This window comes from Pseudoalteromonas luteoviolacea S2607 (assembly GCF_001625575.1).
Classification (GTDB): Bacteria; Pseudomonadota; Gammaproteobacteria; order Enterobacterales; family Alteromonadaceae; genus Pseudoalteromonas; species Pseudoalteromonas luteoviolacea_E.
In genome coordinates, this window is the sequence record NZ_AUXV01000003.1 from 230,685 (window position 1) to 288,355 (window position 57,671).

A 57,671-nucleotide genomic window follows, 5' to 3' on the forward strand; every position below is an offset into this window, starting at 1 on the left:
ACCTAGAGACAGTGGGATAACGTCAAGAAGTAGTACATCTTTAACATCGCCAGAAAGTACACCACCTTGAACAGCAGCACCTAGAGCAACTGCTTCGTCTGGGTTTACATCCTTACGAGCTTCTTTGCCGAAGAACTCTGCTACCTTAGTCTGTACTAGAGGCATACGAGTCTGACCACCTACAAGGATGATGTCATTTACGTCGCTTACAGAAAGGTCTGCGTCAGCAAGTGCACGCTTTAACGGCTCGATAGACTGATTTACAAGGTCTTCTACAAGTGATTCTAACTTAGCACGTGTTAGTTTAACATTCATGTGCTTGGGACCTGTCGCATCAGCAGTTACGTACGGAAGGTTAACTTCTGTTTGTTGTGCAGATGACAGTTCAATCTTCGCTGTTTCAGCGGCTTCTTTAACACGCTGCATCGCTAAAGGATCAACCTTAAGGTCAATGCCTTGCTCTTTCTTAAATTCTTCTACTAAATAGTTGATAACACGGTTATCAAAATCTTCACCACCTAGGTGAGTATCACCATTAGTAGCGAGTACTTCAAATGTGTGCTCGCCATCTACTTCGTCAATCTCGATGATTGAGATATCGAAAGTACCACCACCCAAGTCATAAACAGCTACGACGTTATCACCTTGCTTTTTGTCCATGCCATAAGCAAGTGCAGCAGCAGTTGGCTCGTTGATGATACGTTTAACGTCAAGGCCCGCGATACGACCAGCGTCTTTAGTTGCTTGACGTTGTGAATCGTTGAAATATGCAGGTACTGTGATTACTGCTTCTGTTACTTCCTCACCTAGGAAGTCTTCAGCAGTCTTTTTCATTTTCTTAAGTACTTCTGCAGAAATTTGTGGCGCAGCGCGTTTTTCGCCGCGTACTTCAACCCATGCATCGCCATTGTCAGCTTTAACAATGTTAAAAGGCATGATGCTGATGTCACGTTGTACTTCATCGTCTTCGAAACGGCGACCAATAAGTCGCTTGATTGCATAAAGCGTATTTGTAGGGTTTGTAACCGCTTGACGCTTAGCCGGTTGACCTACTAGTGTTTCGCCTTCTTCTGTAAATGCAATAATCGACGGGGTAGTACGATCGCCTTCAGCGTTTTCAATAACGCGCGTGTTCTCACCATCTAATACTGCTACACAAGAGTTAGTAGTACCTAAATCGATTCCAATAATTTTACCCATGTGAATCTTCTCCGACCTCAAAAAATTCGTTGTTCTGTTAGATGACTTGATAGATAAGGGCGGCAATTTCTAATTCAACCTTAAAATTGAAAAAAATTTCATTTTTTTTCAATTTTTTTTATTTTTAGGATGAACAGAGCAAAAAGCAGACAAAATAACTGTATTTATCGAGTTAGAGCATATAGTCTAATTCAAGAAAAATAACATTTGGAAAAACCATGGACTTTGATACTCTCATTTCGTCACCGCAACTGTCTGAGGACAATTGCCAGCTTTCAGTACCAAAAACCTGGAGCCAAGGCAGAACCGTGTTTGGTGGGTTAAGTGCTGCACTGATGTTAAAGCATATGTATCTCCATATAAATGATGATACTCGCAACCTACTGTCCTTTAGTTGTAACTTTGTTGCTCCTTTATTGACGGAAACGCCTTTTACTATTTCGACAAAAGTCCTGAGAAGTGGCAAAAATGTCACTCAGGTAGAGACAACTATTCATCAAAATGACGCAACTTGCTTGGTTTCGCTCGCATGCTTTGGCATTCAACGACAATCAAAAGTTGTCGTTCACGCAGAAGAAACACCCATTAAGTTAAACGAAAACATTAACCCGAGACAAACACTCAGATATGTAGAAGGGTTATTCCCTGCATTTATTCAAAACGTTGATTTAAACTTACAACATGGCGCCATGCCTTTTAGTGGCGCTGACTCCTCTGACATTCATGGCTGGATGAGATTTAAAGATAATGAGCAAGGTAACCTCAAAGAGTTACATGTACTTGCTCTCGCTGACGCATGGCCCCCCACTCTACTTCAACTATGCGACTCTCCATCTCCCGCAAGTACTGTTTCTTGGTATATTGAATTTTTACAGCCACTTGCTTTAAATGACAGCCAATGGCTTGGCTATCAAGTCTCAACGCACCAAGCTAATGGTGGATATGGTACAGAAGATGCAAAAGTATTCTCTCAAACAGGTGAATTAGTCGCGCTCAGTCGACAAACAGTCGCTGTTTTTGATAGTTGATATTCTCTTAATGGTCACTCACAATAGAGGATATTCTTCATAGCACTTGCGTTTTTAATGTGATCATAGCTTGTCAACATTGCGACCACCTCGTCTCTATCGCACAAATGGGCAGACAGCAGCGAGCAGTTTGCCCTCATTGCGGTAATGTGTTGGCCCATTGCCAAGTCAATTATAACCAAAGCATCAATGCGTTTGGATTATCTTCAATCTTATTTCTTTTGGTGAGTTTACACCCTCACTTTATTTCCTACGCACAGCATGGGTTAAAGCAGTCTATTAGCCTTATTGAGGCTATATCATTGTTAGCTGAGCACTTCAGTACGTTACTCGCGGGGCTATTAAGCTTTACCATATTAATCATGCCCCTAGCTGCTTTGCTACTCATATTGTTAGCTCACTCTCCTTTGTGGAGACACTTGAACCCTCATAATGCCAGAGTGTTTGTGAGAGCCTTAATGATACTCAAACCACTCAATCTTGCAGATATTTTCCTCGTTGCGGTGCTTATTAGTGCTTTTAAATTGACAGAATTCGCAGAGATTGAAGTTGGCCTTGGCTTTTGGGCTTACGTATTATTTGTACTGTGCTTTATAGAAACCCTATCACTTCTAAGTAAAGAGCAACTTTGGGAGCGAGAGCAACAAACTTTTTGCCCAGATGAAAAAACTTGCTCGCCACGAGCACTACAACAAAACTTGAAACAGTGCCATGTATGCGGACAATTGAGTGACTCAATTCACTGCCCTAGATGTATGACCAAGCTTAAATTTAGAAAAAAAGACTCATTGGCCAAAAGCGCCGCTTGGATGGCAACTGCGATGGTTTTACTCATACCCGCACTCGCTTTGCCCATCATGGACACAATAAATTTAGGCTTGCACACCAAAGCCACTATATATAGCGGCGTGGAGGTAATGTGGAATGCAGGCTCTTACCCCGTCGCTGTTCTAATCTTCGTGGCCAGCATTTGTATTCCTATCATTAAAGGCGTCGCTCTGTTTTATTTGCTCTATCAAGTTAAGAAATGTTCCCATCCAAAGCTTGCAAGCAAACTGTATAGGGCCCTTGAATTCATGGGAAAATGGTCGATGATAGATGTATTCGTCGTAATTCTCTTGGTTTCTTTAGTGCAACTTGGTACTGTTTTAAGTGTTGAGCCGCAATCAGGTATCGTATTTTTCACCGCTATGGTCTTATGTCAAATAATTTCAGTTAATCACTTCGACCCGCGCTTACTTTGGGACAATCTAAAACAACAATGAACGAACAAGCCTATATTGAATCCAAGCCAAAATTTTCAGTTATCTGGATTGTTCCCATTATAGCCATCCTGATTACTGGTTGGATGCTTTATCAGCACCAGTCCAATAAAGGCCATGTGATTTTTCTTAAAATGGAAAATGCTGACGGTATCATTGCAGGTAAAACAGAAGTTAAAGTCCGCAGTGTACAAGTTGGTATCGTAGAAACCCTGAGGCTTCAAATAGAACAAAATGCGGTAATTGCCACCATACGCATTAATAAGCACTACGACTCGTTATTAACTGAAGATGCAAAATTTTGGACCGTTAAACCTCGTGTCGACGAGACTGGTATATCTGGGTTAAACACGCTACTTTCTGGTGTTTACATTGAGCTTTTACCTGGTGAAAGTGACAGATCTGCAAGTTTATTTACAATGCAAGATCAGCCCGCGCTAATATCTCCTGATGTAGATGGAGTAAGATATAGCCTAACAGCCGCTAATGCAGAAGTGTTGGACGTAGGTACAGGCATTTTCTTTAGGAACTATAAGATAGGCCAAGTTGAGTCTGCCAAGTTTAACGAGAAAACACTTGAAATGGACTATGGGATTTTTATTAATTCTCCATACGACGAACTCATATCAAAAAATGTTATTTTTTGGGTAAATTCAGGTATTGAGGTAGATTTATCTACGGAAGGGATCAGAGTTTCAACCGGATCTTTGTCAAAGTTGATTAAAGGTGGTATATCAGTGGATTACCCGCCAGCTGCCGAAGCTGACGAACTTGCCCGTGAAAACACTCAGTACAAGCTGCATAAAAACTTTGCCGTGGCGCTAGAGCGACGCTTTGATCTGTTTGACCTATACCTTATCGAGTTTGAGCAATCAATCAAAGGTTTAAGGCCTGGTGCCCCCGTTGAGTATAGAGGTATGCGAATAGGCACTGTGGAACAAGTACCTGCGCAATTAGTAAGAGATGGGCAACCACTTTACTTTCAGCAAGACAATACCTCGATCCCAGTCCTCATTAAAGTCGAATATGGCCGCATCTATGACGTGGATGAACAGGCTAAGCAATATTGGCAAGGAAACATAGAAAAATGGATTAAAAACGGCCTTCGCGCATCGCTAAAAAGTGGCAATTTGTTAACAGGTGCGGTATATATAGAGCTAGACTTCTACAGTTCTGCTAAGCCCGAGTCGATTGCCAAGCACTCTATTTATCCAATTCTACCGAGTGTACCAAGCGGCTTTACAGCGCTTTCTGAGCAAGTCATGGCGCTTTTAAACAAATTAAACAAGCTGCCTCTAAGTGATACGATAGGTGAAGCGAAAGACACGCTTACTGCTTATAAACAATTGGGCTTAGAGACAGAAAAACTCATAAAAGAATTAAACAACAAAAAAGTATCAGAAAAAGTGGATAAGAATTTAACTCAATTACAAGGCACGTTGGTGCAGTTAACTGCTAGCTTAAAACAATTCGAGAAAACTTTAGCAACCTACCAACAAGGGTCAGGTGTTATGGAGCAACTCACTGACACGTTAAGCGAATTAGAAAGTTTGTCTAATACATTAAAGCCAGTTACCAAGAGCTTAAATGAACAACCTAGCATGCTGATTTTTGATAAAAACTCAGGCGAAGATCCTATTCCGAGGAAGGGGCAATGAGATTAACCGCACTACTTGGTGTTGTTGCTATATTTTTGGTTGGTTGCAGTAGTAACGTCGATTCTCATAAATACTATAAGTTTTCGCTCAGCAGCGAAAACTCGCCCGTTAAAACCTCGGAGCCCAGCCAAAGAGTTTATATTGATACAATTTCAATTCTTGGCGCTGCTAACCAACAAGCATTAGTACAGTACACTGATGAAAACCAAATCAATATAGCCAATTTCCATTATTGGGCCGAACATCCCAAAAATATGCTGATGCAAGCGACTCATACTTACTTAGTTAACGAAGGTATTTATGCGATCCCACTGGCTTATGCAGGCGATGACTTAGAGCAACATTTCACACTCAAAATTGTTGTGCATGAATTTGCTGGCCACTTCACCAAAGGAGCAGTGTTAAAAGGTAACTGGTATTTATATCAACATCATAAACGCAATAAAACACTACATAGCTCTAGCGCTTTCTCTTTATCAAATTCATTAGTAGACGATGGATTTGAGTCATTAGTCGCTGCGCATAAAAACAATTGGCTTCTGCTTATGCAGGGTATTTCACAACAAATTAATCCGCCAAATCATGAGTAAATAGCTTAACCGGTTTGTTGTTCGGGTCGACCTGCAGAAAGCCTACGCCTGTAAAGCCCAATTTAATTAGCAGCTTTTGGCTTCCTGCATTACTTAGATCTGTAATTGCATTAACCGCTGGTAACAATAAGGCGGTTTTGGCAAAATCCATTAGCGACCTACAAGACTCCAGTGCAAAACCTTGGCCTGTAAACCTATCGATAAATGCATATCCTAAGTCAGGCGCTTTCAAATAAGGTCGCTGATAAAACCCAGCGACACCAATAGGTTCCCCAGTATGCAAGCAAACAATATATGGTGCCGTAAGACCTGATTGATAAGGAGTTAAAAACGACTTTTGGATATATTCATTTGCACTAGGTATATCAAAGACGTTTTTATCGCCGATATTATCTATAAAACTATTTTGATTTAGTAATTGTATGATAAATCTCGCGTCAGAAAGCAACGCTTTTCTGATAATACATCTATCTGTGCTCAATAAGATACCTTCAGCCACATTAGCTCCTTGTTCGTAAATTCGTAAGGCCATAAATAACTATACTTTGATTTATTTTAAATCAACTTAAGGGTGCTGTTGGACTTTATCACCTTATTGGTTAGCAGTGATAGGGGTTTAGGGAGTTATCTAAGCTTTATACTCATTTAAAAAACTACCGGCGACAAGTACTAGTACACTTGTCGCCGACTTAAGAGCTTATTTGAATTGTGCCATTTTATAGAGAGCTGAAATATTACTTATTCGCTGTTGGTTTGGTAATGTTGCAAACGGCTTGTCAGCAAACTTTCGACCACGAACTTGTATGTTTAAGCGAGCTGCATCTTTATTAAGTAACGTTTCGTTAAAGTACGCCTGCACACTGTCCAATGTGACATTTTTTGCAGCCTGAATAAGCTTTTCTTTTGAATCAAAAGTCAGTTTATTTCTATACCAATCCGAAAGTATTGGCTGTGCCTCTTCTGACAAGTTCTTTGGCTCCTCCATTAAATTGGCAAGAACAGAAGATTTGATTTTATTAAACTCATCGTTCGTTAATTTATTTAACTCTGATGCATAGCTGACCTTAAATTCTTCGAAGCGTGCTTGCATGTCTTGCACACTTTTAACCGGTGTTTGGATAAATAACCCAATCGCGGAATACTCATCAATGCTTGTGGACAACGCACCAACTGCATAAGCCAACTGCTCTTCAGTTCTCAATGTATTGAATGCTTTTTGGCGAAGATGTGCTTTCAGTATTAACGCAGCTGCTTTTTGGTCGTAACCAGGTGTTGGGTGTACTGCAACATCCACGATTGCTACATCAGCTACATCTGCATCTTTTTGCCAAACGAGAACTTCACCTTTTTTAGGCTGCCAAAAACCCGCTCTGATATAGTCCGATTGGCTTAATGTTTCTCCAACTTCTTTCTTTAAGATGGCAACTGCATTATTGATGTCGTCATTGTTGTAATTACCATAGCCAAAAATTCTTATTAGATTCGTTTCTAATATTTCATCCCGGTATTTAGCAAAATTTTCAGGTGTCATCTGTCTTGCGGTTTCGATCAACAATTCATGATCGAAATTGCCTTCTCTGGTGAGCTGGCGGTAAGCACCAAACGCTTGATAATATGGGATCTGTTTATTTTGGTTTTGGATCTGACGGATATACCTATCAACAGCTTGCTCTAATTGTTTAGCCGTTGGAGAAACTTTAAAGTCTATGAATGCTTGCTCAAGCAAACGTGGTTGTTTATCAGTAAAACCAGATAAAGACATAACTAAGCCATTAGAATAGCTCAAATCCAGCCCCATACCCGCGACGTGTGCCTCGGTCATTAGTTTTGCTTTTTGGATACGATATAGATCTACCCACAGCTGTGCGGCAACTTTATTCTCTACATTATTGATTGGCATCGCACTATTAAAAACAACTTCAAGAGTGCCTTTAGGCTGCTGCGTGTACCTCTCGCTTGATTTGCGCCAAGCGTGAATTCTCTCACCTTTATATACTTGTTCAACGCGGTTAGTTTGACCATCCTGTGGCACTTTTATGTCAAAGTTTTCAGGCAGTAGCCTATTTACGCTAGGGAGTGCAAGTGCCAGCTGACTTGGCTTCGACCACTGCGCAATTTCTTGATCAGAGATCTCTTCAACTTTGTATTGGCCATCATAAAAGTGCAGCTTGCTGGTTACAGGCTCATCCTTACTGATATACCACACTCGCATTGACTCAGGTGTCAGCTGTTCCAAAACTTGGTTTATTGCAACAGGTTCAAATTTAGCAAAATAGTAACCTGCGTTAACGGCATGATTAAGTGGATAGTCTTGCATGTTTGCAGCCAATTCACTTACATAATCGAACTCATCTTGTTTTTCTAAGAATCTAAATTTATTGTCCAGCGACGTTTTAATTTCTTCAAAGTATTTGGCGTCAACCCCCTCTTCTTTGATAAGGTTAATATATCGCATCACGGTCGCTACGATCTGCTCCCGGTTTTTCATTCCCTCTTCAGTTAGTTCAATTCCGACCGTTATTACACCATAGTTTCCATAGTGGTTTGGAGCATCGTAAGCACTTAAAGAAGCAATCCATCCCTTATCTTTTAGGACTTGAGCTGGACTTCCTTGCATTTCATTACTTAACAAATAAGAAATAAAGTAGTTTGGCTTAACAGCAAAATCAGACATATTGTTTTCAATAATAAACTCAATATTGAGCGACTTCACATCTTGATTAGGTTGGTAGTGAATACGCTTTTTGCCAGCTTGCCTAAAGTCAATCGCCTCTGTTACTACGGGCTCTTCGATATTTTTATTCTTAATACTGCTAAAGTGCTTTATTGCTTTAGCCTCCATTTCTGACAAAGGTAGATTAGATATCATGGCTAGTTTCATGATATTTGCAGAGTAGTATTTATCATAAAAATCGACCGTTTCTTGATGCAAATTACTATTATCCTTATCTCCCAAGGTCTCAAGGTTACCTATTAGAAATCTATTTGCAGGGTGCTCTCCTAATAACGAACGTGCTAATTTAAATTGGCCGAAAAAGTCCATTTCACGTCTCATTGACCATTCTGCGTTAACTGCATTCTTTTCTTTATCTGTGTACTCAGGGTACAGCTTGGGCGCCTTGAAGAAATCAGAGAAGCGGGCGAGCGCCTCTTCATATGCGTCATTATTAATTTTCAGCATATAGTTGGTGACGTCTAACCATGTATATGCATTATGACTCCCCCCATTCTTTTGCATAAACTCAGAGTATTCGTCTGGATTTGGAAATTGCTCGGTCCCGAGAAATAACATATGCTCGAGGTAATGCGCCATCCCCTGTTGCGACATAGGGTCATGCAACAACCCAATACCAACACTCAGCGCTGCTGCTGATTTCTCTGCGTTAGGATCAGACACGAGTACAACATCTATGCCATTTTCTAGCGTTAACACCTTATACTGTCTATTGTCATTTGGGCTGACAATTAGGCTGTCTGCAATGAGTGAATCTTGAGAGGAGGAGAAGTTGGTCGCTGAGCATCCCGCTAGTAAGCCCAGAGTGATAGCTCCAATAGCAAAAAGTTTTTTCATTAGTAACCCATTTTTTGTGCCAACTGATGCCATAGAAAAAATCACCAATTGGACAAGTTTTTGATAAGTTTAGATTCTATCTATATTGATTGTAATTTTTCGAGTGTACAACCGTTATTAAGAAAAAAGTGTAACTGATTGTGAGACGCAACTTATACGTCTCTATCTGAACTGCTAGTTAACACTACCTTACTTGCCGTAGTGAAAAATCGTATCAAATATTAATTTTTTTGCTCAAAAGTATTTTTTTTGTTACCAATAATCATTAGACTGTCGATTAATCGAGCAGAGCATTTGCAACTCTCAATACAAGGCAAGTATAAAGTGACAACAATAGGGGCAATTAATATGACTGATGAGCGTATCTGTGACTTCGGGCTTCATGCCGGAGAGCCATACAGCAAACTACCCGCTTGTTTTTTAAATTGGATGATTGAAACAAAGCATAACAAGCAAGACATTGCTAAAACAGAGTTAAACAGAAGAGAACAAGCGGTTTCTGCATCACGAGATCTTGCAAATTCATCCACTTTATAATTCCTTTTTTGTGCATTTGCTTTAAACTAGGCGCATAAATAAATTCAGAAGTATAAATAATTTATGCGCATAATAATTTCAGTTTTATTACTGTCTTTTTTAGCAGCTTGTCAGCTAATACCCATTTCACAAAAAGAACAATACCTTACTGTACTTCATACCAATGACCACCATGGTAGGTTTTGGCATAACGAAGATGGTGAGTATGGCATGGCTGCCCGTAAGACTCTAATAGACCAACTTCGTCAAGAAGCCAAGCAACAAGGCCACAACGTGATCCTGTTGTCTGGCGGCGACATTAACACGGGTGTACCCGAATCAGACTTGCAAGTTGCAGAGCCAGACTTTAAAGGTATGAGCCTTATTGGTTATGATGCTATGGCCATAGGTAACCATGAATTTGATAACCCACTGTCGGTATTGGACCAACAAATTGCGTGGTCTAATTTTCCACTATTGTCCGCGAATATTATAGACAAGGAAACACGTAAACCTGCATATCAGTCTTATGCCATCATTCAAAAAGGCCAACTTAAAATTGCTGTTGTTGGTTTGACGACGACAGATACCGCCAAAATAGCTAATCCACAGTATATCGGACATTTAGATTTCATTACTCCATCTGTGGCGACTCAGCCTTTGGTTGAAAAAATTAGATCAAAATACGAGCCGGATGTAGTTATTGCTGTTACTCATATGGGACACTATCATGACGCGAGTCATGGCATTAATGCACCGGGAGATGTGACTTTAGCAAGGGCATTGAAACCGAACACACTCGATATGATCATTGGAGGCCATTCTCAAGAGCCTGTTTGTATGGACAAACATGGCAAGCCAGATGCAGAATTTTCGGCTGGCAAAGCCTGCTGGCCAGATAAACAAAATGGCACTTGGATCATGCAAGCCCACGAATGGGGGAAGTATGTAGGTAAAGCAGTGTTCAAAATTTCAAATAATGAAAAAGAACTTTTAAGTTACGAATTAATCCCTGTAAATTTGAAAAATGAACATGGCCACTTTATTTCAAATGAAATTGCGAAAGATGAAGCACTTTACAACTTCCTTCTGCCCTACCAAGAGCAAGGTGCGCTAAAATTAGCGGGTTCAGTTGGCTCGGTTGACCAATATTTGGACGGAAAACGCAATACGGTCCGTTTCGAGCAAAGTTTACTGGCAGATTTAATTATCAATGCACAAGCAGAAGCGGTTGGCGCAGATTTTGGTGTTATCAGTGGTGGTGGCATTAGAGCAAGTATTAAAAAAGGTGAAGTAAGCTATAAAGATATTTTAAAGGTGCACCCATTTAAAAACCGTGTTGCTTACATTGACTGGACTGGACAGGAACTTGTTCAGTACCTTAGCGTTGTAGCGAGCTTTCCGCCGGACGCAGGGGCCTACTTACAGCATCATAAAATCGACTTTACTGTTAAAGATGGCGTTGTTACCGTCAAAACTATTAACGACAAACCTTTTGACGTAAAAGGTACTTATAGAATGAGTATCAATAGCTACAATGCTTCTGGTGGAGACGGTTACCCAGTGATATCAAATTATAAAAACTTTCAAATTACTGACGTAACAGATGCTCAGGCACTACGTATATACATCGAAAAACACTCACCAGTTAAAGTGAAACGCCTTTAACTGGTATAAATGGGCGCTATACAATAGGCGCCCATTTCTCACTTCCCAATAATTTCTACATCTTCCAGCGTAATATTTGACAAGGCATAGCTATGTAGTTTAGAGCGAGACCCTTCTCCATGCGCTTTAGGCGGATAGTATTTGGCTTTTAAATCTGGTGTATTTGCTAATAACTCATCCAGCGCAGCTCTAATTTCACTTAATGTTTTCTCTAAGCTATTCGAAAAATTCGGTCGTTTACGTATAGTGTGACCAAGGGAGATTAGTCGATGAAAATACTTGTCGGCCAACGCTAGCAACTCATCTGGTAATTCTTTGTTCTGATTCAAAGACGCGTCCGGGTTCGCTTCACAGTATTCTATCAATGCCAAATAAAAACACATAGGCTTATTAGCAAGCTGAACCTTAATATCTTTATCATTAGAAAGGTGTAATGCTTTTGAATATAGATCAATGTGTAAAATAGGCTTTTCTTCAATCACTGGCGCAATATTTTTGATCTTTCTTGAAATAATTTGGCGTCTAGTGATGCTCTTTAGTAAAACAAAGTTTAGAAGCGCCAAAATAAACGGGATGATATAAAAAGGCAGCTTGTGGCTGTCGTCAGCTTTAAACAGCAAATAAGTCTCATGTGTCGTCCCTGTTAGCACACTCACAACTTCGCCTTCCTTTGCGTGGAGGGCTTTGCTAGAAATAGCAGTCAGACGAATTCGACTCTGTTGCTCAACCAAAATACCGTTCAATGATATTAAATACTCACTCAAAGCTTCTTCATCGCCAGAATAATTCAGCGTTGGATCTTCTAATGATAATCTTGACCTATCAATTGCAACTCTCAATTTAACGCTTTGCATATCGCGTAAAATATTATCATCAATTGTATATTTATTTGATAAATTAAATATAATAAGGAAAATTATTAAATAAAGCGTAAACACAGAAACTTGTTTTAATGTAATCATTGATTTCCCCCTAAATAGTTATAAGGAAAGGTATTACATTGCCAATACTGATTTACGCTATTGAAGTAGCTAGAACCACCGTCTTTAGCAACACGCTGCAACACAGTTTGTAAAGAACATGCCAGCTCCGTATTGTCATTCAGCATTTTCAGGTACCATTTGCTGCCACTAATATTTTCGCCTATGGGTGTAATGTAGTTTTTCGAAAAGTTACGCTCATCAGACTCATTCCAATAGCTAGCAATAATATCTAACTCACCCGATGCTAGCTTATCTCGCAATATTTGATGAGAGCTAACATATTGAATGTTCAACGCATCTACATCTATATCTAAACTCATAAACGCTTTTTTAGGAATAATATGACCAGATCGGCTCGTCGGATAGTCCAACAATCCAATTTTCTTATCTAGAAAATACGCTTTTTCGTATTTTGGCTTCTCTCTATTGGAGATGAAGAATGCGGTATAAGCAGGGTAACCGATAACAGGCATATAACTATAAGTAGATTCAGCCATAAGCGCTTTCATTACATTATCTTTAGACAAAGTAAGGTCTGCTAGGCCTTTTGCGATAAAATCAATTTGTTCTGCTAGGTTGCCGCTCCACCAGACTTCAACCGCACCATACTGCTTTGCCAGCACAGGATCTTCGCATAGCTGAGGTGCCAATGACCCTGCCAAGCTTTTTATAGGCACATGTACACTGAATACCTGAGTATTTGAAACTGACCGAGTTTGACACTTTATGTTCTTTTGCATTACCGGAGGAAACTCCAGTGCATCACGCCCAGCTAATTGATTTGCAAGAAACCAACAGCACAGAACAGACAGAAACAAAACTGTAACAATGGTTGTATTATTGCTTAAATTGATATTGTATTTCACATTGATGATTTTCTTTTCCTTCAACCATGCTTATTAGATCAATTTTTATTACTTATTGCAATAGGTAATTTTACCAATAAAGCATAAGCCATTGTTTTAAATGCTTTATTAATAAGAAATTATGAATCTCTTTGACTCCTTTTATTTTCGTGAAAAATCCGGACAATTGACCTCATTGAAATGACTGGTTGCAGCCAGCTTCACAACGTATAGAGTTAGTAATGTTAAGAAGTTCAATTAAAATTTTAGCCGTTTCTCTTGGGTTACTGAGTAGCTCGGTTTTTGCGTGGGGCCAAAATGGCCATAGAGTTATTGGCGAGCTAGCGCAAATCCACCTAACGCCGAACGCGTCGTCTCATGTTCAACTTATTTTAGGCGATGACTCGCTTGCTGAGGTTTCTACTTGGCCTGATGAGATGCGCTCCAATCCAGAGCACTTTTGGCGCAAGCAAGCTGGCAAATGGCACTATATTAACATTGACAAGCCAGAGCAAATGCATGACCACACAAACGAGCGCATTTCTAACAGAGATCAAGTCAAGCATATCTTGGATGGAATTCACTACACTGCAAACGTCTTGAGAGATCCTTCCTCAGACCTAATAGACAAGCAATTTGCAATAAAGTTCCTAGTGCATTTAGTTGGTGATGCGCATCAACCTTTTCATGCCGGTAGAGCCGATGACCACGGTGGAAATAAAATCAAAGTTGAATTTTTTGGTAAGCCGTCTAATTTACACAAAGTCTTTGATACTGAATTAGTAGAGCATGAAAATCTTTCTTATACTGAATTGACCCAGTTTCTATCTACATCAGATAAAAACAAAATTGCCGAATATTTAAATAGCACCCCTTCAGATTGGTTATTGGAATCTAATCGAATTGCCGAAGAAATATATAAGAGCAATGAAACTGAAATAAGTTGGGGTTATATATATAAGCATACGCCAATGATTAAAACGCGCCTTCAACAAGGCGGGATTAGATTGGCAGGTTTGCTAAACCAAATTTTTGACAAAAACTCAAAACCTTTAGTTAACGCACTCGCGAAACGATAAGAGTTTTGAAAAATGATATTTAAACTAACTGATAAACCTAATAACACGGGAAACAACATAATGAAAAACGTTCGCTTAACTAAGGTAGCTGGTGCTTTAGTCTTAGCCCTAGGCGTATCTGCTTCAGCTTTTGCTTCAGACACATCATCTGCGATGCGAGGCAAGATCACAACACCTGAAGGTAGCGCAGCCGCAAACGTTAAAGTAACTGTAATTCACGAACCTACTGGTACAGTGAGCCACTTTGTAACGAATGATTCTGGTGCGTTCATCGCTAAAGGTCTTCGCGTTGGTGGTCCTTACAAGGTCATCTTAGACTCTGACGCATACAACGACACAGAACTAGACAATATCTACTTAGACCTTGGCCAGACTCGCCGTGTAACTTCTCAGTTAGAGCCTAAAAAAATTGAAACTATCCAAGTTTCAGGATACAAAATTGTTCAGCAAGCTGGCGGTTCATCAAGTGTCTTTGGTGAAGATGCGATTAAAAACATGCCAAGCTTCAACAACGACCTTAAAGACGTTGCACGTTTGAACCCATTAGCAACTGTTAACGGCAATGGTGAATTAACTATTGCAGGTAACAACCCAAGAACAAACAGCTTCACAGTCGATGGCATTGGTCAAAACGATGATTTCGGTCTTAGCTTCGGCGGTTACCCAACGCAGCAACCACCAGTAGCGCTTGACGCAGTTGAGCAGGTATCTGTTGACGCTGCACCTTTCTCAGCTAAGAAAGGTAACTTCGGCGGTGGTACTATCAATGCGGTAACTAAATCAGGTTCTAACGAATATACGTTCACAGGTTTCTATGAGTTTTCTAACCCAAGTTTAGCAGGTGATTTAGACAGTCTTTCATATAGAATGAAAGAGATCACACGCGATGACGGTAGCACTAGAACAGTAAGAGACCTTGATGATGATGAACATGTCAAGATCGATACTGATACGAATGCGTCCATTTTAAACGAAAAGCGTTTTGGCTTTAGCACAGGTGGTGCAATCTTAAAGGACGAGTTGTTCTACTTTGTTAACTACAATGCGTGGAGACAAACAGAAGAGCTAAATTATGGTTGGTCTAACTCAGGTGCTACTCACCAGCATGATGCTAGTCTTGAGGACTATACACGTTTTACCAACATTTTACGTGACACATATGGCCTTACAGACGAGCTTGGTGGCGACCCTGAAAATACTAACGACACGCTACTTGTTAAATTAAGCTGGAACATCAGTGACGCACACCGTGCTGATTTCACTTACCAGTGGCAAGATGACAATCAAGATCGTGAATACTCGGACGGTGGTGATGAAGTGCGTCTTGCATCACGTCGCTTCACTGAAGAAAAATCTTTCAATAACTTCTCTACAAAGATTTACTCTGATTGGACAGACAGCCTTTCAACTGAAATTGGCCTAGCTTATAAAGATGTAAGCAGTGAAAGTGTCAACAATTCAGACCTAGGTACAGTGTCTGTAAATGTCGCTGGTGGTCGTGGTACTAGTTTTGAGTTTGGTCGTGATGAATTCCGCCACACAAATAAGTCTGAAACAGAGACTATTGCATTTACTTTCGACGGTACTTATTTCTACGGCGACCACGAAATTAACTTTGGTGCACACCTAGAAAGCTTGCGTTTGTATAACCTATTCGCTGCAAATACTAAGGGTTCTTGGCAGTTCAATAGTCTAGAAGACTTCGCAGCTGGTACAATCAATGAATTTACATATCGCAATGCGTATACAAACAACTCTGACGACTTAGCCTATGATGCAACGCGTAAGCAGTTTGCTATCTATGTAGAAGATAAGTTCTACCCTACAGATGATTTAGAGCTAAACGTTGGTGTACGTTATGAGCGTTTATCTTCAAGCGATAAGCCAAACCTTAACCAAGCGTTCCTAAACACATACGGTTTCTCAAACCAAGAAAACCTTGATGGCCTAGACATCATTCTACCTCGTATTGGCTTCAAGTATTACGCGACTGAAGCGCTTACAATTAACGGTGGTATCGGTCGCTTCCAAGGTGGTATTCCTAACGTTTGGTACAACAACCCTTACCAAAACGACGGTATCACTTATGTATCTGCACCACAAAGTGCCCTTGATGCATACGAAGCAGCAAATAATGCTCTAGCAGCAGGTAGCGACAGCAAGATCACAGCAGCTGGTTTTGGTAGCGTACCAACATCTGTACAAAACGCACTTGTACAAGGTGCAGGTAGCACAAACTACACTGACCCTGACTTTGAACTACCTTCAAGCATCCGTGCTCAAATCGGCTTCGATTACGAGTTTGATTCAGAAATGCTAGGTGACGGCTTCAAGTGGTCTGCTGAGCTTTCTTACCACAAGAAAGAAAATGAAGCTGTATGGCACAACACTGCACTTAAAGCGGTTGGTAAGTCTGCTGACGAGCGTGTTATCTATGAGTCTATCTACTCAGGTGACGCCGCTGAAAACTTCGACATTATGATGACTAATGCTGACGAAGACGTACGCTCAATCATCTTCACAACTTCATTAGCGAAAGAGTGGGATAACGGTCTATACGTGTCTGCAACTTATACTCACCAAGACATTGAAGATGTATCACCAGGTTCTTCTTCTCGTGCACAAAGTAACTATAAGCATGCAGTAACACAAAGCCGTAACGTTGACCACGTTTCTACTGGTTACTACGAAATTGAGCATAGCTTCAAGATTAACCTGAGCTACAGCACACAGTTCTTCGATGGTTACGACTCACAGTTTAACGTATTCTTCGAGCGTCGTTCAGGTCGTCCATTCAGCTACGTAATGGGCTTCTTTAGAGACGATGCTTATGGTGATACAAGTGATTTCTATACAAACAGCGCGTATTTAGCATACATTCCTTCTGGTCCAAACGATGACAACGTTACATATTCAGAAGGTTTTAGCTGGGAGCATTTAGAAAAGATCTTGAACCGTGCAGGTATTTCAGAGCGTGGCCAAATCCTTGACCGTAACACATATCAACAACCTTGGGTTACATCAATGGATATTAGCTTTAAGCAAGAAATCCCAGGTTTCTACGACGATCACAAAGCGCAGCTTTACGTGATGATCGAAAACTTCGCGAACATGCTTAACAGCGATTGGGGCCAAGAGCGTCGCCTTCAATTCCCAAATCAGTCAATCTATGACTTCGGTGGCCTTGATGAAAATGGACGTATTGTTGTAGACAAACGCTATAATGGATTTGACACACGTAACTACAACCAAATCGATGACAACAAGTCAGCTTGGCGTGCGAAAATCGGTGTTCGTTACACATTCTAATATCTAACTTAAACATGTAATTAGATTCCAAAGGCCAGTTTTAAACTGGCCTTTTTTATTTTCGCTACACCTAAATTTTGGCAATTTTCCGTCCGAACTTTATTAAAAGCTTCATTACTTTCACCTCTACAGAATAATAACGTTAGGGAGTCGTAATCTCGCGCTGAGTGGTACTGTCCCGCTATAATACTACGAAGCGAAACGAGCTATATCTTTTGGCGGGCTTAAGTTTAAAATCAAAGAACACACGTATATTTTGCGCTGATGCGTGAAAAAACAGATTCAGACCCTCTGGGGTCTTAAATTAAAACGGTTTATAAACCGCTTAGGTTGCATGGAAGTAAATGGTGTTAGCCCTAAGTGCAAAGAAATGCTACAGGGGTATTGTATTCGCGAAGTTGGCGGTGTTAACAGCCCTACTCGATTGATAGCTGCACACCAGCGACTTCAATCAGCCTCTTAGTGCACACAGCAAATTACTTGAACGGTTTTATCAACAGCGCATTTGCAAGCTAATTAATCAAAAAAACTTGGCTCTCTATATTAACTTCTATTTTCAGATGTCACCTAAAGCCCAATTACTTTTCATTTTTTTCTTCTACCGACAAAGATAACTTGGCAATTAATTCTCTGAGTGTTGCTTTTTCATCGTCAGTAAAGCTCGATAAGAGTGTACGTTCCCACTCTTTTGCTTTTGGTGTTAATTGCCTATAGACATTTAACCCTTCATCTGTCGCTCTCAACACACTGGCTCGCTTATCCATAGGATGCTTTGTTATTTGAAGCAAGCTTTTTTCTTCTAGCTGTTTAATAGCACGAGAAACTGTAGATTTATCCATATTCGCCAATTCACAGACTCGTTTTGCTGTTGCGATCTCTAAATTAAAAACGTGGGAAAGCACGCGCCACTGTGCCTGTGTAAGGCCAGCTTCTGCGCTATAAACCTGTGCGAAGTCTTCGCTGACCTTAGTCGATAAAGAGACAAGTTGATAAGGTAAAAACTGGCTAATATCCAAAATTGATTGTTTGCTCACGATGGAAAGTACCTCTCACTTTTTGTAATTATTTATTTACAGTACATCTTTCTAGAGACGTTTGCAATTAATCTCACATGAGAGTATCTTACAGGAAACATTAATGGAGTCTAAGTAAAATGAGTACAGAATTCGAATATATGACAGGATTCGGTAACGAATTTGAAACCGAAGCATTACCTGGCGCGTTACCTGTCGGTCAATTTTCACCGCAAAAAGTTAAATACGACCTATACGCTGAGCAATATAATACAACAGCATTTACCGCCCCTCGTGCTGAAAATCGCAGAAACTGGTTCTACCGCATTCGTCCGTCGGTCCTGCAAGGCGAATATGAAGCGATGGATAACGGCCTAGTTCGAACTGGCCCAATTACAGAGGTCCCTACTCCTCCATCGATGTTACGTTGGAACCCTGTAGATGTGCCTAGCGAAAAAACCGACTTCATTGATGGCTTAGTCACTATGGCGGCAAATGGCAGTGCAAACAGCCAAGTTGGTATCGGCATCCATGTTTATGTAGCGAACGCTTCCATGGAAGGCCGCTATTTTTACAATGCTGATGGTGAGCTTCTATTTGTGCCACAACAGGGTGAATTAGTACTACATACAGAATGCGGAAAGCTTGCAATCAAACCAGGTGAAATTGCAGTGATTCCTCGTGGCTTAAAGTTCAGTGTGGAATTAATCAGTGAAACCGTAAGAGGTTACATTTGCGAAAACTATGGTCACCCGTATATTTTGCCTGAGCGTGGTCCCGTAGGCGCAAATGGTTACACGAATGAGCGCGACTTCCAATACCCAGTTGCCGCATTTGAAGATCTCGAGGGTGACTTTGAACTTGTCGCCAAGTTCAACGGTAATCTATTCCGTTGTGATATCGGTCATTCGCCATTAGATGTTGTCGCTTGGACTGGTAACAGTGGCCCATATAAATATGAACTGTCGCGCTTTAATGTAATGAATACGGTAAGCTTTGACCACCCAGATCCATCGATTTTCACTGTTTTGACCTCTCCTTCTGGTCAAGAAGGTGTTGCAAATGTTGATTTCGTCATCTTCCCTCCTCGCTGGATGGTGGCTGAAAACACATTCCGCCCCCCATATTACCACCGTAATATCATGAGTGAATTTATGGGTTTGATTGAAGGTGTATATGACGCAAAAGAACACGGATTTGTACCTGGTGGTATGAGTTTGCATAATTGTATGTCACCTCATGGCCCAGAAGCTGATGTATTCGAAAAAGCATCAAATGCAGAGTTAGAGCCTCAGCGCTACGAAAACACACTGGCGTTTATGTTCGAATCTCGCTACGTCATTTCTCCGACGAAATATGCGCTTGAGGGTAAAGAACGTCAGCCGAACTACGCTGATTGTTGGAAAGGCATCAAAAAATACTTTAAAGGCGCTTAATCTATTGTAGATTAAACTACAGCTAGAACGCTTTAAATTGGCCACTATATGTGGCCTTCGTCGTGAAAAAGGATCCCCAATGAAACTATATACTTATTTTCGTTCATCTGCGGCTTATAGAGTACGTATCGCATTAAATCTTAAAGGTATAGAGCATGAGCTTGAAGCCGTTAACCTATTAAAATCTGAGCAACAACAACAGCCTTACACGGACAAGAACCCTCAAGGCTTGTTGCCAGCAATGGAAACTGAGCAAGGCACACTTGCACAGTCTTTAGCAATATTAGAATGGCTAGAAGACACTCACCCTGAGACACCCCTACTGCCAAACGATCCTTGGCAAAAAGCACAGGTACGTAATTTCAGTTACGCAATCGCCTGCGATATTCACCCGATCGATAACCTTCGCGTACTTAAGTATTTAGCAAATGAGCTAGAAGTCACTGATGAACAAAAAACGACTTGGTATCAACACTGGATCATAGAAGGATTTAAGAAACTAGAGCCAACTCTTGGCGATGGCCCGTTTTGTTTTGGAGACCAACCAACTTTGGCAGACCTCTGCCTAGTTCCTCAAGTTTTCAATGCACTTCGATTTAAAGTAGATATGTCACAGTTCCCTAAAATATCATCTATTTATGAACACTGTAACACACTAGAAGCATTTATTAAGGCTGCACCTGAAAACCAGCCAGATGCAGCTTAGTCATTGTGTGGAGCGCTATTTAAGCGCTCCATGAACTTGATCGACATGGGCCAACAAATCATGCCCCAAGTCTGTTAGATATCCCCCGTCCGGACGATCAATCACGCCTTTTTCAAACAAACGTTCTGCTGCGGCTAAAATGCTCTGGTCAGCACTGCTATGTATTTTAAGACCTTGGTGTAAACTGCTCCTTGGAAATTTTGCTAAAAGTTCAAGTTCCGCCATTAACTGAGTGTCAAATGCCATACTTCCCCCTATTACAATCAAGCTACCATTCGGGCATGACTTGTGCTTACATTTAGATATAACTCGTTCGACGACACTGCCGTCGAAAATCCCTTTGACCGTAGTTCAAACAAGCAAACATGCTACTAAGTATTATTGTTGTTTTAGCTACTTTGACCTAATAAACATTAGCCTAGACTATGAGTAATGCCATGTATAAGATCAATTTTTTAGCATTTTTAATACTTTTTTTATTTATCAACCCCATAAATGCAAAAGAGCCATCTCCGCGTATCTTTGTTGACGCGCCAGAGCGTGTATGCTGGTTTAATTCATCAAAATATAGCGAGGGGTCAATTATTAAACAGTTTGATCAACGTTACATTTGTAGCCACCGATATGCAAATCAACCAGATAGCCCACTGGTTTGGCTTCAAATGAATAAACAAGGAGAAATAAAAAGGCTGGATTTACGTGGTAAGATACGAGTACACTAGCGCGTCGTAAAAAATGAGACAAAGTATGAGTACTGAACAACCGAATAATCCACTTCACGGTGTAAAACTGCAAGATATTTTAGAGCGCTTGGAATCTGAGCTTGGATGGCAAGAAATGGCGCGACTGGTCAACATAAATTGTTTTAAGTCAGATCCATCTATAAAGTCTAGCCTTAAGTTTTTACGTAAAACGCCTTGGGCTAGGGAAAAGGTTGAGCAACTTTATTTAGACACCTTTCATGGATTTGCGTGGCCGACCGCGCCCAAAAAATAACAGCAATATGTTGCTGATTTTGAGCAAGTAGATATACGTATTACTCAGCTTGTTTATATGCAAGCTTAATCTTTTTTAAGATATGAGGAGACATATTTTTATTGCAAGCAAAGTACAGTTGGGTATTAATATTTTTTAGCGTCAAAACCGGCTCTAGTTGAGCGCTTCTAGGCTCTTGTTGTTGTTTAAATTTAAACTGGTTGTCACTCAAAATGACCATATCTACAAAGCTTCTTCGCGCTTCTAATAGCTCAAATACCCGCTCAAACGAATTAATCAAGACCAAGTTGTAGCCTTCGATAAAACCATGTTTGACTAAAAATTGATGACTGTAGTTATCTTTGATAACTGCAACCTTATATTGCTTGGCATCTTCGACGGATTCTATTGAAATCCTTGAAGATTTTAGCGCATAAAATGATGTCGTAAATTGGCTAATTGGAAACACCCAATCAAACTTTTCGCCTCTTAAGTCATTTTTTGCCATTGAAAATATGCAGGTGTTACTGTCTCTGGCTGCTGTGTTATATGCCGTAGTCCAAGTTTGCACACTGATGTGGTAGTCAACTTCAGCTTTGCTTAATACTGCTCTGACCTTATCAGCGGCCAAACCCACCAGCTCCCCTTCGCCATTAAGGTATTGGAAGTTAGGAAAGTTCTCTGTCACTACATTCAATTTATATTGAGCGTAGACACCGCCAGCATACATCATCAAACAAATTACAAGCAAACACTTAAACAACTTAGACTCCCTCTACAATAGCCATAACAATGTAAACTATAGGAAAAAATAACTAGAGTGTGAAATAGGATGGTTAAATTTACCAAGCAAGTGTGAAAACTAATCTGAAGGTCACAATATGGTCAATAAGATTGGAAAGAAGGAGACAGCGCTCCTTCTCAGTTAGCTTTAAGCTTTGTTCATTGCATCAATCAAAAACGCAGAAAGCTTTGCACCTTCTCTCAATGTTGTTTCTGAACTAGATTGACCAGCCAAAGAGCTATCAGTGAATGGTGCGATTTCCATCATATCTGCACCTGTGATAGGGAACTCTTGAGCTAGAGCTTTAAGAATGGTCATCGCTTCATCCGGTGTTAATCCACCAGTCTCAGGTGTTCCCGTTGCTGCAGCAAACTCTTCGTCTAGCGCATCAATGTCAAAGCTTACATATAACTCATCCACTTTGTCTGCCTTAAGCTGCTCAATCACTTGTGCCACTATCGCATCGGCACCTTTTGAGCGAATTTCGTGCGCCCAATGCTGCTTAACACCGAATGTGCCTTCCCAATGTTCTTTTGATTTACCACTAGAGCGGATACCAAATTGGATTAAATGGTGCGGGGCAGGTAAGAATTCAAGAATATGTGTACACCATGAGCCAAAGCATAGATCAATACCTAGCCTTTCAACTAAAAGATCAGTATGCGCATCAAAGTGGATGATAGCTGTACGTTTACCCTGCTCTCTTTTCGCTTTTAAGTATGCTTTTGTAAGTGGGTAACTGATTGAATGGTCACCTCCAATGCCAAATACACCTTTGTCAGGGTAGTGCTTATAAAACCCATCACATACATCTTCAGTAATCGATAACGGCGCGACAAAGTAGTCACTGCTTTCGTCTTGATAAAGTGCTTTTTGACAATTAGAAATCGTGCCCTCATTCAAGTACTTGTCGTGCAGCAAGTGAGGGATAACACGTACGTCGCCTAAATCAAACGCAGAGGTCTGCGGCTGTTGTTCTATTAACGTACTGCGTAAAAACAAAGGACCCCAGTTAGCACCACGAAGAATACCGCCACCACAATCCGAGCTAATGCCCAGAATTGCGGCTTTATGCTCACTTTGCTCAATTGTTTTTAAAGAGTCTTTCCAAAGGGTATCTACACCTTCAGTTTGCCCATATAACTTTTGGCGAAGTGCTTCTTTTCTTTCTTTTGCTGTATTAACCGTGAATACACCATCACCCGGTGGGCACAAACAATTTTCTAGTTTTTCAAGGTATTGTGATTTGCTGTTGCTCATAGCGTGCTCCTCAAAAATTGCATAATCATGCTAAATTAACTCTATCTCAAAAACGTACAACGCGATTGAATTCAGCTGACTTGAACTTAAATTAAGGCACATACAGCTTTTCTTGAAAAGTAAAAAAGCCCATATAAACAATACCTTAAATATATTACAAGATGACCTTAGAGAAAATCAAAGTTGGAATATGGGTGGTATATCATGGCTGATTTATAAGTCAACCGCTGCATCAAATCCGTACTGGATGTACAGCGGTTTATTATTCAAAGAAGTTGTCTACTTATTCGTAACCTCGTGGTTTTTTGGTTTTGATAATCGCGATGTATCCGTGCCAGCTTGCGTAGGCAAGTAAAGGCATTATGATGATAAAACCTGCAGCACCAGTTAGAAAGCCAATGATCACCAATGTTACTATCGTCGCTCCCCAAACAAACATAGCAGATGCGTTCGTTTTTACCGCATTTACAGAGGACACAACTGCGGTCATGATGTCGACACGTCGTTCCATCATAATCTGCGGCGTAAATGCTGAAATTGCAAATACACAGAGCATGAGCACACCTCCCACAATTGACCCTAGGGCCAAAAACGCCTGAAGTTGCTCAAATGTTGGGTTTGGTACATTAGGATACAGCGCGTGAATGAGTGCTGCTAATCGCATCCAAACAATCATGATGACCATGAGTAAAATCGCAAACCCCCACTCTCCCGCTGGGTTTCTAAACATGGACTTTAAACTATGCATCAGCGTTGGTTTATGACCCTTCTCTAACTCCCACGCGACATCATATAAACCAGCGGCAAATGCAGGTCCAATTAACGCGAATGCGACTGACGCAGGCAAAATAACTAAGTGGGTTCCAGACTGAAAAACCAACCACATAATAAATGCAGGAATTATGCTAAACACCAAGCCATAGATCAGGCTTAACATTGGGGCTCTAATTATATCTTTGCAAGCCAATGATAACCAATGGAATGGAGCTAGCGCACTAATTTGATTGCTCTCTAAACACCGAGCAAACTCTTGGTTCTTATCGATAGGTTGAGATGTTGGCATAATGTTTCCTCTCTACATTGCTATATTAAGGTTTAGATGAGCACTGCCTAACATGCAAGCATTGCAATAATTGACTGTTAAATTTGTTATAAAATAGTCTCTACAACGTCTCAAATAGCCATGTTATTAATACGCGAATAGAGTTTCGGTTTAATTTGGCTATTTAGTTGTTGTCATTACCGATAGCGGACATGTGTCCTGTACTTAAAAGCCCGTAACTTTAACCATTACGTTTTAGAACATAAAAAGGTTTTTTATGGAAAAGGTATTTCATTTGGGGTTAACCCAAGCAGATCTTAAAGGCGCTACACTTGCAATCGTTCCGGGAGATCCTGAACGCTCAAAGCGAATCGCGCATCAATTAGAAGAGCCAATCTGCTTGGCACAAACCAGAGAGTTTCACGTATACCTTGCGAACATCAAAGGTCACCCGGTTGTTGTTTGCTCCACAGGCATCGGTGGTCCATCGACGTCTATTGCAGTGGAAGAGCTTGCACAACTTGGTATCAAAACATTCTTAAGAATTGGTACCACCGGCGCAATTCAGCCTCATATCGACGAAGGTGACATTTTAGTTAGTACCGCTTCGGTAAGACTAGATGGTGCAAGTCAACACTTTGCGCCACTATCATATCCGGCAGTTTCAGACTTCCATTCAACGCAAGCAATGGTAAAGGCCTGTGAACATGAAGGTGTGCCTTATCATACTGGTATCACCGCTTCGAGCGATACTTTCTATCCCGGCCAAGAGCGCTATGATACCTACTCAGGATATGTTTCTAAGGCATTCCAAGGCTCATGTGAAGAATGGCAAAAATTAAATGTCATGAACTACGAGATGGAATCAGCAACGCTATTTACAATGTGTGCAGCGCTTGGATTAAAGGCAGCGTGTATTGCAGGTGTACTAGTTAATAGAACAAGACAGGAAATCCCTGATGTAGACCATCAAATGGTAGAAAAACGAGCGGTTTCCGTCGTAATTAAAGCGGCAGAAATCATCGTTACTCAAACGAAGTAGGCAATTGCCTACTTCGCTTCAAATACATGGTGTAGCAAGGATGACTCACCAGTTAAGTTCGTCAAAACCGCTTCAGCAACTGCTTTTTGGTTCTCACACCCCTTAGTTTCGACCAGTGTCACGCGCTCAACTTTCGCGTCTTCGAGTTTTTCACCAGCCAAAGCTAATTGACTTAATACGCTGCTCATCGGCGACAAACTTGGGCTATACGCTGCATTTTCCGCGTATCGACCATAAAACACACGCCCATCAGTTAATACCAACTCGGCCGCACTCATATTTTTACTATACGGAACATATGCGAGTCTAACTTGCTCTTTGAGCTGCTCGGAAATTGGTAGAGAAATATCTATTTGCTCTGCATTTTGTGCCATTAATGCCTCTTGGTTACCCAAGTCTTTAGGACCAAAATCACACGGTAAGAGTTCTTCAAGAGAATACCTACCGGTAGGTAACAAGATTTCTAGCGTGCCTGCTGTGCTAAGTTCATTCATAAACTGGCGACAAAACCCACACGGGGCAGCATTTATAGCAATTGAGGTGATTTCTTGGGCGCCATTAATCCAAGCGTTATTAATCGCGGCCTGCTCCGCATGGACAACCAAAGACAGTGCTTGATGTTTAAATTCTAAATTGGCTCCTAGGTACATATTACCCGTCACTTTGTCAAAAATAACGGCGCCAACATAGAAAGAAGAAATCGGGGCTTGAGCGAATTTTGCAGCTATTGGCAGCAATGCTTGCTGTAAGGATTCAATATCACATTTAAGCTGTGATATTAATTGATTAACCAAGTCTGCTTTAATCACGCCATGTGATTGTTTGCACGACTCAACAATGAATAGTTCAGTTTTATTATCTATTAATGCCATAACTTTTTTATTATAGAATATGGCATGCCAGTTTACGCACCTTTTACGCGTTACTCAACCATTCCTTTGCCGATTTGAAACATTCAAAGTTCTCGGCATGAATACCAAAACGTTTTACTTTTTGTAAAAACAAATCGTGCATATACCCTTCAAAGCCAACGACGCGTGCTATTTGCATATTTGACACGTAATGCGCCACTTTAGGCATTACGTTTACGATATCAATTGCGGCAAACTTATGTTCCAACTCAGAGACATCCACCAGCACTTTATTGCTGCCATGCGACTCAGAGTATTTTTTCACTGCTTTATATGCGTTTAATACGTCTTCCACACCAGCGCGGCCTCTCAGCGTCATCATGATTAATGAAGTAGATTTATCGTAGGTAATGCTGGTTGATAACAATGACATTGTTCACTCTATATGTTCAGTTAAACTTATAAAAATTTTATCGTGGCCGTGAATTTTAATTTATAGAGGCTCGCTGTCAACAAATTACGATTTAAAAACTAGCAAAAAATAAAAAACCAATCCATTAGGATTGGTTTTTTATTTCTAATTGTTATTTAAAGGTTTACCTTTAAAACTTTTAGGAAAATAGGATTAACCTGTATTACGCAAACCCGCCGCAATCCCCATCATGGTGATCATCAAGGCGCTATCCAGTTTTTGATCTTCATCTGCTCTGGTGCGCTTAAGTAACTCAACCTGTAAAAGGTTAAGCGGGTCGGTGTAAGGGTTTCTTAATTTAATTGATTCTTTTACCCAAGGTTGCGCTGACAGTAAACTTCCTTTCGGTGCTAACCTTTTTACGCCTTCCATAGTTTCTTTCAATTCAATACGCAGTTTTTCACCTATAGGACGCAACTCGTCTGGCACCAAACGTTCGTCATAATACTCTGTTAACCACAGGTCAGCTTTACAAAATACCATCTCAAGCATCTCAAGGCGGGTTCTAAAGAAAGGCCACAAGTCGCTCATCTCCTCAATTAACGCCTCCCCGCCTAAGTTCAACACGGCTTTTATACCCTCATTCGCACCTAACCAAGCTGGTAGCATTAGCCTGTTTTGACTCCATGCAAATATCCACGGTATGGCTCTCAAACTTTCAATGCCCCCTTTTGGGTTACGTTTTGCGGGTCTCGAGCCAAGGGGTAGCTTAGCTAGCTCAATTTCTGGCGTTGCACTTCTAAAGTAAGGCACAAAATCAGGTGTATTACGCACGTACTTTCGGTATTGCTCACAAGAAGCCTTGCTAAGTAACTCCATCGCTTCGCGCCATTGCGATTTTGGTGTTGGAGGTGGGAACAGGTTATTTTCAACGATTGCACTTGCATACAGCGACAGACTTTGAATGGCGACATTCGGCAATCCAAACTTGAAACGGATCATTTCTCCCTGTTCGGTAACTCGTAAACCATGCTTTAACGACCCAGGAGGTTGCGACCGTAAAGCTTGTTGCGCAGGCGCTCCTCCTCGACCGATAGTTCCCCCTCGGCCATGAAACAGCTTCATTTTGATATTGTGCTGCTCACCCAATGAGATTAAAGATTCCATGGCACGATACTGTGCCCAGCCAGCGGCCATCATGCCCGCATCTTTTGCAGAATCAGAGTACCCAATCATTATGTACTGCTGATGAGCAAGGTGGCCTTTGTACCAGCTGGAGCTCAAGAGCGCTTTCATGACTTCCGGTGCGCGGTTTAGATCATCTAGGGTTTCAAATAAAGGAGCTACAGGAAGGTTGAACCTGACACCACTTTCTTTTAATAGCAATTGCACAGCCAAAACATCCGAGGCGTTTCTTGCCATAGATATCACATAGATGCCCAATGCAGCTCGGTCTTGAGCCGCGATCGTTTCAAATGTATTGATAACTTCTTGGGCAGCTTCGCTTGGCTGCCATTGTTTTGGAATAATCGGACGTCTTGAACTTAACTCAGACAGCAAAAATGCCTGTTTATCGGCCTCAGACCATTGTGCATAATCGCCTATTCCCAAATACCTTGTTAGCTCGGATAGCACCTCTGTGTGCCGAGCGGAGTCTTGTCTAATATCGAGCTTACACAAATGCACACCAAAACAATCTAAGCGGCGTAACACATCTTGAAGTAACCCTTTTGCAATTACTTCCATTCCTTGTTCGTTAAGAGAGTTAAAACAGACAAGTAACGGTGCTCTTAGCTGATCTGTAAAACGGATCTTATCGCTACTGGAGCTCGGCAAACCTTTGATTTTGTCTTCCAAATGATTAATTGTTTCCCTTAAATCAGATTTGAGGGACTTCAAAAGTTGACGGTAAGGCTCACTGCTACCGTGCGTCATCTCAAGTAGCGTTTCATTCGCTTCACTCATAGAAAGTTCAGCACTTAACTTATCTAAATCACGGTAATACAAATCAAGTGCCATCCACCTACCATGATCCAGTACGCTCTGTGTCACTTCTGCCGTAACATTCGGGTTTCCATCTCGGTCTCCCCCCATCCAAGAAGCAAGTTTAAGCGGAGAATAGTTAAGAGGTAAGTCGACATGTAAATATTGATTAACCAACTTGGTTAGATTATCTACAAATTGTGGAATAGCGTGCCATAAGCTGTTTTCTACAACCGCGAACCCCCACTTTGCTTCTTCCAGAGGTGTAGGACGTTTATCTCGGATTTCATTGGTGTGCCACGCTTGGCAAATCAACTGCGCCACACGCGACAGTATGCTTTCTCTTTCAATACTATCTGTGTCATTGTTTTCCAGTTGCTTTAAACAATCACTCAGCTCCACATGTTTGCTGATAATTGTTCTTCTAGTCACTTCTGTAGGGTGCGCCGTTAATACGAGCTCTATTTGCAGAGCCTCAATTACACCTATTGCATCTTCAAGTGAACACTCACCTTTTTCGACACGAACTTTCAGCGTTTTTAGGGTCCCCTCGATAGTAGCGAAAGGGCCTTCTGGTGAGCCTGACTTAGAGACGGTATGGTACTGATCGGCAACATTCGCAAGGTTAAGAAAGTGGTTAAATGCTCTGCAAACAGGAAGTAACTCCTCATTACTTAACGCTTTTAAGGTTTCAATTAACGTCTGACGAGCTTGATGATCGCCGCTTCTAGATGCTTTCGCAAGGTGTCTAATTTGTTCTACCTTTTCTAGCACTTTTTCGCCTTGCGCATGCTCGATAGTTGCACCTAAACACTCACCAAGCAAACTAACATTGCGGCGTAAATTTGTATATTGCTGATCCATACACATTCCTTGAATACTAATTAATCAACCCAATATACTGTCAAACTCATAAAAATGAAAAGACCATTTCATTACAGCACTCACTGTGTATTTATCGTCATTAATAACCTCAAATTGGCGACTGATCCAAATACTGGAATAGTACGTAGAATCTAAAAACACTTTACTCTGAAACTGATGAATCAAGACATAGCCGTCGTAATTGGTGCAAATGGTGCTATCGGCAAAGCCGTATTAAATGAAAAACTGAAGCACAACACACATGTAATAGCTGTCAGCAGGACACCTGTTAACGTCAAACACCCGTACATGACTATGTACGAAAGTGACTATTCTGCGCAAAGTATTCACACTGTCGCAGAGCGGATCGGTCGTATTTATCCAAAAATTAGGTCTATCACCGTGTGCAATGGAGTTTTGCACACAAGCGATAACATGCCGGAAAAAAAGATAGAGTCTTTTGACCATGATTACTTTGGCACTTTGCTGCATGTAAACACGACAATACCATTTAGCTGGTTGCAAGCATTTATGCCTTATCTACTTTCTACGGAAGCACCTTGTGTTTTCACAGCGTTGAGCGCGCGGATCGGAAGTATCAGCGACAACAAATTAGGTGGATGGTATAGTTATCGTGCATCGAAAGCAGCGCTCAACATGTTGTTTAAAACCGCAGCAGTTGAGCTTAATAGACGTAAATGCAACGCCAAGTTAATGCTGTTTCACCCTGGCACCACAGACTCAGATTTATCGAAACCATTTCAAAATAATGTACCTCCAAACAAGCTATTTACGCCAGCCTTTGTTGCCGAACAGTTAAACAAATTCGAGCAAAATAGAGAATTTAATGGCGACGTAGACTTCATAGATTGGCAGGGACAAACCATAAGTTGGTGATACCATGATTTTAAAAAATGCTGATATTGCAAATCTTCATGAGCGATACAGAGCACACTTTGTTAACTCTCTATCTGGCTACAAAAGCGCGAATCTGATAGGAACCCGTAGCTTAAAAGATGACGAAAACCTGTCTATTGTTAGTTCAGTTTTTCATTTAGGTGCAAATCCACCGCTGATGGGGGTCATTTTTCGTCCACACAGTGTGAGACGAGATACACTAGAAAATATTATTGAAACTGAAACGTACACAATTAATCACGTTAATTCCCTAATTTGGCAAGAAGCACACCAAACGTCTGCTAGGTATGAAGAGTTACAATCAGAGTTTACAGAAACCGGTTTGACGCCTCACTATCACGAAGAATTTGAGGCGCCTTTTGTTGCGCAAAGCCAAGTCAAGATAGGTCTGAAGTTACGTGAGTATCAAACTATCGAGCTTAATAAAACTGTGCTCGTGATCGGTGAAATTGTACATGTAGAGGTACCCAATGGGGCCGTCAATGAAGATGGATACATCAATATCGAGCAACTGGATACCGTGGCTGTATCAGGGCTTGATTGTTATCACACCACTGAGAAACTTGATCGGTTGGAATACGCCAAACCAGATAAACCGGTTTCAATAAAGCAATAGTAAAACAAATGGGCCTTGTTTATTTAGGCCCTTGCTGAAGCAAATCAATTGATAAGCCATTAGACAACTCACGGCACGCAATTTAACTTCCAAGGTACACCAAACCTATCGTTAACTATTGCATAGCATGGTGACCAAAAAGTTTTTTGTGGCGTAAGAATAACGTGCCCTTCTTCTTTAAACGCTGCAAATAACATCTCTACTTGCTCTATTGAAGGTAGCCTGAGGAGCAAACAAAACCCTGTGGGTTGCTCATACTCCTCGGGAACAGAATCGGCCCCAACCAATTCGAAACTATCGATAGATATCACGCCATGAATAATTTTGTCTTGCCAATCAATAGGCACGCTACCTTTTAACGGTGAATCCTTGTATGCCAAAAGAGAACCAATAACCCCACCTAAATGCGTTTCATAAAAAGCAAAGGCCTCAGCACACCGACCATCAAAATTCACATGAATAGATAATTTCATTTTTCACCTCACTGGGTTGTAAAACCGCTATTGCAACAGAACAGTCCACCAAACATAAAAGGGTTAAAGCTTCACTTTGATTAGTTCGTCAACAACATCTATCCAGCTCTGGAAAAACTCATCAACATGGTGTTTTTGAGATGGAGATAAAGTTTCCCTCATATTTATCAGCAGTTTAATTTGCTTGTTCATCCACTGCGTTCGAACACGCTTCAAATGTTCTGGTGCGTTATCCATTGAATTGAAAACGTTGTGAGCCATTAACTGGTGTTCAGTCTGTTTCAATGGTGTTTTTAACGCCAATAAAGCGTCGAGTCTTGTTAGCCTGCTCTGTGTATGTAAATTCCATACTTCTCGATTGTATTCAGTTTCATCTAAATATTTGGTTATGATACTGCGCTGTATCGGCGAAAGGTCGCCAAGTATATCTTCAAAGCGCTCAATGGCTCTTTCGAGTCTATCTGTATTTTTTGCTCGACTTTGGGCTCGCTCTTTTAAGGTACTCATTAACTGTTGTTTTTGTTGTTCCCCGAGCCCAATCAGTAATGTCAAAGTTGGCTCATTTATACGTTTTGTGACCTCGTGCCAATGTCCTTGTACTTCATCAGCTAGCTGCTTTAACTGCGATTCATCAAGCGATTGCCACTCATTCTTAAGCACTTTCAACCATTTGAGGTATTCTGGCATATACTCTTTTTGATGTATTAACTGAAAAGCATTGAATGACACCAAAAAGTACTGCTCTTGCGTATCCGATAACTCAACAATATCCTCTAATCGGTTCAAGGCTAAGCGGTCTGCATTTTTATACATGGTTTCGTATAAGCAGCCACTCAATGTAAATAGTAAAATAAAAACAATAAGATGTTTTCTCATCAAACCCTCAAATACAATTAATTATCATTTACAGTTGACATCAAGGTTAAAGTTATTGATAATCATTCTCAATGAAACGCAAAGACTGATCATACGCATTGAGCTTTTTGTTTCATAATAGTGAAATGGCTATTCGACCCAGTTATTTCACGTACTCATTTACTTGCTACATTACATTGCTCATATCGGTGACGGTTGATATGAAACGAAAAAGCCCTATTAGGGCTTTTTTTATTTCCCTTCAAAAGCTTATAATCTAAACTGGTAAATTGCACTAGGTGCATTAAACTAAATTTATCCCCCCTGTGCTATAAGGAGAAACGCCATGTGGCAAAAAATAACTCGAACCTTTGTGTTAACGGGGCTTATAACCTGCTCAGCCCCTTCCTTTGCGACCTTAGAAGAAGGCATTGCAGCTGCCAACATGGGTAAGTTCGATGTCGCGCTGAAGGAATTTAGATACCTTGTTGATATGGGCTATGCGCCCGGCATGTATGAACTTGCCAAAATGTATGATGGTGGGTATGGAGTACCTAGAGACCCCAGAAAAGCCGCAGAATTGCTCCAACGCGCAGTAAAACTTGGAAGCTCTGATGCGATGTTCGCGTTGGCTGTCATGTACGAAGAAGGCAGAGGCGTAAAACTAGACAAGCAAAAAGCTGTTGACTTGTTTTCACAAGCCGCTAAAAAGAACTTACCTGCTGCCCAGTATAACTTGGGCGTTATGCATGCTAACGGTGATGGCGTCGCTCAAGATTACTTACAAGCACGCTTTTGGTATGAAAGAGCAGCTGCAAATAATTACACTTTGGCGATGTTTAATCTTGCCTTGCTATATTACCAAGGCCTAGGCGTCCAAAAGAATATTGAGCGCTCCTACATTTGGAATACGCTAGCCGAGTTTAATGGATACCAGCCTGCAACAGAAAGCCGACAATTAGACGAACAAAGCATGTCTAGATCTCAGATAGAAAGAGGGCAAAAAATAGCCAACGAAATTTATCATAAAATACAGGCTCGTACGTATATAGCTGGGAGTGGGTTTACCCAATAACAACCAGCGGCCACGTATACAGGTTACTTAAGATACAGCCAAGTCAGTATTTTTCCGATGACATGGCTGTATTTATCAAACAATTTGCTTCGCCATGCCTTATCACTAGAGTGAAAAATACCTTTCCCGTGACTAAACGCTTTAAACCCTTCGATAGAATGATATTGTCCTATCCCCGAACTTCCCACACCACCAAACGGTAAATCAGCAACCGCCACATGTAAAAGCATATCATTAATACTCAGTGAGCCACACTCAAGCCGATATTTAACATCATTTTGTGCACATTTATCACTGGTATATAAATAACACGCTAATGGCACCTCAGTGCTTCTTACGATACTCTGAGCGTGTTCAAGATCTCTCACTTTGAAAATACTTAGTATTGGCCCAAAAACCTCTTCTTGCATCACTTTCAAACTCCTTGGCGGCTCAAAAACCAAATGTACTCCAAAGTCATTTGCTACAGCGGCCTCTAAAGGTTTAGAGTGCCACACCGACACTCCCTTGGATTCCGCTTGCTCTAACATCGAGACCAGTCTAGATTGATGGCGCTCATTCAATAACCCAGTACTGTCATCGGTGGTATTGATACTTGTAAGCTTTTCTTTGAGCTTAGCCACAAAGGCGTCAAACACTTCTTGATGCACCAGTACATAATCTGGTGCAACACAGATTTGTCCGCAATTCATGCGCTTGGTGAAAGCTAAATCTAATACTACTTTCTCTATATTTGCGTCACTTAGGACGATGACTGGTGACTTTCCACCCAACTCTAAAGTGACCGGAACCAAATTACCGGCACTCGCTTGGTATACTTTTTTACCAATATGAGTGGAGCCTGTAAAAAATAAGTGATCAAAAGGAAGCTCACTGAATTTTACACCCATTTGTGCATCACCTTCTATAACCGTGCACTCGGTTGATAAATCCAACAAAATAGATTTGATCACATCGTTTACACGGGGTGTATGCTCACTGAGTTTCAGCATGACTTTGTTACCCGCTCCAATTGCAGTCGCTAACGGAACAAGTGAAAGTTGTATCGGGTAATTCCACGGTGCGATAATACCAACAACGCCTTTTGGCACATATTCAATGTATGCACGCGAAGGCAAAAACTCTACGCCAGGGTTGCGTTTATCTGGCCTCATCCAATTCTTAAGGTGACGGCAAATATATTCAATATGATTCACCGTCGGGATCATATCTGCCATAACGGTATCTAATTCTGCTCTTTGGCTAAAATCTTTTCGAGCTGCTTCAACAAGCGCAGACTTATAGTTAACAATCGCCGATTTTAAAGCTTTTAGCTTTTCAATTCGTAATCCACTTGAAGTGTATGGCTCTGCAAGAAAAGAGGCTTTCAACCTAAATAGTTTTTGCTCAAGCTCTGAGTCTCGTTCAGATTTCACAGGTAATTCCTCAGTCTCCAATGGCCCAGCTACTATACTTGGGCGTTATCACAACAAACTACAGTGACCTCAATACACATAAACTAAAAGCGCATTAATCAACATCGACTTTTCATCAAAGATGATTTCAAAAGATAGTATCAGAGAAATTTACGAACCTCTAGCTTGTAAACTAAATGTAAAACAGAATAAGGAATGCGTGAAGCATTGAATTAAGAATGGTGAAAATAAAGGAGCTACTGTCAATCCGTAGCCCCATCATTTTAGATTTAGAAAACAAAGACCCATTTTGCAACGGTCAATGTCAAAATGCTGATCATGGTGATGGCGATTATGTTTAAAACAAATCCAGCTTTCACCATATCCCTGATACGAATTTCACCGGAGCCAAAAACAATCGCATTCGGCGGCGTCGCAACAGGCATCATAAAAGCACAACTGGCAGCCATTGCAGCGGGAATAATCCATATCAGAGGAGTGCCGGTCACTTGTTCAGCAACTGGCCCAAGCAAGGGTAAAAAACCAGCAGCGGTGGCTGTGTTACTTGTGAGCTCAGTTAAGAAAGTTATGAGCGCAGCAACCGCTATGACACCAAGCACAATCGGTATTGCGCTTGCACCAGCCAGAACATTTGCAATATATGCCGCAAGCCCAGACCCCTTTATTTGACTTGCCAGCGTCAACCCACCACCAAACAGCAATAAAATACCCCACGGGACATCTTTGGCAGCAGCCCAATCCATTACCTTTTGGCCATCATAACTCGCAGGTAATACAAACAGCAAAATAGACGCTGCAATCGCGATACCCGTGTCTGTAATTCCTAAGCCCGTCCAAGTCTGTATATAAGGCCTCAAAAGCCAGCCAAATACAGCAAATAAGAAGACAAATAATACATTTTTTTGGGCCAATGACATTTGGCCTAACTCAGCAAGTTGAGCAGTAAATATCTCCGTCAGTGCTGAACTTTCTGCTTGCGGTGTCAATTTAAACGCAAACTTCGTCAACCATACCCAACACAATAGGATCATGCCGAAAGTAAAAGGGACAGCAACAATCATCCATTGTGCAAATCCAATTTTAATCTGGTGATTGTCCCACAGGTATGCAACCATCAACGCATTCGGCGCAGTGCCTATTATAGTTCCAACGCCACCTAAACTCGCACTATAGGCAATTGCCAACAATAACGCTTTGGCATAATTATCACAGCCATTACCGTTACTTTGCAGCACATGGATCACTGATAATGCGATAGGCAATAACATCAAAGTCGTCGCGGTGTTATTTATCCACATCGATAAAAAGCCGCTAACCAACATCATTGCAAGGATTTGATACTTAGGATTAGTACCACTTTTAAGCATAGTTTTAAGTGCTATACGTTTGTGCAGTTGCGACTTTTCCATCGCAATTGAAATAAGAAACCCACCTAAAAACAAAAAAATTAAAGGGTGAGAATACGCAGACGATGTACTTTTAATATCGTTGATGCCAGCCAGCGGCACTGCCAGCAAGGGGACTAAAGACGTTACCGGAATGGGCACAGCTTCACTTACCCACCAAACGGCAAGCCACATGGCAAGGCCAGCAGTTCTCCAACCTTGCTCAGACAACCCTTCAGGGCTGCTAGTAAAACAGGTCATTAAAAAAAGAAATGGGCCCAAAAACAGCCATAATTTATCTAAATGTGCACTGCCTTTATTCATTGTTTCTGTCATTTTTATGTTTTTTATAATTATGCGTTGTAAATAAGGAGGCAGTATGAATGACATCAAGCACGACCACAAGACAGACCAGACTCAAATAAGTGCTAGTTCGCGATGTTGAAAAGATACTGTAAGTTACAAAACGATATTTGTAGCTGATTGATTTCTCTATTTACTTCTGATTCTTAGCGAAACCCACCAGCTACTGTGTTTATCTAACTACTGTGCACTGTAAGTCAAAGATACGCCTGAAGACGTTGAATAACCTCTGACATCAAAGTACCACGTACCCGCTTCAGGAGCTGTAAAAGTACAACTTTCATTGTTGCCGTACAAATAGGGTCTGCATCGATAACGAGAAGTCGAAGACTCCGAACCAAAGTTCACATAAAGATCGGCATCTCCCGTACCTCCAGCGATTGAAACTTTAAGTTCTTGGTAACCTGCACCAAGAACCAAGCTGTAGCGCTGCCACTGGCCAGATCCCACATTAATTCCACTAATAACTTCTTGTATGGGTGTCGGATCTGTCGGTGGTGGCGGAGGTGTACTACCCGCAGTTTTAGCAAGTTCGGCAACATATGCTGCGGCTAACTTGGCAAAATTTATTGAGTGACTAGCATCAAACCCAGTGTCATTAGAAGTATGGATATTACGGTTAGCTTCTCTCATTCTCGATTCAAAAGGAAAGGAAGCAGCAAAACCTTGCTGATACCATGAGGCATGATCGGAGCACCCATAGCCACAACGATCAAACCCATAATTTAGTGTCGGCAGATACGTATCAAGTAATTGGCTCATAAATGTATTTTGAGCACTATTGGTGTAGTCAGTTATAAATACAATATCATAACTGCCCCCTTTATTGCCCGACATGTCAAACTGCGCCATTCCAACTACATTTTTTCCTTGAGCTTTGTAATCAGCAGCAATCGCTTTAGAGCCCCTTAGGCCAACCTCCTCCGCTGCATATCCCATTATTTGTATGGTTCTTTTTGGCCTAAACCCTGAGTCAGAAATCGCTTTTAAAACTTCGCTCAGTACCGCAATTCCCGACGCATTGTCATCTGCACCTGGGGCACGACCATTACTAGAGTTCGCGCTATTAATTGAATCTAAGTGGCCACCAATAATCACGATTTCATTCGCGTTTTCACTGCCTGGAATGGTTGCAATTACTGATGGCTGTGCCCAGTCGTGCCCATATTGCTCAACTGTGATATCGGCTCTTTTTTTTGCAATATCTACCCAGTGCGCTTTTACCCAATTGGATGCATCAACACCTGACTGTTGTGTGTAATAGCGATTGTAAAATGCCATTAATGAGTTAACTGTACTATCAAGACCCGTTGTCGATACTCGAGAAATCAAATCCTGAACAGCTTGTCCATTATCTATAGTATAGGTTTGACTAGGTTGCGCGGAATGTGCGTGGGCAAGTTGAGACAAGTATTGCTGCGCTTCAAGCTCGCTATCATGAGCAACGAACCCTCCGCATCTGTGGTAGTTATCGTGCATAAAATGGCTGAGCTGAAAATGCTCTTGTTCATCAACTAACAAAACATCCACGTCTGGAGAGTTTGATATCGCGCTATGGTAAGCGGTGCCTTTTACTGCATTTTCTAGCTGGTAATGATGACTTGCTTGAGATTCTATCGTAATCCATTTTGGTGCGGTGTGTGTGTTTGCTATAGCAGGCAAGGTAATGCACGCTGCCATAGTTAATAAGGCTTTGGTACACATAATTGTTCCTTTATACAAATGTATAATTGAGACGGTAGAACACCGTCTCAAATAGAAAAGTGATTAATTAGCTTTGATATTTAAGGTAACCCCTGAAGCGCTGCTATAACCTCGAAGGTCTATGTGCCAAGTGCCACTTTGAGGGTTAGTGAACGAGCATGATTCACTGTTACCATTTTTATAAGGTCTACATTGGTAAGTCGATGTTGAAGAAGCTGAACCAAAGTTGACATACAAATCCGCATCTCCCGAGCCACCAGAAATTGTTACTTCTAAGCTAGAGTAACCTGCTCCGAGCTGCTGCGTATATCTCGCCCATTGACCAGAACTAACCGAAATATTGCTTTCCGTTCTATCAATAGGTTGATTGCCATTTCCTCCTGAAGAATAAGTGCCCGTCAAGGATACACCCGATATTTGATTCCAAGCTTCAACCATCACGTAATAAGTGCCAGCTTGAATATTTGAGATCGAGCAAGTTTCGCTGCTAGTTGATGTGGTACTTTTACAGTCATATGTTTGCAAAGATGGTCGGCTACCAAACTTGACATAAAGATCTGCGTCACCTGAGCCGCCTGAAGTTTCAAACTTTAAGCTGGTTGCATCTGCCGGCACGTTTAGCACAAAAAACTGCTGTGCTTTTGACGCTCCACTAATACCAGTACGAGCAACGCCGTTTGTCAGTTCTTCATCCGTAGGAGGTGTACCGCAACTACTGCCTGAGCTAAGCTGTGAGTTCACTCCAACTAGCGCAAGTGCAGCTTTAACGTCATCCGGGTTATAACCTAAGTCACATGCTGCGTCCATTACACCATTACCGGCTAAATCCCAATCGGTGCTCGCTGTCCAATACATCTGATTGGCTTTGGCCATAACAATAAACGCTTTTTTAGTATCCCAACCAGTTGTTGTCGCCAGATTGTAAAACGCTTTGTTGAATACACCTGATGAATGGTGAACATCCATACTGGAAGTGTAATTAGACTGATGATCAATTGAACGCCCATCCTTAGTTGGATCGTTCATGTATCTGAGTGCACCGCTTCCTTTAAAAATATCTTGGCCAACTAACCAGTCATTGGTGCCCTTCATGTAAAACTCTGCTGCTTCACCAGCCATATCAGAAAAGGCCTCGTTCAAACCACCTGATTTATATCTATATACTAGACCAGAGTTTTGCTCAGTAAACCCGTGACTAACTTCGTGCGCCGACACATCAAGACTCACAAGCGGGTAAAATCTATCTTTACCATCACCGAATGTCATTGAGCGGCCATCCCAAAATGCATTTTCATAATTGTTGCTGTAATGCACACGCATTTGTAATTGAAAGCTCAGAGGTGCAGCGCCTAACCAATCGTTGTACATATTGAACACAACGTTGCCAAAATAATGCGCATCATTTAGTGGTGAATATGCACCATTTATTGTTTTTACGGTATTTTCAGGACATGTAAAGCTATGGGCAGAAGATCCACTTGAACCATGATTAAGGTTTATAGTCTTTACGTTTGCGTTGTTCATTGTACAAGTATTGCCAGACTGACTGACATCTAAATGACCATAGTCCGTACCATAGTCATACCGCCCTGTTTTTTCGTTTCCACCTGGGCCTGTCGCGTTTGCATGTTGAATATTATTATAATTTACAAGAACTTCGCCTGAGTTAGCATCAACAATCATATAAGGACGAGCGGGCTCATGACCATAAGTTACATACGTCATCTCATAAACCAAACGAGCAGTTCCTGACTCATCTAGCCAAACACCCAGTCGACTTTCTTCGTTGTGTTTTTGAACGTGTTCAGCAGTAGAAAGCAATTGAGACTGCACCGCTTTAACGGCGCTTTCTAACTTTAAACTTGGTGTAACAGAAGCAATGTCTGACTCAATACCGTACACGGCAGCACCGTGGGCATGCTTGAGGGACCCTTGCTCATTAAATGTAAGGCTTATCGTGTCACCGATCACTGGCAACCCTTGATACATTTGTTGATAACGATGTGTGATTGAGCCATTTTTATGCTTAAAAGACTTTAAAACTTTTAATTCACTTTGACTGCTAAGCCCAATCATCTGTGAAGCAGGCGTTGAAAGAACTGCCGGCGCAGCACCTTGCAACATCATGCTCAAGTTTGCTTCATTGTTTAAGTATTGTTTTTGCGCAGCAATAGCGCTCCCTGACATTACAGCCAATGCAGATAACGTCACTGTTGTTATCGTAGATAGTTTCACTTTTATGCTCCTTGATTGTGTGTTTTTATCTCAAACAAAAGCCGAGATAGCGTGCTCAATACGCACGCAATAATGAGACTAGACAATCAAAACAATAAATACACCTATTTTTAACATTTGTTACATTTTCAATATGGCATATATTTAAGTAAAAACTTCATTAGCTTAGCTTTTTTCTATCAGGAAAAGAGAATATTTCAACTCACAAATGTAAATATTGTGATACACAAATAGTATTAACACTCAAATGGTAATAGCAGGGGTTAACTTAATTGACACAATGTATAGGATTTTCTGAAAGGAAGTAAGAACGCCCTATCAGTGAGCGCTCCTTATAAAATGAAGGATGAGACAAAGCTACTAGTCCTGACAAGCAACTTCTTTAGTCATAGAGTTTGTTATTATTTTCCACCCTATATCGGATACCTTTAGTTCATCCAAAGGAGCAGACTCGCTTTTAAAACACTTTGTAGTGTTACTCGGATACAGCGATAAAAATGTGATTGCATAAGCGAGATCATCATTCGATGTGTCAGCTTTAAACTCAATTTTACGCAATGCAAATCGGTGAGCATCTGGATAATTTGCAGCAACACTTTCTACTACAACTGCTTGGTTTTGTACTAAAGATCCACTTAAAGCACTTTTAATATCCTTACCAATCCCTTCATCGATCGCCATGCCAACAGCGATGCCCATAGGCCCCATCGCCCCCATTAGCATTGGACCTGCAGCCGCACCTCGCCCGACATAAGATACTTTGGGAAACGCTGAGTCCATCTGCAAAGGTTTAAGTGAGATGCTACAACCTGACACCATTAGCACACATAAGGACAGCCATATTGCTTTCGAAAAAAATAACTTCATAAGCCTTTAATTCATTTAATCAAATTCGCCATATTTTCAATTATATTAGTAATTTAAACAAGCTAAAACTGATACGTATAACGCATTCTGAGCTGGCGCCCTTTCTGTGGAACCCGACCATCATATCGTCTGGGATCAAATGCATCAGTCTCCTTATCAAACACGTTCTGTATTTGCAGTGCAACGCCTTGTTTGTCATCTAACTGCCAGCTGACTGTTGCCCCAAATAGCCAGTGACTCGCCTGCCTATACGGCGAAAAATCGGGGTCATCTGGCAGTTCAAATGGAATGACGGTAATTCCATCTCGCCACAGCCCGTTAACCGAATACTGAAACTGGCCAGACTTGAAATTAAAAACTAAAGAGCCAAATTTCTTGTAGCTAGGATTAAATGGCAAATCAATATATTGCGTAAATGTGCTACTTAACCAAGCATTGTCTGAAATATGCAAAGTGCCACTAAACTCTATTCCCTGCATACTGGTTTCAAAAACATTGTCAAACGTAAATCGCGTCTGAGCTTCATCCACTGGGATCAAATTGATAAAATCCTCTAGCTCGTTGTCAAACACAACCAAATCCACTTGCCAATTTTTATCTTGAATATGCCACACTAATTCAGTTGTTTTTACATACTCAGCTTTAAGGTTTGGGTTGCCTTGGGTCACTTCATCATTTGAATTCAGTTCATTACTAACCGGCACTCTAAAAGACTCACCATATTGCAGCTTAAATGTGTGTACTGGGTTAAGTTGATAAATTACGGCTAACCTCGGAGACAACTTTTTATCAATGTCCAATACATCGTCAAACCTTGCCCCCGCAAAGACTGTAACCTTGTCGTTGAAAATATACTTAGCTTGTACATACGCGGCATAAGAGTCAAAGTCTTGCTTTAGGGATGTGAAAGGTGCGTAGTTATTTATAACCTCCAGTCCACCTAAGTAAAACTCTTCGGCAGGAATCACCTCTTGACGTACAGGGTCATAGTAATTGGTGTATACATCTGCTCGTGACTGCTCTTCCCACGAGTATTCGCCACCCAAAATGATGTTTAGAGACTCACTGTGGTCATAAATAAGCTCACTATTGAGCGTTAAATCTCTTGATTGCCACCTTGGCCCAACAAACAAGCCATGCTCCAAACCCAGCTGCTCAGCTGTTGCGATTTGTCCGCTGCTTTTTATATCATGTTTGATAAATTCTAATTTTGTTTTGTTACTTAAAGAGTCACTAATTTCGTTTTCAAACTCTAGTTGCATACCAAAGTTTCGGCTCGTGTATTCGTTCTCTTTAGACTCCCCAGACAAATTAATAAACTCGTCCAATCGCGTTTCCGTATTGTGTACTGCAAATCGCCAATTTTGCCATTTCAGTTCAATCTCAAGAAATCGGCCATCGACAGGATCCTTTACCCCGGCTTCAAAATACTTATCGCCATCATCACGATACAATGAAGCATTCGCGCTGAACTCTAATCCACTTTCAAACGCTTGGTGTATACTCGCCGCACCTTGATACATGCCCCTATCACCTATGGCAGCCATAACAATGTTGTCATTTTTGCGAGTAACAATATTCATGACACCTAAAAATGCATTGCTACCATACAGTGCAGAACCGGGCCCCCTAATAAACTCGACCCTTTCGACCACTTCAACAGGAATAAAAGGTGTATAGACAGAGGCTTTACCGAATGAGGATTCATTTAGTCTTTGACCATTAAGCATCACCAACACGTTACCACTATCTAAATAAATGCCTCGCGCATGCTCTTTGGGGACTGCACCAACCCAATCGCCACGGGTTGATTGCATACCAGGTACAAAGTTCATTAACTCATAAACATTTGCAACGCCTAATAGCTGAATGTGTTGCTGATTAAATACGGTAATACTGGAAGGTACAGACGTTGAGGTTTCTTTGGTCTTGGTAGCGAGCGTAATATTAACGTCAAGCAACTCTTCAAAGCTAAGCTCAAATATATCTTCTTGAGATGCTGCGCAGTTAGCGCTGATAAAAGTGGCGAGAATTAGAGGGACTGTTTTTTTCATATTGAGCCTGACTACTTACGCTATAGCAAGCTCATGTTTAAAAGAAGAAAATCTTCAATTAAAGTTGGCTCACACAGTTACCGTCCATACAGCTTAATAATACGCATGATATGCAACTGTGCAAGTTTTTGCTTATGTTTTTACGCCGTTTGCAATTTCCTAGCTTTGAAATATTTGTACAGACCAATAAGGGAGGCCGCTATCCAGAATAGCTCAATGACGAAGCTTGCAAGGTTAAAGTTATAACATAGGCTTATGAGCAACAATATTGCTCCAGATAGATTCATGAGGTTATATTTGAGGCCGTCTGGCGCAACCTTTTCAAGCTGAAGCAAGAAAAACGCACCAACAACAAGAAAGGTGCCGGTCATACCAATAACGTCAAATAAGATATCAATCATGTTTTTGTCCATAGATTTTGTGGATACTCACCCAAACACGCTGGCCCTAATCCGTGGGAAGGGTGACTTTCAATCGTTGAAACAGCACAAACTTTGAAAGTATCTCTGTTTTCGCCTTTGAGCTACAGGATAAATGTCCTCTTTGGGTTCACTTAAAAGTGACTTTTTTACCCACTATTTTCAGGGCTGGCGCCCCTCTTATCAGCGTTTTTCTTGAAAACTCTTGTTCACAGTTTGGACAATGGGTTTGATTTTGAGTGTGATCAACCGTAATTCGCTCAACAAAGCACTTTATCAAATTACCTTTTCCGCCTTTTCTATATTTAAATAATTGCGCCTTGCATTTTGCACAATAAATATCAACTGTCCTTGTCGGCCCTTTTTTATTAGGTTTTGCCACTTAGTTAAGACTCCCAATTACGAAACCGATTAATGTAAATTGTAACGTGTGGTAGCCCGCATTGACCAGAAACAACTTTAGAGGTCGTTGCTCAAATAGATAACTGACACCAAAAGATGTGCCAACAAATACAATCCCAATTCCCATGCCATACATCATTGTATCTACAACGGAAGGAGAGCTGCCTACTGTGATTGCCACCCCCGTAGAAGCAAGCAAACAAAATGCAAACGCTCCAAGGAAAATCAATTTATGGTTTGCATTTTTTAAGTCAAGCTCCGTTAGTCCTGCACCTTCTAACCAAGCTTGTTGAAACATCAGGGGCGAATACCACATCCCACCCAACACAAAAGAACCTATCGCGCTTAGCAATACGGCAAATATGTTCACTTCAAATACATACATTGATACTTGCCCCATTATCTCGTTAATTTCAATTTAGTTAATAACTGAGAAATGAGCAATATATGCGGGCACCTTGGCCTTATTTTGAAACAGGCCGTTTTTGTAACTTGCGTTGCAATGTTCTTCTATGCATATTCAATTGTCTTGCAGTTTCAGAAACATTACCACCATTTGCCTGTAGCGTTTGTTGAATATGCTCCCACTCTAACCTCTCAGGAGACATTGTAGATTCGAAGCTATTTTCTACCTCAATTTCTTCACCTAACAACTTTTTAGCAATCAGTTTAGTATCTGCGGGCTTGGTCAAGTAATCATCAGCCCCCAGCTTAATCGCTTCAACAGCTGTGGCGATACTCGCAAAACCGGTCAATAAGACTAGTTTACATGTCGGCAAAGCCTCTCTGATCCCTTCAATATAATGCAAACCAGACGAGTGCTCTAACTTCATATCAAGCAATACGTATTGAGGTAAAAACACCTTACATTTATCGATTATTTCGGATTCCAAATTAACGCAAACACATTCAAAGCCCATTTTTGACATTCTTCTCGCTAAGGTATGAGAAAATGCAATATCGTCCTCAATGATCAATAACTTCATTACGCGCCCACAATAGGTAATTTGGCTGTGGATAATACACCACCTTCTGGCATATTCTCCAGCTTTAGCTCACCATTGACACGCTCTAGTGTTGCATGAGTGAGCAAGAGCGCCATACCAAAACCACTGTCGCTTTCCACGACCGACTTGCCTATCGTATCTAATTTTTGTTGCGCTATTCCCTTGCCTTGATCTTTGATGGTTAAGTACCAGTGGCCTTCGTTTGCAAATGCATTTAAAGCAATGACCGTTTTATTTGCACGTTCATTCGCCTTTGCTGCGTTAACAACCAAATTTAATAAAGAAGGAATAAGCATGGGATCTCCTTGAATGTCCACCGATGGTGTCTTTTCTTCAATCTCAATAACTTGTTTTGGGTACTGTAGGGCCATTAATTCTTCTAACTGCTCTAACACAAAGGCCGATGATAGTGCCTTTTTATTCCCCTTAAGTTTGAGCAATTCTGTTTGGTCACGAAACCCTTCTAACTGAGCACGGCATTGAGATATTGGATTAGTCATCTCTCTTACTGCGGGATGATGCGGAAAGTCTTCGTGCAGTTCTTCCAGCAGCAAGCTTAAGTGCGCAATTGGCGTTGCCAGTTGGTGTGTAACCTGCGCGGCGGCACTCCCGAGCGCCAATAACTGCTCTTGTTGAAGTTGCTTTTCACGTGTTTTAGCTAACAGAGCTTCACGTTCACGAATACGCTTTACAAGCAATGCCACGACCCCTACCGTGACCACGACCATAAAGACAAAATTAACAAACATGCCCAATAAATGCTCGCCCATATGCATACCGTGATGATGCATTGGCATGCTCACCGCAATGTACAAATAGCCATAGGCAGCTAGCGCACTGATGGAAACAAATAGCACATACCCTATCGATACTGTGACGGCGGCAATAATACAAGGTAGCAAGAGTAAAGAGACAAAAGCGTTACTAGCACCACCGAGGAAGGACAGTAAAACTGACAAAAACAAAATATCGGCTACAAGCTGTAATGTCATTGCTTTTTCGGATATTTCTCTTGATCTCCGATATACAAAAATGCTCAAAAGCTGAAAAGCTGACTCTAAGGCAATAATTGTAAAAACTGGCTTATGTGGGATATTTTTATCAAGAAGTAATATAGAAATGAGCACCAGCAAAAGCTGCAAGACAATCGCAATCGAACGTAACAATAGCAATTGCCCTAATGCCGACTGGGGAGAAAATGCAATAACCATTTTAACGGTCCAAATCAAATGATGGCGTACTTTACCTCAATGCTTGCATAAAGCCCAGTCCCTTAAAAAATGGGTTATTAATCGTAATTCAACATAAATTCAGGGCTTGGCGTACCTTGATGGAAAAGTAATTGCCATCCATGGGCGTTTTTACGCCAAATAGACATCCTCAGAGAAAACTGTAAATTGCTATAGGCATTTCTGCGATAAGCGGCGTGATAAGTCAGTTGCGCAATGTTATCGGCCAGCATTTGTCCCCTGAAGTCTTGGTTATAAAACTGTGGCACTTTTTCACTCGGCAAACGAGATAAGACATGACGCTTATTGAACAGCAAACCATTTGCGGATATTTCATAAAAATCATCGTCTAACAGAATGGACAAACGCTCTTTGGATTCACGGACGCTCGGCTCAAGCAGTTGGCGTTCGAGTAAAATCAGTTCATCGAGTAATTCTTGTGTGATTTTCTGAGTCATAAAGTGCTGAATTTTAGCCAGTTTCAGATTTAATTTTAGACAAATGTAGCAAATCAACAAGGTTATCTTTGTGTAGATATCAATAGTTTGTTATAACTGTAAAATTATCCAAGTGGTCGGATTTGATAAAGAGACAATATGATTTATGCGAAAATAACAGGCTGGGGTAAAGCCGTACCACCTGCCACTATCAGCAATGATGAAATTAGTACTATTGTTGATACCAATGATGAGTGGATCGCAACTCGAACGGGAATACGTGCTCGTAGAGTAAGCCACGTAAGTACAGCCGAATTGGCAACCATCGCCAGTAAACACGCGCTTGCATGTGCGGGACTAGAAGGCAAAGACATTGACCTAGTTTTGTTAGCGACCTGTACACCTTCCACAATGGTGGCCAATACAGCCTCATTAGTGCAAAAAAATATCGGCGCAACCGGTGCAGCTGCATGCGACACAAATGCTGCATGTTCAGGCTTTTTATATGCCTTGCAAAATGCTACCGCTCAGATTCAAGCTGGGATGATTAAACGCGCTGTCGTTGTTGCCGCTGAGCGCATGACTTGGTATGTAAACTGGGCCAAACGTGATAGTGCGGTGCTATTTGGAGACGGTGCTGGTGCTGTTGTATTAGAGGCAAGCTCTGAGCCAAGTGGTTTAATGGGAACAAAAACGGGTTGCGACACTGAAGATAGAGACATCTTGCATATCACCAATTACGGCTCAGATATGGATAAATACAAGCCAACTGGACCATCAGATTTACTATTTGAAGGCAGAGAGATATTTAAACGTGCTGTGACTGGAATGAGTATCGCGTGTGATGATGTGATGCAAAAAGCGAACTTACACTTGGACGATATTGATGTTTTGATCCCGCATCAAGCAAACTTAAGAATCATACAAGCAATTCAGAAAAAACTGGCAATTTGTGATGACAAAGTGATGGTCAATATAGATCAGTATGGTAATACCTCCGCCGCAACTATCGCCATCGCACTTTGCGAAGCTGTCGAACAAGGCTTAATCAAACCACATGCGAATATAATGTCAGCAGCATTTGGAGCAGGACTTACATGGGCTGCAAGCTATATTAAATGGGGTGAGCGCACAACACCTATCAATACATGCGACTATCAATTTCCACCTTGTGAAAAGTCAGGCTTAGAGCTCGTGCATGATGCTGTGCTTGCCTGCAAATCAGCTGATTAACTTCTAATTTTGGTGGGCAGCACCGCTGCTCGCTATCCCCCTAAATAGCTGCTAGAATTCTCGGCGTTAGATACAAACTAATGATACCTACTTTGTGCCAAGAAGCACTTAAGTCTTTACTACACGCACTCTTTGTATTTTACTCTGGCGAAATCGTCATACAGGGGTGACGCGCTCTGTCGTAATTCATGTCATTCGAATTCAACACGCGATGACAACATTACTCGCAATGATTAGCAGTAAAGGCCAAAAATAGAGTTTGGCGAAGCAGCACCTTGAAACATAGGTGCGTGTCCAGCTCAATGACAACAAACTAGAATCATATTAGGGGAATAAGGTGTTTAAACCACACTCAGAAATCAGCAATTTAGAGCCACAAATCGTTTGGCAGTTTTTCGATCAAATATGTTCAATCCCTCACCCTTCAAAGCATGAAGAGGCACTTGCTCAATTTATTATTGACTGGGCAAGCGCTCAAAACCTGGCCGTTCGTAGAGATAAAACCGGCAATGTTTTTATTAAGAAAGCAGCAACAGCGGGCATGGAAAACAGAAAACCCGTAGTACTCCAAGCCCACATTGATATGGTTCCGCAAAAAAATGATGACACCGACCACAACTTCGTGACAGATCCTATTAGACCTTTTGTTGATGGTGACTGGGTAACAGCAGACGGCACAACTTTAGGGGCAGATAATGGCATCGGCATGGCTTCTTGCTTGGCTGTACTTGCCGCTGATGATATCGCCCATGGTCCATTAGAAGTAATCCTAACGGTAGATGAAGAAGCTGGAATGACTGGCGCTTTTGGTTTAGAAGCTGGCTGGCTTGAAGGGGAAATTCTGCTAAACACGGACTCAGAACAAGAAGGCGAGATCTACATGGGTTGTGCAGGTGGCATTGACGCTAGCTTGACCCTCAATATTGAGAGACAACCAAAGCAAGACGATCAAGTATATATTGAAATCGCGCTTAAAGGACTCAAAGGCGGACACTCAGGTGTAGATATTCACACAGGAAGAGCAAATGCCAACAAGCTTCTTGCCCGCACACTCAAACATCACTTTAACGATGTCGAGTTTCAAATTGTTGAGTTTAAAGGTGGTTCACTGAGAAATGCGATTCCACGTGAAGCCTACGCTACGATTGCAGTTAAAGACTCAGACGTGAATACCATCAATGCACACATTAAAAATGTAGAGATGTTGATGAAGCAGGAGCTTAAAGCAATTGAAACAGGCTTAAGCTTTAACACGCAACAGGTCGATCATACACTTTCTCCACTTTCAAATGACAGTACAGCTAAGCTCTTGTCAATCATCAACGCATGCCCAAATGGCGTAGTCAGAATGAGCGATGACATCAAAGGCGTTGTAGAAACCTCTTTAAATTTAGGTGTGATCACTTCATCAGAAGATTCAATTGAAGTTTTATGCTTAATCAGATCGCTTATCGACTCTGGTAGAAAAGATGTTGAAGGCACGCTTTCATCTTTAGCAGAATTAGCTGGAGCAGAGATTGAGTTTTCTGGTGCATACCCAGGCTGGAAACCAGAACCAGATTCAGAGCTTGTGCATATTTTCCGCGATATGTATGAGGGCATTTATGGCAACAAGCCTGATATTATGGTTATTCATGCAGGTTTGGAATGTGGATTATTCAAGGAACCGTACCCAGATATGGACATGATATCTTTTGGGCCTACAATTAAATTCCCTCACTCTCCTGATGAGAAAGTCCACATTGGCTCTGTCGGGTTGTATTGGCAACAAATGAAAGCTTTACTAACTAATATCCCAGTAAAAGGTTAGTCCATAAAAGCAAAAAACGGCTCATTAGGAGCCGTTTTTATAAAACATTAGTTTGCGAAACGTTTTTGTAAATAGGACAGTGTTGCTCTTAAACCTAACCCTTCGCCACCTACTGGTCTGCCTGGTAAGTGACGGACATTCCATGCCATAACATCAAAATGCAGCCAAGGCGTAGTATCAGGATCGACGAACTCTTTAAGGTAAAGTGCAGCTGTAATTGACCCTCCAAATGGGGTCGAACCACAATTCGCGATATCTGCGATATCGCTTTTAAATAGTCCTTTGTACTGGTCAAATAAAGGTAATTGCCACACAGGGTCCTGATGTACCAACCCTTGTTCAATGATTTCGTTTGCAATCGCCTGATCTGTGCTGTAAAAACCTGGTAACTCAGTTCCCAAAGCAATACGACATGCACCAGTTAATGTAGCAAAATCGATTAAAAGTTCTGGTGCTTCGCTTTGTGCTTCCGCCAATGCATCACATAACACCAAACGTCCCTCGGCATCTGTATTATCAATTTCTACAGTGATACCTTTGCGTGTTTTAATGACATCGCCAGGACGGAAAGCATTTTTAGAAACGGCGTTTTCTACAGCTGGCACTAACACACGAAGTCGCACAGGCAAGTTAGCTGCCATAATCATGTGCGCTAAGCCAAGAACATGTGCTGCACCACCCATGTCTTTTTTCATGTTACGCATGCCTGAAGCTGGTTTTAAATCTAGCCCACCAGAGTCGAAACATACTCCTTTGCCCACTAGCGTCAGTTTTGGTGCACTCTCATCACCCCATGTTAAATCCAATAGTCTCGGTTTGTTATCACTTGCTCTGCCTACCATGTGTATAGTGGGGTAATTGTGCTCCAGCAATTCGTCGCCTATAAGTTGATTAAACTCACCGCCAAATTGCTCTGCTAGCTCTATAAATGTTTCAGCAAGGTGTTGCGGCATCATGTCAGCCGCTGGCGTATTAACCAGATCGCGAACTAGGTAAATACCCGTCACTACATCTTTTATACGCTTAAACTGAGCGTCATCTGATAGTGCTAATTTTGCTTGAATTGGCGCTGACTTTTTATAGGCACTGTACTGATAAGCACCTAACGCATAACTGGTTGCAGCTCTTTCAATAAGCTCTTGGGTGCCTGTAAATTGATACGTTCCTTTTGGCAATTGCTTGGCAAGATCTCCCGCAATCCATTGTTCTTCAAGGGACTCCACAATACACAGAACACACTCTAGTTCACCACTGTTCAAATCAGGGACCAGCAAAACATTTTGCCCTTCTTGTCGAGAAGCCAACACAAAGTTCTGTGCTGCGTTCGCATGCTCAGAAAGCCAACTATTCAGTTGTGACTCTGTTGTGAAATGAATCGGTGTACCTTTATTGGAGTGAATGAGTATAGTGCTCATACGTGCCTCTTATTGTAAGTTGTATTAATTAAAGGATACCAATTCGCGACTCACAATTCACTGGTATAAGGGTAAGTTTTTTCTATATTTATATAATCGGGGTAAAATGCTTTTTGAGTATGTAATTTGACGTACTCTTGGTACTCAAGTTACGCATACACAATAATAAAAAAGAGCAGTTTTAAATGTAGGCTATTTACTTTTCGAGTCTTTTTGGACAGAGAACGAACTGGGCAACACGTCAACACCTAGCTTGCTGCCTAACTTGATAATTATCGGAATAGTAATGGGTGCGAATGGCAAAATCGCAAATACGCCTAAGCCGAGCCCTTTTAGAACATCTACAAACTGTTTGTTTGCCACTTTCAATTCGTCTTTTGATGCCTGACCTTGAGTGTAACGCTTATATATATCGAGCATCTCTTCAGTTTCTTGTTTTTCCTGTTCAAGCGCACCTTTCAACGCGATTAAAGAGCGTTTTAATTTTAGCTTTTGTCGATTTTTACTTATTCGAACAACTCTTATTGGCGCTTTGTGCGCGACTTTTATTAACCTCATTGATACTCAACATAAGGGGCTTTTACTAGATTCTAGCAAAGTTTACCTCAAAAATCGTGGGGATATTTGGTCCAACCCAATTCTATATATTAAAAAACAAAGTTGTTAGGCAATCATTAACAGGGACTTTTAACAAGCCCTGTTTTCACGTTTATTTAATGAATCAAGCTCAATATTTAACCTCAAGAAAATTATTCATAACCTCTTAAAAGTAAACAGTAAACTGGAATTTCACTGAGAATAATCGCTATTTTACTGTCTTAATTAAGTAAAAAATATGGAATTACACACGTTATTGCAACATGTTCAGTTCCTGAATTGTTAACATACTAATCAGTATAATCTGCCGCCATTTAATTATAAAAAATTTCCTTTGACAGATAAAAAGCAATTAAATCAATCAAAAAGTTGAACTTGGAAAATTCACTGCTACTTTTATTAATGTGTTAACTATTTGATTGACAGTATAGGCAAAAATTGTTTGTAATGTTATCTTAATGTTAATAATGTTAAACTGAAAATCAGCAATAAAAAGTTATAACTGGGGAAACAGGATGAAACTACAGAGATGCAAACTTAGAAGTGCGATTAAATTTGCCATTTCAACTACTGCCGCTATTACTACATTAGCGTCGTTTAATACTTTGGCAGATGCCAGAGAAGATGGAGCAAACAAAGACATAGAAAAAATAGCCGTAGTCGGCTCAAGGGCTGCACCCAGATCTGTGGGTGAATCACCAGTTCCAATTGATATTATTGGTGGTGATGAATTAAGTAAAGCAGGTGGTGATGATATGCTTGAACTGCTTAAAGGCTCAGTCCCCTCTCTTAATGTACATGCAAACCCGATAAGCGATGCTGCAAGCCTTGTGCGTCCTGCCAACTTAAGAGGTTTACCTGCTGATTCAACACTCATTCTATTAAACGGTAAACGTAGACACCGTTCGTCTGTTATTGCCTTTTTAGGTGGCGGTATCAACGACGGCGCACAAGGACCAGACATTTCAGTTATTCCTAGTGTCGCTTTAAAACAAGTTGAAGTATTGCGTGATGGTGCGGCTGCACAATATGGTTCAGATGCAATTGCAGGCGTATTAAACTTTGTATTAAAAGATGCCTCGGAAGGTGGTAGCTTCTCTGTCAAGCAAGGTGAGTATTATGAAGGTGATGGCGACACGACAACCTTCGAAGGCAACATTGGACTCCCCTTCACAGACCAAGGCTTTGCGAACTTAAGCTTTCAGTATAAAGAAGCAGATGCAACAAGCCGAAGTGTACAAAGACCTGACGCACAAAGGTTTATTGACGCAAATGTAGAAGGGGTAAGAGACCCTGCACAAATTTGGGGTGCGCCTGAAATAAGAGATGATATTACAATTTTTGGTAATGTCGGATTAGAGCTGAGTAACAGTTCTGAGTTTTACATGTTTGGTAACTACTCTGAACGTGATGTGAAAGGCGGATTCTACTATCGTAACCCGCAAACTCGACCGCAAGTCTACTCAAATGATGGAGGTGAGACTTTGCTGGTTGGTGACTTAGATGGGTTAAACAACGGCATTACGTGCCCTACCGTAAACTTACGCGACAGTGATGGAAATCAAATTTATAACGTAGCAACTATTGCTGCTTATCAACAAATCGCTGCGGATACAGAGTTAGGTAGAAACTGTTTTGCATTTAATGAAATCCTGCCTGGTGGTTTTACTCCTAACTTTGGTGGCAATATTACAGACACCTCTCTCACCATTGGAACCAAAGGCGAGTTTACCGAAGGGTTTATGGAAGGCGGTTTTTATGATTTGAGCGGCTCAGTTGGTCGAAACGAGTCTCGCTATTTCATTACCAACACAGTTAACGCATCTCTTGGTGCTGATACCCCCATGGAATTTAGCCCAGGTAAATACATCCAATTAGAGAAGAACTTCAATTTCGACGTATCTAAAGGTTTTGACTTTGATCTTGCATATGAGGTAAACGTCGCGGCAGGCCTTGAATGGCATGAAGAAACATTTGAAGTGATCGCTGGTGATGAAGCATCTTTCATTGCAGGTCCACTAACACAGCAAGGCTTCGGCATTGGCTCTAATGGCTTCCCTGGATTCCAGCCCTCAGCAGCGGGCGAATTTTCACGCAGAAACTATGCGGCTTATGTAGATATTGAAACACCTTTTACAGACGACTTTTTAATGGGTTGGGCACTTAGATTTGAAGACTATGACTCATTTGGTTCTACCACTAACTTCAAAATTATGGGCCAATATCAACTTACCGATGACCTTTCAATGCGAGGCTCGATTAGTACGGGCTTCAGAGCGCCAACTGTTGGTCAAGCCAATGTAAGTAATGTTCAAACCAACCTAAGTAGTGGTGTACTGGTAGACTCAGCGCTCTTACCACCAACGAACCCTGTTTCTGAAATCTTGGGTGGTACAGAATTACAACCTGAAGAGTCAGAAAGTTATACACTTGGTTTTGTTTACCAAACAGGTGACTTGTTCTTGACTATTGATTACTACAATATTCAAGTTGAAGATCGCTTAAGTCAGTCGGACAAAATTGACTTAACTCCTGCTCAAAAAGATGCGCTAAAAGCAGACGGTGTGCCCAATGTAGACAGCATTGCACAGGTATCGTTCTTTACCAATGACTTTGACACTACCACGCAGGGTGTTGACGTAGTAGCTAACTATTCGATGGACTTATTAGGTGGCTTTGCAACTTTCAGTATGGCGTATAACTGGAATGAAACGACAGTTGATAAGTTTTCTGCAATCACCGGCGACTTCAAAGTTAAGCGTCTTGAGAATGATCTGCCTCAGCACAGGGCAACCTACACGTGGACACAACAATGGGAGGACTTCTCTGGCTTTATCCGATACAACTACTTTGGTGAATATCAAGGTGTACACGTAGACTATGACGCCACTGCAATCATGGCAGATCCTACTTTTACCTTTGATGCGGAGCTAACTTATTACGCAACAGAGCAAATTAGCCTGACGGTTGGTGCTAACAACATTTTCGACCAAGATGCTGAAGAAGTTATCGACTTCTACGAAGGTACAAACACAACCAAAACGCCTAAGAACACTTGGGGCGGTATCTATTATGAGACGTCTCCGTTTGGTATAAATGGCGGTTATTACTACGTGAAAGCAACATATACGTTCTAAACTTTATCTGTAACCCAGAAGCAAAAGAGGAATTAGCAATAGCTATTTCCTCTTTTTATTTTTATTATTTAAAATAAAACCAGTACGACATATGTTACTTTTAGACCGCGCAACAGAGCTACTCTTAGAAAACCGTCTTAGAGAAGCCGAGTTTATGTTCAAACAGGTGCTGAAGCAGAACCCGCAAAATGGTAAGGCACTATTTGGGCTCGGTAGGATCTGCATGCGTTTAGAACAATACGACAATGCAATTTACTATCTTAAACGAGCCTGTGAACACTTACCTAAAATGCTCGACCCGCTCTATGCTCTAGCCGATGCATTTATTGCAGTTGGCTCTCCTGTCGATGCTAAAACAGTTTTAGAATACGCATTGAGTGTCGCTAAACACAATGCCCAAATCCACTATCACCTTGGACAGTTCTATTTGGATCATGGCTTTATAGATAACGCGCAACAAGTGTTTGATAAAGGCCTAGAATGTCCTCCATCAGGTGTCTCAATTTTTATGATCTTTGAGCTCATGCAACTGAAGCCTCCTTCGGAGATCCCAGCCCTAATGCAGCGACTGGAAGAGTATCAAGGAAAATACGAACACCCCAAGTTTCAAATCATCGCTAATCATGCAATGGCTACAGGTCATCAAGCGCTTGGAGAAAACCAAAAAGCGTTCGAATTTTATGAAAAAGCGAATGACCTCCAGCTTGCTCAATGTGAATTTAGAACTGCTGACATGCAACCCTTCTTTAATCGTGTTTTAAATACATTCAACTGGGATTTCTTTGACAGGCCGACTGACAAAGTGCAGTCGACATTTACCCCAGTTTTTATCGTTGGACTACCTCGAACCGGTTCAACCTTGCTTGAGCAGATCCTGACCCAACATAGCCAAGTTGGTAGTATGGGAGAAAGCACGGTGATCAGCGAAAAAATAGTGCCTTATCTCGAGATGCGAACTGAGCGTCATTTCCCTGAATGTGCGCTTGAACTCAGCACGTCGATGCTTGATTATTGCCGCAATGTATATGTCGATGAGATAAAAAAACACCGAGTACAAGAGGAAGTGGTGTTAAACAAGCTTCCCTCAAACTTTCAAAATATTGGCTTGATTTATAAAATATTTCCACAGGCAAGAGTTATCCATTTAACGCGAGATTTTATGGCAAATGCTTGGTCTGTTTACAGTAATCATTTTGCAGAAAATGAACCTTATTTTTGCTCCCTAACCGAATACCAACACTATGCGTCAATGGAAGAGCAAGTTATGACGCATTTTAAGCCATTACTCAAGCGTAATATCTATACAGCAAGCTACGAGAGCTTGATAAAAGATCCTGAACGTACAGTTCAAAAGATACTCAACTTCATATACCTCAAGTATGAGCCAGAATGTATGGAATTTCATAAAAGCCGCAGCAAGGTAGAAACTTTGAGTAAAACACAAGTGCGACAGCCCCTGCATGAGCGCTCCCTCAAACGCTGGCAAGCATTTGAAGGTATGATAGAAAAAGCATTAAATAATGAGCAAGGCTAGTATGCTCTAGCCTACTTTCTATGTAATTCAAACCATTTCAATAAGTCTTTGAATTGATCTCCTTGTGCCTTTGGGTGTGTTAGCATGTCTATATGTCCATAATTATGTGCATGCCCATATCGTTTACCATAAATATTCAGCGACTGAACCCCAATGCCCGATTCCTTTATAAACATTTTAATGTCTATCGGCTGAGCAAGCGCTTTGTCTTTTACCCCTGCAATATGAAGCGTCGGCGGTAACACTTTTGATTCTAGCGCCTTCGCATAATCAAAATTATCATCACTATCCACCCAAGGCAGCTTTTTCGCCCATTGAACACTTTGCGAATGAGACTTAACCGTTTCGTTGTCAGATCCCCATTTCAACTCTCGTGCAGGTAAATAGCCATACTTTTTTGAGTAATGGTGTGCT

Annotated in this window: 50 protein-coding genes (2 of these 50 cut by a window edge); 20 read left to right on the plus strand and 30 right to left on the minus strand. The window is 41.2% G+C overall.

Going from position 1 to position 57,671, the window contains the following annotated elements; genetic code table 11:
- Positions 1–1,200, minus strand: the 5' portion of a protein-coding gene (dnaK, locus tag N480_RS03240; protein WP_063371087.1) for a molecular chaperone DnaK. Its footprint begins 723 nt before the window's first position; only the first 1,200 of its 1,923 coding nucleotides appear in the window; the start codon lies at positions 1,198–1,200; the stop codon falls past the left edge of the window.
- A 218-nt stretch (positions 1,201–1,418) separates the two neighbouring features.
- Here dnaK and N480_RS03245 point away from each other — a divergent pair, with 218 nt between their 5' ends.
- Genes N480_RS03245 through N480_RS03260 form a run of 4 tightly spaced genes read left to right on the plus strand, consistent with a single transcriptional unit; the run spans position 1,419 to position 5,738 of the window.
- Positions 1,419–2,228 carry an acyl-CoA thioesterase gene (locus N480_RS03245; protein ID WP_063371088.1) on the plus strand — a complete coding sequence of 270 codons (810 nt, stop codon included), beginning with the start codon at positions 1,419–1,421 and terminating at the stop codon, positions 2,226–2,228.
- Positions 2,229–2,287: 59 nt separating this feature from the next.
- On the plus strand, positions 2,288–3,493 hold the full coding sequence (locus tag N480_RS03250) for a PqiA/YebS family transporter subunit (RefSeq protein ID WP_063371089.1): 1,206 nt from the start codon (positions 2,288–2,290) through the stop codon (positions 3,491–3,493).
- Positions 3,490–5,148, plus strand: coding sequence for an intermembrane transport protein PqiB (gene pqiB / locus N480_RS03255; protein WP_063371090.1), 1,659 nt, complete (start codon positions 3,490–3,492; stop codon positions 5,146–5,148). Before N480_RS03250 ends, pqiB begins: the two co-directional genes overlap by 4 nt.
- A complete protein-coding gene (locus N480_RS03260) occupies positions 5,145–5,738 on the plus strand; it encodes a PqiC family protein (RefSeq protein ID WP_063371091.1) in 594 nt (197 codons plus the stop codon). Before pqiB ends, N480_RS03260 begins: the two co-directional genes overlap by 4 nt.
- On the opposite strand, the gene N480_RS03265 is transcribed toward N480_RS03260, so the two are convergent.
- The gene (locus N480_RS03265; protein WP_196761440.1) at positions 5,716–6,237 is read right to left on the minus strand and encodes a GNAT family N-acetyltransferase; all 522 of its coding nucleotides are present in this window, start codon (positions 6,235–6,237) and stop codon (positions 5,716–5,718) included. The genes N480_RS03260 and N480_RS03265 overlap by 23 nt on opposite strands.
- 198 nt (positions 6,238–6,435) lie before the next feature.
- Positions 6,436–9,309, minus strand: coding sequence for an insulinase family protein (locus tag N480_RS03270; RefSeq protein WP_063371233.1), 2,874 nt, complete (start codon positions 9,307–9,309; stop codon positions 6,436–6,438).
- Between the two features lie 348 nt (positions 9,310–9,657).
- Here N480_RS03270 and N480_RS03275 point away from each other — a divergent pair, with 348 nt between their 5' ends.
- A complete protein-coding gene (locus tag N480_RS03275; protein WP_063371092.1) occupies positions 9,658–9,846 on the plus strand; it encodes a hypothetical protein in 189 nt (62 codons plus the stop codon).
- Between the two features lie 63 nt (positions 9,847–9,909).
- Entirely contained in the window at positions 9,910–11,493 is a 1,584-nt protein-coding gene (ushA, locus tag N480_RS03280; RefSeq protein WP_063371093.1) for a bifunctional UDP-sugar hydrolase/5'-nucleotidase UshA, read from the plus strand.
- 38 nt (positions 11,494–11,531) lie between these two features.
- Here ushA and N480_RS03285 read toward each other — a convergent pair whose 3' ends face one another.
- Positions 11,532–12,455 (minus strand): hypothetical protein, encoded by a 924-nt coding sequence (locus N480_RS03285; protein WP_063371094.1) that lies wholly within the window; start codon positions 12,453–12,455, stop codon positions 11,532–11,534.
- On the minus strand, positions 12,452–13,342 hold the full coding sequence (locus tag N480_RS03290; protein WP_196761441.1) for a hypothetical protein: 891 nt from the start codon (positions 13,340–13,342) through the stop codon (positions 12,452–12,454). The genes N480_RS03285 and N480_RS03290 overlap by 4 nt, the downstream gene beginning before the upstream one ends.
- A 221-nt stretch (positions 13,343–13,563) precedes the next feature.
- On the opposite strand from N480_RS03290, the gene N480_RS03295 reads away from it, so the two are divergent.
- Positions 13,564–14,400, plus strand: coding sequence for a S1/P1 nuclease (locus N480_RS03295; protein WP_063371095.1), 837 nt, complete (start codon positions 13,564–13,566; stop codon positions 14,398–14,400).
- Between the two features lie 60 nt (positions 14,401–14,460).
- Positions 14,461–17,709 (plus strand): TonB-dependent receptor, encoded by a 3,249-nt coding sequence (locus N480_RS03300; protein WP_063371235.1) that lies wholly within the window; start codon positions 14,461–14,463, stop codon positions 17,707–17,709.
- 578 nt (positions 17,710–18,287) lie between these two features.
- Here N480_RS03300 and N480_RS03305 read toward each other — a convergent pair.
- Positions 18,288–18,743, minus strand: coding sequence for a MarR family winged helix-turn-helix transcriptional regulator (locus N480_RS03305; protein WP_063371096.1), 456 nt, complete (start codon positions 18,741–18,743; stop codon positions 18,288–18,290).
- A 119-nt stretch (positions 18,744–18,862) separates the two neighbouring features.
- On the opposite strand from N480_RS03305, the gene hmgA reads away from it, so the two are divergent.
- Together hmgA and maiA are read left to right on the plus strand one after the other, a co-directional pair.
- Positions 18,863–20,158, plus strand: coding sequence for a homogentisate 1,2-dioxygenase (gene hmgA, locus N480_RS03310; protein WP_063371097.1), 1,296 nt, complete (start codon positions 18,863–18,865; stop codon positions 20,156–20,158).
- 79 nt (positions 20,159–20,237) lie between these two features.
- Positions 20,238–20,864 (plus strand): maleylacetoacetate isomerase, encoded by a 627-nt coding sequence (gene maiA, locus N480_RS03315; RefSeq protein ID WP_063371098.1) that lies wholly within the window; start codon positions 20,238–20,240, stop codon positions 20,862–20,864.
- Between the two features lie 15 nt (positions 20,865–20,879).
- On the opposite strand, the gene N480_RS03320 is transcribed toward maiA, so the two are convergent.
- A complete protein-coding gene (locus tag N480_RS03320; RefSeq protein ID WP_063371099.1) occupies positions 20,880–21,110 on the minus strand; it encodes a TIGR02647 family protein in 231 nt (76 codons plus the stop codon).
- Positions 21,111–21,301: 191 nt separating this feature from the next.
- Between N480_RS03320 and N480_RS03325 the strand changes: the two genes are divergently transcribed.
- Together N480_RS03325 and N480_RS03330 are read left to right on the plus strand one after the other, a co-directional pair.
- Positions 21,302–21,586, plus strand: a complete 285-nt coding sequence (locus N480_RS03325; RefSeq protein WP_063371100.1) for a DUF1496 domain-containing protein — start codon at positions 21,302–21,304, stop codon at positions 21,584–21,586.
- A 25-nt stretch (positions 21,587–21,611) separates the two neighbouring features.
- The gene (locus N480_RS03330) at positions 21,612–21,860 is read left to right on the plus strand and encodes a VF530 family DNA-binding protein (protein WP_063371101.1); all 249 of its coding nucleotides are present in this window, start codon (positions 21,612–21,614) and stop codon (positions 21,858–21,860) included.
- Positions 21,861–21,900: 40 nt separating this feature from the next.
- Here N480_RS03330 and N480_RS03335 read toward each other — a convergent pair whose 3' ends face one another.
- The 3 genes from N480_RS03335 to N480_RS03345 all read right to left on the minus strand — a co-directional run bounded on the left by N480_RS03335 (position 21,901) and on the right by N480_RS03345 (position 24,946).
- The gene (locus tag N480_RS03335) at positions 21,901–22,602 is read right to left on the minus strand and encodes a substrate-binding periplasmic protein (protein ID WP_231102216.1); all 702 of its coding nucleotides are present in this window, start codon (positions 22,600–22,602) and stop codon (positions 21,901–21,903) included.
- 168 nt (positions 22,603–22,770) lie between these two features.
- Positions 22,771–23,883 (minus strand): arginase family protein, encoded by a 1,113-nt coding sequence (locus tag N480_RS03340; protein ID WP_063371102.1) that lies wholly within the window; start codon positions 23,881–23,883, stop codon positions 22,771–22,773.
- Between the two features lie 283 nt (positions 23,884–24,166).
- Entirely contained in the window at positions 24,167–24,946 is a 780-nt protein-coding gene (locus N480_RS03345; RefSeq protein WP_063371103.1) for a DUF2189 domain-containing protein, read from the minus strand.
- A gap of 256 nt (positions 24,947–25,202) precedes the next feature.
- On the opposite strand from N480_RS03345, the gene udp reads away from it, so the two are divergent.
- A complete protein-coding gene (udp, locus tag N480_RS03350; protein ID WP_063371104.1) occupies positions 25,203–25,967 on the plus strand; it encodes a uridine phosphorylase in 765 nt (254 codons plus the stop codon).
- Between the two features lie 8 nt (positions 25,968–25,975).
- On the opposite strand, the gene cdd is transcribed toward udp, so the two are convergent.
- From cdd to ppc, 3 genes are all read right to left on the minus strand, one after another.
- On the minus strand, positions 25,976–26,839 hold the full coding sequence (gene cdd / locus N480_RS03355) for a cytidine deaminase (RefSeq protein ID WP_063371105.1): 864 nt from the start codon (positions 26,837–26,839) through the stop codon (positions 25,976–25,978).
- A gap of 43 nt (positions 26,840–26,882) precedes the next feature.
- Positions 26,883–27,251, minus strand: coding sequence for a hypothetical protein (locus tag N480_RS03360; RefSeq protein ID WP_063371106.1), 369 nt, complete (start codon positions 27,249–27,251; stop codon positions 26,883–26,885).
- Positions 27,252–27,443: 192 nt separating this feature from the next.
- Positions 27,444–30,077, minus strand: a complete 2,634-nt coding sequence (gene ppc, locus N480_RS03365) for a phosphoenolpyruvate carboxylase (protein ID WP_063371107.1) — start codon at positions 30,075–30,077, stop codon at positions 27,444–27,446.
- A 177-nt stretch (positions 30,078–30,254) separates the two neighbouring features.
- On the opposite strand from ppc, the gene N480_RS03370 reads away from it, so the two are divergent.
- On the plus strand, positions 30,255–30,974 hold the full coding sequence (locus N480_RS03370) for an SDR family NAD(P)-dependent oxidoreductase (RefSeq protein WP_063371108.1): 720 nt from the start codon (positions 30,255–30,257) through the stop codon (positions 30,972–30,974).
- Positions 30,975–30,978: 4 nt separating this feature from the next.
- Positions 30,979–31,611, plus strand: a complete 633-nt coding sequence (locus N480_RS03375) for a flavin reductase family protein (protein ID WP_063371109.1) — start codon at positions 30,979–30,981, stop codon at positions 31,609–31,611.
- 68 nt (positions 31,612–31,679) lie between these two features.
- Here N480_RS03375 and N480_RS03380 read toward each other — a convergent pair whose 3' ends face one another.
- Positions 31,680–32,084, minus strand: coding sequence for a VOC family protein (locus N480_RS03380; RefSeq protein WP_063371110.1), 405 nt, complete (start codon positions 32,082–32,084; stop codon positions 31,680–31,682).
- A 63-nt stretch (positions 32,085–32,147) separates the two neighbouring features.
- Entirely contained in the window at positions 32,148–32,960 is an 813-nt protein-coding gene (locus N480_RS03385; RefSeq protein WP_063371111.1) for a DUF6279 family lipoprotein, read from the minus strand.
- Between the two features lie 325 nt (positions 32,961–33,285).
- Between N480_RS03385 and N480_RS03390 the strand changes: the two genes are divergently transcribed.
- Positions 33,286–34,014, plus strand: a complete 729-nt coding sequence (locus tag N480_RS03390) for a tetratricopeptide repeat protein (protein ID WP_063371112.1) — start codon at positions 33,286–33,288, stop codon at positions 34,012–34,014.
- A gap of 23 nt (positions 34,015–34,037) precedes the next feature.
- Here N480_RS03390 and N480_RS03395 read toward each other — a convergent pair whose 3' ends face one another.
- From N480_RS03395 to N480_RS03450, 12 genes are all read right to left on the minus strand, one after another.
- Positions 34,038–35,429, minus strand: coding sequence for an aldehyde dehydrogenase family protein (locus N480_RS03395; RefSeq protein WP_063371113.1), 1,392 nt, complete (start codon positions 35,427–35,429; stop codon positions 34,038–34,040).
- 269 nt (positions 35,430–35,698) lie between these two features.
- Positions 35,699–37,138 carry an SLC13 family permease gene (locus N480_RS03400; protein WP_419554934.1) on the minus strand — a complete coding sequence of 480 codons (1,440 nt, stop codon included), beginning with the start codon at positions 37,136–37,138 and terminating at the stop codon, positions 35,699–35,701.
- 219 nt (positions 37,139–37,357) lie between these two features.
- The gene (locus N480_RS03405; protein ID WP_063371114.1) at positions 37,358–38,881 is read right to left on the minus strand and encodes a M20/M25/M40 family metallo-hydrolase; all 1,524 of its coding nucleotides are present in this window, start codon (positions 38,879–38,881) and stop codon (positions 37,358–37,360) included.
- Positions 38,882–38,944: 63 nt separating this feature from the next.
- Positions 38,945–41,116: a M4 family metallopeptidase gene (locus N480_RS03410; protein WP_063371115.1), complete on the minus strand. Its 2,172-nt coding sequence runs from the start codon at positions 41,114–41,116 to the stop codon at positions 38,945–38,947.
- Positions 41,117–41,476: 360 nt separating this feature from the next.
- On the minus strand, positions 41,477–41,983 hold the full coding sequence (locus N480_RS03415; protein ID WP_155732748.1) for a hypothetical protein: 507 nt from the start codon (positions 41,981–41,983) through the stop codon (positions 41,477–41,479).
- A 62-nt stretch (positions 41,984–42,045) separates the two neighbouring features.
- Entirely contained in the window at positions 42,046–44,037 is a 1,992-nt protein-coding gene (locus N480_RS03420) for a TonB-dependent receptor plug domain-containing protein (RefSeq protein ID WP_063371117.1), read from the minus strand.
- A gap of 140 nt (positions 44,038–44,177) precedes the next feature.
- The gene (locus tag N480_RS03425; protein WP_063371118.1) at positions 44,178–44,438 is read right to left on the minus strand and encodes a CBU_0592 family membrane protein; all 261 of its coding nucleotides are present in this window, start codon (positions 44,436–44,438) and stop codon (positions 44,178–44,180) included.
- 148 nt (positions 44,439–44,586) lie between these two features.
- Positions 44,587–44,838 (minus strand): hypothetical protein, encoded by a 252-nt coding sequence (locus tag N480_RS25745; RefSeq protein WP_063371119.1) that lies wholly within the window; start codon positions 44,836–44,838, stop codon positions 44,587–44,589.
- Positions 44,839–45,258, minus strand: a complete 420-nt coding sequence (locus N480_RS03435) for a DUF1761 domain-containing protein (protein ID WP_231102217.1) — start codon at positions 45,256–45,258, stop codon at positions 44,839–44,841.
- A 64-nt stretch (positions 45,259–45,322) separates the two neighbouring features.
- Positions 45,323–45,844 (minus strand): response regulator transcription factor, encoded by a 522-nt coding sequence (locus tag N480_RS03440; RefSeq protein ID WP_063371121.1) that lies wholly within the window; start codon positions 45,842–45,844, stop codon positions 45,323–45,325.
- Positions 45,844–47,076: a sensor histidine kinase gene (locus tag N480_RS03445; RefSeq protein WP_063371122.1), complete on the minus strand. Its 1,233-nt coding sequence runs from the start codon at positions 47,074–47,076 to the stop codon at positions 45,844–45,846. Before N480_RS03445 ends, N480_RS03440 begins: the two co-directional genes overlap by 1 nt.
- Before the next feature lie 77 nt (positions 47,077–47,153).
- The gene (locus tag N480_RS03450; RefSeq protein WP_063371238.1) at positions 47,154–47,552 is read right to left on the minus strand and encodes a DUF4440 domain-containing protein; all 399 of its coding nucleotides are present in this window, start codon (positions 47,550–47,552) and stop codon (positions 47,154–47,156) included.
- A gap of 138 nt (positions 47,553–47,690) precedes the next feature.
- Between N480_RS03450 and N480_RS03455 the strand changes: the two genes are divergently transcribed.
- Both N480_RS03455 and N480_RS03460 read left to right on the plus strand, forming a co-directional pair.
- The gene (locus tag N480_RS03455) at positions 47,691–48,764 is read left to right on the plus strand and encodes a ketoacyl-ACP synthase III (RefSeq protein ID WP_063371123.1); all 1,074 of its coding nucleotides are present in this window, start codon (positions 47,691–47,693) and stop codon (positions 48,762–48,764) included.
- A 337-nt stretch (positions 48,765–49,101) separates the two neighbouring features.
- Complete coding sequence (locus N480_RS03460; protein ID WP_063371124.1) at positions 49,102–50,574, plus strand: aminoacyl-histidine dipeptidase; 1,473 nt, start codon at positions 49,102–49,104, stop codon at positions 50,572–50,574.
- Positions 50,575–50,621: 47 nt separating this feature from the next.
- Here the strand turns inward: N480_RS03460 and N480_RS03465 are convergent, their stop codons facing one another.
- A complete protein-coding gene (locus N480_RS03465) occupies positions 50,622–51,989 on the minus strand; it encodes a leucyl aminopeptidase family protein (protein WP_063371125.1) in 1,368 nt (455 codons plus the stop codon).
- Between the two features lie 192 nt (positions 51,990–52,181).
- Positions 52,182–52,547 carry a hypothetical protein gene (locus N480_RS03470; protein WP_063371126.1) on the minus strand — a complete coding sequence of 122 codons (366 nt, stop codon included), beginning with the start codon at positions 52,545–52,547 and terminating at the stop codon, positions 52,182–52,184.
- Positions 52,548–53,101: 554 nt separating this feature from the next.
- Here N480_RS03470 and N480_RS03475 point away from each other — a divergent pair.
- Positions 53,102–55,723 (plus strand): TonB-dependent receptor plug domain-containing protein, encoded by a 2,622-nt coding sequence (locus tag N480_RS03475; protein ID WP_063371127.1) that lies wholly within the window; start codon positions 53,102–53,104, stop codon positions 55,721–55,723.
- A 91-nt stretch (positions 55,724–55,814) separates the two neighbouring features.
- Positions 55,815–57,257, plus strand: a complete 1,443-nt coding sequence (locus tag N480_RS03480; protein WP_063371128.1) for a tetratricopeptide repeat-containing sulfotransferase family protein — start codon at positions 55,815–55,817, stop codon at positions 57,255–57,257.
- Between the two features lie 11 nt (positions 57,258–57,268).
- Here the strand turns inward: N480_RS03480 and N480_RS03485 are convergent, their stop codons facing one another.
- Positions 57,269–57,671, minus strand: partial view of an alpha/beta fold hydrolase gene (locus tag N480_RS03485; protein ID WP_063371129.1) — the final stretch only. 500 nt of this gene lie beyond the right edge of the window; only the last 403 of its 903 coding nucleotides appear in the window; the start codon falls outside the window, past its right edge; it ends in the stop codon at positions 57,269–57,271.

Coding starts and splice junctions, on each gene's coding strand:
- N480_RS03360 (WP_063371106.1), bottom strand. CDS start 27,251: ATGTCATTGTTATCAACCAGCATTACCTACGATAAATCTACTTCATTA.
- N480_RS03285 (WP_063371094.1), bottom strand. CDS start 12,455: ATGATTACATTAAAACAAGTTTCTGTGTTTACGCTTTATTTAATAATT.
- hmgA (WP_063371097.1), top strand. CDS start 18,863: ATGAGTACAGAATTCGAATATATGACAGGATTCGGTAACGAATTTGAA.
- N480_RS03400 (WP_419554934.1), bottom strand. CDS start 37,138: ATGAATAAAGGCAGTGCACATTTAGATAAATTATGGCTGTTTTTGGGC.
- ppc (WP_063371107.1), bottom strand. CDS start 30,077: ATGGATCAGCAATATACAAATTTACGCCGCAATGTTAGTTTGCTTGGT.
- ushA (WP_063371093.1), top strand. CDS start 9,910: ATGCGCATAATAATTTCAGTTTTATTACTGTCTTTTTTAGCAGCTTGT.
- N480_RS03340 (WP_063371102.1), bottom strand. CDS start 23,883: ATGAGCAACAGCAAATCACAATACCTTGAAAAACTAGAAAATTGTTTG.
- N480_RS03390 (WP_063371112.1), top strand. CDS start 33,286: ATGTGGCAAAAAATAACTCGAACCTTTGTGTTAACGGGGCTTATAACC.
- N480_RS03415 (WP_155732748.1), bottom strand. CDS start 41,983: ATGAAGTTATTTTTTTCGAAAGCAATATGGCTGTCCTTATGTGTGCTA.
- N480_RS03270 (WP_063371233.1), bottom strand. CDS start 9,309: ATGAAAAAACTTTTTGCTATTGGAGCTATCACTCTGGGCTTACTAGCG.
- N480_RS03370 (WP_063371108.1), top strand. CDS start 30,255: ATGAATCAAGACATAGCCGTCGTAATTGGTGCAAATGGTGCTATCGGC.
- maiA (WP_063371098.1), top strand. CDS start 20,238: ATGAAACTATATACTTATTTTCGTTCATCTGCGGCTTATAGAGTACGT.
- N480_RS03385 (WP_063371111.1), bottom strand. CDS start 32,960: ATGAGAAAACATCTTATTGTTTTTATTTTACTATTTACATTGAGTGGC.
- N480_RS03420 (WP_063371117.1), bottom strand. CDS start 44,037: ATGAAAAAAACAGTCCCTCTAATTCTCGCCACTTTTATCAGCGCTAAC.
- N480_RS03445 (WP_063371122.1), bottom strand. CDS start 47,076: ATGGTTATTGCATTTTCTCCCCAGTCGGCATTAGGGCAATTGCTATTG.
- udp (WP_063371104.1), top strand. CDS start 25,203: ATGGAAAAGGTATTTCATTTGGGGTTAACCCAAGCAGATCTTAAAGGC.
- cdd (WP_063371105.1), bottom strand. CDS start 26,839: ATGGCATTAATAGATAATAAAACTGAACTATTCATTGTTGAGTCGTGC.
- N480_RS03375 (WP_063371109.1), top strand. CDS start 30,979: ATGATTTTAAAAAATGCTGATATTGCAAATCTTCATGAGCGATACAGA.
- N480_RS03425 (WP_063371118.1), bottom strand. CDS start 44,438: ATGATTGATATCTTATTTGACGTTATTGGTATGACCGGCACCTTTCTT.
- N480_RS03405 (WP_063371114.1), bottom strand. CDS start 38,881: ATGTGTACCAAAGCCTTATTAACTATGGCAGCGTGCATTACCTTGCCT.
- N480_RS03260 (WP_063371091.1), top strand. CDS start 5,145: ATGAGATTAACCGCACTACTTGGTGTTGTTGCTATATTTTTGGTTGGT.
- N480_RS03330 (WP_063371101.1), top strand. CDS start 21,612: ATGAGTACTGAACAACCGAATAATCCACTTCACGGTGTAAAACTGCAA.
- N480_RS03380 (WP_063371110.1), bottom strand. CDS start 32,084: ATGAAATTATCTATTCATGTGAATTTTGATGGTCGGTGTGCTGAGGCC.
- N480_RS03435 (WP_231102217.1), bottom strand. CDS start 45,258: ATGGGGCAAGTATCAATGTATGTATTTGAAGTGAACATATTTGCCGTA.
- N480_RS03465 (WP_063371125.1), bottom strand. CDS start 51,989: ATGAGCACTATACTCATTCACTCCAATAAAGGTACACCGATTCATTTC.
- N480_RS03325 (WP_063371100.1), top strand. CDS start 21,302: ATGTATAAGATCAATTTTTTAGCATTTTTAATACTTTTTTTATTTATC.
- N480_RS03480 (WP_063371128.1), top strand. CDS start 55,815: ATGTTACTTTTAGACCGCGCAACAGAGCTACTCTTAGAAAACCGTCTT.
- N480_RS03440 (WP_063371121.1), bottom strand. CDS start 45,844: ATGAAGTTATTGATCATTGAGGACGATATTGCATTTTCTCATACCTTA.
- N480_RS03245 (WP_063371088.1), top strand. CDS start 1,419: ATGGACTTTGATACTCTCATTTCGTCACCGCAACTGTCTGAGGACAAT.
- N480_RS03345 (WP_063371103.1), bottom strand. CDS start 24,946: ATGCCAACATCTCAACCTATCGATAAGAACCAAGAGTTTGCTCGGTGT.
- N480_RS03470 (WP_063371126.1), bottom strand. CDS start 52,547: ATGAGGTTAATAAAAGTCGCGCACAAAGCGCCAATAAGAGTTGTTCGA.
- N480_RS03300 (WP_063371235.1), top strand. CDS start 14,461: ATGAAAAACGTTCGCTTAACTAAGGTAGCTGGTGCTTTAGTCTTAGCC.
- N480_RS03275 (WP_063371092.1), top strand. CDS start 9,658: ATGACTGATGAGCGTATCTGTGACTTCGGGCTTCATGCCGGAGAGCCA.
- N480_RS03455 (WP_063371123.1), top strand. CDS start 47,691: ATGATTTATGCGAAAATAACAGGCTGGGGTAAAGCCGTACCACCTGCC.
- N480_RS03320 (WP_063371099.1), bottom strand. CDS start 21,110: ATGGCATTTGACACTCAGTTAATGGCGGAACTTGAACTTTTAGCAAAA.
- N480_RS03295 (WP_063371095.1), top strand. CDS start 13,564: ATGTTAAGAAGTTCAATTAAAATTTTAGCCGTTTCTCTTGGGTTACTG.
- N480_RS03450 (WP_063371238.1), bottom strand. CDS start 47,552: ATGACTCAGAAAATCACACAAGAATTACTCGATGAACTGATTTTACTC.
- pqiB (WP_063371090.1), top strand. CDS start 3,490: ATGAACGAACAAGCCTATATTGAATCCAAGCCAAAATTTTCAGTTATC.
- N480_RS03475 (WP_063371127.1), top strand. CDS start 53,102: ATGAAACTACAGAGATGCAAACTTAGAAGTGCGATTAAATTTGCCATT.